At 47.9% G+C, this 57671-nt stretch carries 52 protein-coding genes and 1 tRNA gene (2 of these 53 cut by a window edge); 9 read left to right on the top strand and 44 right to left on the bottom strand.

From position 1 onward, the window contains the following. The 11 genes from ACWXW9_RS14255 to ACWXW9_RS14305 form a co-directional block, all read right to left on the bottom strand. On the bottom strand, positions 1 to 789 hold the 5' portion of the coding sequence (locus tag ACWXW9_RS14255) for an ROK family protein (protein ID WP_044647418.1). It extends 90 nt beyond the left edge of the window; only the first 789 of its 879 coding nucleotides appear in the window; the start codon lies at positions 787 to 789; the stop codon falls past the left edge of the window. Positions 790 to 1018: 229 nt separating this feature from the next. Then, on the bottom strand, positions 1019 to 1915 hold the full coding sequence (locus ACWXW9_RS14260; protein WP_134910553.1) for a 5'-3' exonuclease: 897 nt from the start codon (positions 1913 to 1915) through the stop codon (positions 1019 to 1021). Positions 1916 to 1987: 72 nt separating this feature from the next. After that, positions 1988 to 2353, bottom strand: coding sequence for an arsenate reductase family protein (locus ACWXW9_RS14265; protein WP_494929931.1), 366 nt, complete (start codon positions 2351 to 2353; stop codon positions 1988 to 1990). 45 nt (positions 2354 to 2398) lie between these two features. Continuing rightward, the gene (locus tag ACWXW9_RS14270) at positions 2399 to 3355 is read right to left on the bottom strand and encodes an RluA family pseudouridine synthase (RefSeq protein WP_494930019.1); all 957 of its coding nucleotides are present in this window, start codon (positions 3353 to 3355) and stop codon (positions 2399 to 2401) included. A 21-nt stretch (positions 3356 to 3376) separates the two neighbouring features. Further along, the gene (locus tag ACWXW9_RS14275) at positions 3377 to 3940 is read right to left on the bottom strand and encodes a cob(I)yrinic acid a,c-diamide adenosyltransferase (RefSeq protein WP_014280590.1); all 564 of its coding nucleotides are present in this window, start codon (positions 3938 to 3940) and stop codon (positions 3377 to 3379) included. An 18-nt stretch (positions 3941 to 3958) separates the two neighbouring features. After that, the gene (locus ACWXW9_RS14280) at positions 3959 to 4531 is read right to left on the bottom strand and encodes a hypothetical protein (protein ID WP_494929932.1); all 573 of its coding nucleotides are present in this window, start codon (positions 4529 to 4531) and stop codon (positions 3959 to 3961) included. Between the two features lie 102 nt (positions 4532 to 4633). Then, positions 4634 to 4840, bottom strand: coding sequence for an aspartyl-phosphate phosphatase Spo0E family protein (locus ACWXW9_RS14285; RefSeq protein WP_025682361.1), 207 nt, complete (start codon positions 4838 to 4840; stop codon positions 4634 to 4636). A 114-nt stretch (positions 4841 to 4954) separates the two neighbouring features. Continuing rightward, a complete protein-coding gene (locus ACWXW9_RS14290) occupies positions 4955 to 6166 on the bottom strand; it encodes an aminotransferase class I/II-fold pyridoxal phosphate-dependent enzyme (RefSeq protein WP_494930020.1) in 1212 nt (403 codons plus the stop codon). Between the two features lie 12 nt (positions 6167 to 6178). After that, a complete protein-coding gene (locus ACWXW9_RS14295) occupies positions 6179 to 6679 on the bottom strand; it encodes an Lrp/AsnC family transcriptional regulator (protein WP_134910556.1) in 501 nt (166 codons plus the stop codon). 144 nt (positions 6680 to 6823) lie between these two features. Further along, positions 6824 to 7210 (bottom strand): spore coat protein, encoded by a 387-nt coding sequence (locus ACWXW9_RS14300; RefSeq protein ID WP_494929933.1) that lies wholly within the window; start codon positions 7208 to 7210, stop codon positions 6824 to 6826. A 33-nt stretch (positions 7211 to 7243) separates the two neighbouring features. After that, positions 7244 to 7480 (bottom strand): hypothetical protein, encoded by a 237-nt coding sequence (locus ACWXW9_RS14305; RefSeq protein ID WP_494929934.1) that lies wholly within the window; start codon positions 7478 to 7480, stop codon positions 7244 to 7246. 475 nt (positions 7481 to 7955) lie between these two features. Here ACWXW9_RS14305 and ACWXW9_RS14310 point away from each other — a divergent pair, with 475 nt between their 5' ends. After that, a complete protein-coding gene (locus tag ACWXW9_RS14310; protein WP_494929935.1) occupies positions 7956 to 9194 on the top strand; it encodes an NAD(P)/FAD-dependent oxidoreductase in 1239 nt (412 codons plus the stop codon). 78 nt (positions 9195 to 9272) lie between these two features. On the opposite strand, the gene ACWXW9_RS14315 is transcribed toward ACWXW9_RS14310, so the two are convergent. The 4 genes from ACWXW9_RS14315 to ACWXW9_RS14330 form a co-directional block, all read right to left on the bottom strand. Then, positions 9273 to 10526 carry an MFS transporter gene (locus ACWXW9_RS14315; RefSeq protein WP_494929936.1) on the bottom strand — a complete coding sequence of 418 codons (1254 nt, stop codon included), beginning with the start codon at positions 10524 to 10526 and terminating at the stop codon, positions 9273 to 9275. 114 nt (positions 10527 to 10640) lie between these two features. Further along, the gene (locus ACWXW9_RS14320) at positions 10641 to 11390 is read right to left on the bottom strand and encodes a hypothetical protein (protein ID WP_494929937.1); all 750 of its coding nucleotides are present in this window, start codon (positions 11388 to 11390) and stop codon (positions 10641 to 10643) included. A 54-nt stretch (positions 11391 to 11444) separates the two neighbouring features. Beyond that, entirely contained in the window at positions 11445 to 11858 is a 414-nt protein-coding gene (locus ACWXW9_RS14325; RefSeq protein WP_007429540.1) for a DUF350 domain-containing protein, read from the bottom strand. A 61-nt stretch (positions 11859 to 11919) separates the two neighbouring features. Continuing rightward, complete coding sequence (locus ACWXW9_RS14330; protein WP_494929938.1) at positions 11920 to 14289, bottom strand: endonuclease MutS2; 2370 nt, start codon at positions 14287 to 14289, stop codon at positions 11920 to 11922. Positions 14290 to 14441: 152 nt separating this feature from the next. Here ACWXW9_RS14330 and ACWXW9_RS14335 point away from each other — a divergent pair, with 152 nt between their 5' ends. Beyond that, a complete protein-coding gene (locus ACWXW9_RS14335) occupies positions 14442 to 14801 on the top strand; it encodes a phage holin family protein (RefSeq protein WP_494929940.1) in 360 nt (119 codons plus the stop codon). Between the two features lie 152 nt (positions 14802 to 14953). On the opposite strand, the gene ACWXW9_RS14340 is transcribed toward ACWXW9_RS14335, so the two are convergent. The 15 genes from ACWXW9_RS14340 to ilvB form a co-directional block, all read right to left on the bottom strand. Beyond that, positions 14954 to 16978: a cell division protein ZapA gene (locus ACWXW9_RS14340; RefSeq protein WP_494929941.1), complete on the bottom strand. Its 2025-nt coding sequence runs from the start codon at positions 16976 to 16978 to the stop codon at positions 14954 to 14956. A 207-nt stretch (positions 16979 to 17185) separates the two neighbouring features. Next, positions 17186 to 19633 (bottom strand): phenylalanine--tRNA ligase subunit beta, encoded by a 2448-nt coding sequence (pheT, locus tag ACWXW9_RS14345; protein WP_494929942.1) that lies wholly within the window; start codon positions 19631 to 19633, stop codon positions 17186 to 17188. Between the two features lie 28 nt (positions 19634 to 19661). After that, positions 19662 to 20693, bottom strand: coding sequence for a phenylalanine--tRNA ligase subunit alpha (pheS, locus tag ACWXW9_RS14350; protein WP_431089798.1), 1032 nt, complete (start codon positions 20691 to 20693; stop codon positions 19662 to 19664). 477 nt (positions 20694 to 21170) lie between these two features. Further along, on the bottom strand, positions 21171 to 23009 hold the full coding sequence (gene abc-f / locus ACWXW9_RS14355) for a ribosomal protection-like ABC-F family protein (protein WP_494929943.1): 1839 nt from the start codon (positions 23007 to 23009) through the stop codon (positions 21171 to 21173). A 374-nt stretch (positions 23010 to 23383) separates the two neighbouring features. Beyond that, entirely contained in the window at positions 23384 to 24385 is a 1002-nt protein-coding gene (locus ACWXW9_RS14360) for a polysaccharide lyase family 1 protein (protein WP_494929944.1), read from the bottom strand. 243 nt (positions 24386 to 24628) lie between these two features. Beyond that, positions 24629 to 24699, bottom strand: a tRNA-Gly gene (locus ACWXW9_RS14365). A 107-nt stretch (positions 24700 to 24806) separates the two neighbouring features. After that, positions 24807 to 26948, bottom strand: a complete 2142-nt coding sequence (locus tag ACWXW9_RS14370) for a putative bifunctional diguanylate cyclase/phosphodiesterase (protein WP_494929945.1) — start codon at positions 26946 to 26948, stop codon at positions 24807 to 24809. A 341-nt stretch (positions 26949 to 27289) separates the two neighbouring features. Next, positions 27290 to 28393 (bottom strand): ATP-binding protein, encoded by a 1104-nt coding sequence (locus ACWXW9_RS14375; protein ID WP_134910565.1) that lies wholly within the window; start codon positions 28391 to 28393, stop codon positions 27290 to 27292. A 340-nt stretch (positions 28394 to 28733) separates the two neighbouring features. Further along, a complete protein-coding gene (locus ACWXW9_RS14380) occupies positions 28734 to 29150 on the bottom strand; it encodes a hypothetical protein (protein WP_007429530.1) in 417 nt (138 codons plus the stop codon). A gap of 265 nt (positions 29151 to 29415) precedes the next feature. Continuing rightward, complete coding sequence (locus ACWXW9_RS14385; protein WP_014280569.1) at positions 29416 to 29955, bottom strand: peroxiredoxin; 540 nt, start codon at positions 29953 to 29955, stop codon at positions 29416 to 29418. A gap of 301 nt (positions 29956 to 30256) precedes the next feature. Next, complete coding sequence (leuB, locus tag ACWXW9_RS14390) at positions 30257 to 31333, bottom strand: 3-isopropylmalate dehydrogenase (protein WP_044646662.1); 1077 nt, start codon at positions 31331 to 31333, stop codon at positions 30257 to 30259. Positions 31334 to 31537: 204 nt separating this feature from the next. Beyond that, positions 31538 to 33079 carry a 2-isopropylmalate synthase gene (locus tag ACWXW9_RS14395; RefSeq protein ID WP_494929946.1) on the bottom strand — a complete coding sequence of 514 codons (1542 nt, stop codon included), beginning with the start codon at positions 33077 to 33079 and terminating at the stop codon, positions 31538 to 31540. Between the two features lie 124 nt (positions 33080 to 33203). Then, a complete protein-coding gene (ilvC, locus tag ACWXW9_RS14400) occupies positions 33204 to 34196 on the bottom strand; it encodes a ketol-acid reductoisomerase (RefSeq protein ID WP_014280566.1) in 993 nt (330 codons plus the stop codon). 163 nt (positions 34197 to 34359) lie between these two features. After that, complete coding sequence (gene ilvN / locus ACWXW9_RS14405) at positions 34360 to 34845, bottom strand: acetolactate synthase small subunit (RefSeq protein WP_134910568.1); 486 nt, start codon at positions 34843 to 34845, stop codon at positions 34360 to 34362. A gap of 1 nt (position 34846) precedes the next feature. Then, entirely contained in the window at positions 34847 to 36592 is a 1746-nt protein-coding gene (gene ilvB, locus ACWXW9_RS14410; protein WP_494929947.1) for a biosynthetic-type acetolactate synthase large subunit, read from the bottom strand. Positions 36593 to 37206: 614 nt separating this feature from the next. Between ilvB and ACWXW9_RS14415 the strand changes: the two genes are divergently transcribed. Beyond that, positions 37207 to 37647: a GNAT family N-acetyltransferase gene (locus ACWXW9_RS14415; RefSeq protein ID WP_494929948.1), complete on the top strand. Its 441-nt coding sequence runs from the start codon at positions 37207 to 37209 to the stop codon at positions 37645 to 37647. Positions 37648 to 37681: 34 nt separating this feature from the next. On the opposite strand, the gene ACWXW9_RS14420 is transcribed toward ACWXW9_RS14415, so the two are convergent. The 9 genes from ACWXW9_RS14420 to ACWXW9_RS14460 form a co-directional block, all read right to left on the bottom strand. Further along, complete coding sequence (locus tag ACWXW9_RS14420) at positions 37682 to 38032, bottom strand: hypothetical protein (protein WP_494929949.1); 351 nt, start codon at positions 38030 to 38032, stop codon at positions 37682 to 37684. A 265-nt stretch (positions 38033 to 38297) separates the two neighbouring features. Next, the gene (locus tag ACWXW9_RS14425; protein WP_044646668.1) at positions 38298 to 39257 is read right to left on the bottom strand and encodes an ABC transporter permease; all 960 of its coding nucleotides are present in this window, start codon (positions 39255 to 39257) and stop codon (positions 38298 to 38300) included. A 1-nt stretch (position 39258) separates the two neighbouring features. Then, positions 39259 to 40338 carry an ABC transporter permease gene (locus ACWXW9_RS14430; protein ID WP_044646669.1) on the bottom strand — a complete coding sequence of 360 codons (1080 nt, stop codon included), beginning with the start codon at positions 40336 to 40338 and terminating at the stop codon, positions 39259 to 39261. After that, positions 40331 to 41869, bottom strand: a complete 1539-nt coding sequence (locus ACWXW9_RS14435) for an ABC transporter ATP-binding protein (protein WP_494929950.1) — start codon at positions 41867 to 41869, stop codon at positions 40331 to 40333. Before ACWXW9_RS14435 ends, ACWXW9_RS14430 begins: the two co-directional genes overlap by 8 nt. A 141-nt stretch (positions 41870 to 42010) precedes the next feature. Next, positions 42011 to 43048, bottom strand: coding sequence for a BMP family lipoprotein (locus ACWXW9_RS14440; RefSeq protein ID WP_494929951.1), 1038 nt, complete (start codon positions 43046 to 43048; stop codon positions 42011 to 42013). Positions 43049 to 43424: 376 nt separating this feature from the next. Then, positions 43425 to 43784 (bottom strand): 50S ribosomal protein L20, encoded by a 360-nt coding sequence (gene rplT / locus ACWXW9_RS14445; RefSeq protein WP_007429517.1) that lies wholly within the window; start codon positions 43782 to 43784, stop codon positions 43425 to 43427. A 53-nt stretch (positions 43785 to 43837) separates the two neighbouring features. Continuing rightward, entirely contained in the window at positions 43838 to 44038 is a 201-nt protein-coding gene (rpmI, locus tag ACWXW9_RS14450; protein WP_013309379.1) for a 50S ribosomal protein L35, read from the bottom strand. A gap of 20 nt (positions 44039 to 44058) precedes the next feature. After that, the gene (infC, locus tag ACWXW9_RS14455) at positions 44059 to 44556 is read right to left on the bottom strand and encodes a translation initiation factor IF-3 (RefSeq protein WP_014280557.1); all 498 of its coding nucleotides are present in this window, start codon (positions 44554 to 44556) and stop codon (positions 44059 to 44061) included. Positions 44557 to 44874: 318 nt separating this feature from the next. After that, positions 44875 to 46113: a glycosyltransferase family 2 protein gene (locus tag ACWXW9_RS14460; RefSeq protein ID WP_494929952.1), complete on the bottom strand. Its 1239-nt coding sequence runs from the start codon at positions 46111 to 46113 to the stop codon at positions 44875 to 44877. 602 nt (positions 46114 to 46715) lie between these two features. On the opposite strand from ACWXW9_RS14460, the gene ACWXW9_RS14465 reads away from it, so the two are divergent. Beyond that, positions 46716 to 47243, top strand: coding sequence for a phosphatase PAP2 family protein (locus ACWXW9_RS14465; RefSeq protein WP_044646674.1), 528 nt, complete (start codon positions 46716 to 46718; stop codon positions 47241 to 47243). A 51-nt stretch (positions 47244 to 47294) separates the two neighbouring features. After that, a complete protein-coding gene (locus tag ACWXW9_RS14470) occupies positions 47295 to 48428 on the top strand; it encodes an MGDG synthase family glycosyltransferase (protein ID WP_494930021.1) in 1134 nt (377 codons plus the stop codon). A gap of 26 nt (positions 48429 to 48454) precedes the next feature. Here the strand turns inward: ACWXW9_RS14470 and trmB are convergent, their stop codons facing one another. Both trmB and ACWXW9_RS14480 read right to left on the bottom strand, forming a co-directional pair. Beyond that, positions 48455 to 49168: a tRNA (guanosine(46)-N7)-methyltransferase TrmB gene (gene trmB / locus ACWXW9_RS14475; RefSeq protein WP_494929953.1), complete on the bottom strand. Its 714-nt coding sequence runs from the start codon at positions 49166 to 49168 to the stop codon at positions 48455 to 48457. A gap of 104 nt (positions 49169 to 49272) precedes the next feature. Further along, positions 49273 to 49470: a hypothetical protein gene (locus ACWXW9_RS14480; RefSeq protein ID WP_014280552.1), complete on the bottom strand. Its 198-nt coding sequence runs from the start codon at positions 49468 to 49470 to the stop codon at positions 49273 to 49275. A gap of 304 nt (positions 49471 to 49774) precedes the next feature. On the opposite strand from ACWXW9_RS14480, the gene mnmL reads away from it, so the two are divergent. The 4 genes from mnmL (at position 49775) to ACWXW9_RS14500 (ending at position 53464) form a co-directional block, all read left to right on the top strand. After that, positions 49775 to 50728 carry a tRNA modification radical SAM protein MnmL/YtqA gene (mnmL, locus tag ACWXW9_RS14485; RefSeq protein WP_494929954.1) on the top strand — a complete coding sequence of 318 codons (954 nt, stop codon included), beginning with the start codon at positions 49775 to 49777 and terminating at the stop codon, positions 50726 to 50728. Then, the gene (gene mnmM, locus ACWXW9_RS14490; protein ID WP_494929955.1) at positions 50729 to 51310 is read left to right on the top strand and encodes a tRNA 5-(aminomethyl)-2-thiouridylate-methyltransferase MnmM; all 582 of its coding nucleotides are present in this window, start codon (positions 50729 to 50731) and stop codon (positions 51308 to 51310) included. A 176-nt stretch (positions 51311 to 51486) separates the two neighbouring features. Continuing rightward, complete coding sequence (locus tag ACWXW9_RS14495) at positions 51487 to 52461, top strand: type I phosphomannose isomerase catalytic subunit (protein WP_494929956.1); 975 nt, start codon at positions 51487 to 51489, stop codon at positions 52459 to 52461. A 25-nt stretch (positions 52462 to 52486) separates the two neighbouring features. Next, positions 52487 to 53464 (top strand): alpha/beta fold hydrolase, encoded by a 978-nt coding sequence (locus tag ACWXW9_RS14500; protein ID WP_149095277.1) that lies wholly within the window; start codon positions 52487 to 52489, stop codon positions 53462 to 53464. A 117-nt stretch (positions 53465 to 53581) separates the two neighbouring features. Here the strand turns inward: ACWXW9_RS14500 and ACWXW9_RS14505 are convergent, their stop codons facing one another. From ACWXW9_RS14505 to ACWXW9_RS14515, 3 genes are all read right to left on the bottom strand, one after another. Further along, a complete protein-coding gene (locus tag ACWXW9_RS14505; protein WP_494929957.1) occupies positions 53582 to 54112 on the bottom strand; it encodes a YfiT family bacillithiol transferase in 531 nt (176 codons plus the stop codon). Positions 54113 to 54251: 139 nt separating this feature from the next. Then, positions 54252 to 55562 (bottom strand): 2-oxoglutarate dehydrogenase complex dihydrolipoyllysine-residue succinyltransferase, encoded by a 1311-nt coding sequence (odhB, locus tag ACWXW9_RS14510; RefSeq protein WP_494929958.1) that lies wholly within the window; start codon positions 55560 to 55562, stop codon positions 54252 to 54254. 5 nt (positions 55563 to 55567) lie between these two features. Beyond that, positions 55568 to 57671, bottom strand: partial view of a 2-oxoglutarate dehydrogenase E1 component gene (locus ACWXW9_RS14515; RefSeq protein WP_494929959.1) — the 3' portion only. It continues 788 nt past the right edge of the window; 2104 of the gene's 2892 nt are visible here — the last part of the coding sequence; its start codon lies beyond the right edge, outside the window; the stop codon is at positions 55568 to 55570.

Genomic DNA, 57671 nt, shown 5'->3' on the forward strand with positions numbered 1-57671 from the left:
TTCTGTAGTCAGACTCGGATGCTGTACGTATCCGTTCAACAGTTTTTGAAGCTCGGCGCGAACGAGTGGGAACAGTTGTTCCTGCTTCATCACTCCGCCGCCCATAATAATTTTTTGCGGTGAAAGAATCAATACATAGCTCATCAAAGCCTGTGCCAGATAGTAAGCTTCCATCTCCCAAGCCGGATGATCCACAGAAAGCTCATGGCCTTTGACCTTCCATCTTTTTTCAAGTGCAGGACCCGCTGCCAGCCCTTCCAGACAATCTCCGTGATAAGGACATGTCCCTTCATAAGTATCTTCTGGATGACGACGCACCAGGATATGACCCATTTCAGGATGGGACAATCCATGAATCAGCTTTCCACCGACCAAAGCACCCGCTCCGATACCTGTACCTATCGTAATATAGAGACAGCTATCCAGTCCCTTAGCCGCCCCCCAGATGGATTCGCCCAATGCTGCACCGTTCACATCCGTGTCAAATCCCATAGGTACGTCAAAATGCTCTTTCAGTTTGCCGATCAGGTTATAATTGCCCCAATGCGGCTTTGGCGTTGTTGTAATATAGCCATATGTATCACTGCCTTCGATAGGATCAATCGGCCCGAACGACCCTACGCCCAGTGCTTCAATGCCCTTCCCTTCAAAAAATGCAACGACATTCGCCATCGTTTCTGCTGGCGTGGCTGTCGGAAAGCTCGCGCGTTCCAGCACCTCTCCCTGTTCGTTGCCAATTCCACATACAAATTTGGTACCGCCTGCCTCAATTGCTCCCAATACTGTCATAGCTGCTGTTGTCCCCTCTCAGTCATGATCCGGTTCTCTCTATCCTATATTCGCCTGAAACGTGTCCAAGGTCAATCCCCTTATCCCAATTGTATATAATCCTTCACAACAATATATATCTCCCTTGACATAACTGTGTATAAAAAAGGACACTAACGCACCAAGCGCCAGCATCCTCATATGTGTAATACGAGCTCCGAGTTGTACCTGTGAAGTCAAACTGGCTTCGTTATGATCCAGTTGCCACACCCATTAACGTACACAAGCTTTTCATTTCAAGCTCCTCAAACTTGTCTACAATTTGCACATGATCCAGTGTCAACAGACAACTGTCCAGTGCGCATGCTACAGGTACACCACAGTGAATTTCTGCCAACTTACGTGACAAATGTAGCATATCCAGATCACTCTCGATCTTTTTGCGCACTGCTGGCGTCAATTGATCCAGATTCTCCAGAATACCTTCAATGGAGTCATATTCCTGTACCAGCTTGAGTGCCGTCTTCTCACCAATGCCTCGTACTCCCGGGTAATTGTCGCTTGCATCCCCCATCAGGCCCTTGAGGTCCACGACTTGGCGAGGTTTGAGTCCTTTTTCAGACAGCAGCGTTTCCGGGGTATACACCATATAATTGCCGTGACCTTTTTTCATAATAATAACCCGTGTCCGCTCATCCACCAATTGGAGTAAATCATGATCTCCGGAGAGAATCATTACATCCATGTCCTCATTCTGCGTATAGTGGCGTGCCAGCGTACCGATGCAATCATCCGCTTCAAAGCCTGCGGCTCCAATATTAGGAATGCCGAGGCTATCCGTCACATCACGGATCAATGTAAATTGAGGAATCAAATCATCCGGCGCGTCAGCGCGATTCCCCTTGTACGCAGCAAAATGCTCCCCGCGGAACGTCGTTCCTCCCATATCCCAGCAGCATACGACATGCGTCGGATTATATGTTTGTACCGCATCCCAAAAATATCGAATAAAACCATATATGGCGTTCGTTGGCACTCCGGCCTTTGTACGCCTTATATAACCGTTTGCAGCAGTTGCATAATAAGCGCGGAATAACAGAGCCATGCCGTCAACCAGCATTATGGATTGTTCATTACGTTGTGTCACAGATTGTATTGCTCCCATTCATCATATTATTTAACCCCAACAGTATAACATATCGCGGAGCCAAATTGGACGTTATTGAGCGCCCCAAGCTTCCTCAAATGTTTCCTCTTTGAAGCCTACCGTTACTTTGTTCCCGTCCGTTACAATCGGACGCTTGATCAATCTTCCATTCGAGGATAAAAGCGAGATTTGCTCTTCACGGCTCATGTCTGCCAGCTTGTCCTTTAGCTTTAGCTCCTTATAAACCTCACCGCTCGTATTGAAAAACTTTTTCAGCTCCAACCCACTTTTGCTGATTAAATCAGCTAATTCCTCCGGGTCGGGCGGTTGTTCAAAAATAGGAATCAATTCTGTTTCATGTCCCTTGCTTTGCAGCCATTTCACTGCATTGCGACAAGTGCTGCATTTGGAGTACTGGTATACTTTCAACTGGCTCATCGTTATGTTAACCCTCCGTATTTCATTCGCTTTGTATATATTTTATTACGGACGACATTCCGCTCTTAACAGCTCCTGCAACTGGGCCATATCGTCCGGCAATGGGGCGCAAAACGTCAACTGCTCTCCGGTCACAGGATGCACCAAGGACAGCTCTGAGGCATGCAGTGCCTGTCTGGGCATCTGGGCATCCAGCTGATCATAACGCTCAAGTTGCGCAGCGTCAGCAGGCGTATTTCGGTACATTTTATCTCCGATCAACGGACATCCGATAGAAGTCATGTGTACCCGGATTTGGTGTGTACGTCCGGATTCCAGCTTGATCCCGATGCGGCTCCCCTCATTCCAGGCTTCCTCCAGCTTATAGAGTGTAAGGGCCGGATAACCATCAGGGGTCACCATGCGCAAATGCGGATCATCCGGATTACGGTCAATCGGCCCATCCACCCTTCCTTCCTGTGGATCAGGGCAACCGTGCACCAGGGCCGTGTAGCGCTTATCCACCGTCCCCGCAATCATTTGCTCGGAAATATGCTGGTGTACATATGGATTTTTAGCCACCACAAGGACACCCGTCGTCTCCTGATCGAGACGATGAACGGGACGGAACCTGAATAGCTCGCCTTTGGCCTGCCAATAATGCACAACCCCGTTAGCCAGTGTTCCCGTGTAATGACCATGAGTCGGATGGACAATCATACCCGCCGCCTTGTTGACAACCAATAAATGCTCATCCTCAAATAAAATGTCAAAAGGAATCGGTTCAGGCAAAATATCATCAGAACGCTCGCGTTCCATACGAATTTCCACCCGATCCCCGGACTGTACCTTTACACTGATATACACTCGTGTTCCGTTCAGCATAATGCCTTGTTCCGTCAGCTTGAGTTTGGATATCAGCTTGCGTGAAACATTCATACGTTTTTGCAAAATGGTCTTCAACAGCATTCCCTCCTCCTCAGGAGGAATCGTATACACGATAGGTTCATAATACAAGCTCATCACAAATTCCCGGTGGCCTCCTTATTTGCGGAACACTTTTTTGCTGCGCACATATTCGACATCCGGTACCCCTTGACGCACATTCGCGGTGCGAGCCACGACGAAGAAATAATCGGACAGACGGTTCAAATACCGACGTACCGCAGGATTGATTTCCGTATGCTTGCCCAGTGTGACAGCACGACGTTCCGCACGGCGGCAAACCGTACGGCAAACATGAAGTGCTGAGGACAACGTACTCCCCCCCGGAATAATAAAACGCTCCACCTTCGGATTTTCCTCCTGACATGCGTCAATCCAGCCTTCAAGCCGCTCTGCCAGCTCATCCTTCACCTTGTATTTACTTTCGTTAATTTTGACAAACGCCAAATCCGAACCGCAATCAAACAGTTCCTGCTGTACTTCCTCCAATTGAGCCCGAATATCCGCAAACTTTTCTCCTTCGGCAAAGCTGATCGCTTGTCCTACAAAGCTGTTCAGTTCGTCAATCGTACCATATGCCTCCACACGGTCATCATCCTTGGACACCCGACCGCCGATCACCGAGGTTTGTCCCTCATCACCTGTTCTTGTATAAATTCCCATGGTATCTCATCCCCTCTATCATTCCGTCAATGTTTTTAACACCTTGATGGCTTCTTCCTTATTGCTCGTGCGCGGTGGCACGGTAGCAAATAATGTTTTGGAGTTATATTTTAAATCCTTGAACATCTTCATCTGCTCCACCGGAATCCCGAACAAATGAGTTTCCTTGATCACATCTGTTCCTTTTTCCCCCTGCTCCTTCTCCTTAAAAACGCCGCCCTCAAACACACCCCGAGCATACGTTTTCTTGTCAAAAACATCGTCTAAAGGCAAATTCGAGCCATTCTGTCCGTACAACTTCATATCCTCTTCCGGCAAAATAAACAGGTCGTGTTCCCCGGCTGCATATTCAACGACCAGTTTCTGCTGGTTATACAGTGGGCTAACTGCAATCTCGATAGTCGGAGCCTGTTCGCCCAGTTTATCCTTAAGCTTTTGCGCCAGTTCATCACGAAGAACTGAAGCATCCCCTTGCTTATCCATAATAAAAATGGAGAAACTGTCCTTGTCCCGCCCCCCGCATCCGGCCAACAGCACGAGTGCCAGCATTCCAATGATCCACGGAGATAGCCTTTTCAGCCCTGCTCTCATATGTACGCCCCCTCTTCCATGCCACTAATATATCATAAGTTGTGAACGCAAAAAAAGAAGGCCCTGCGGCCTTCTCTATATATACGGCTTGGCTTCACACGGTTACACCTTGCATTCCGAACCGTACAGCTTCATGTATTCGTTAATTTTCAAATCGAGCTTGCAACTGATCTCAATGACAAGATCAGAGGTAAAGGACTTCTCTTCCTGAAACGTCCGCATCATCTCATTGCGCAGGAACAAAATTTCATCTTCCAGGGAAATGTCGTATCCAGTTGACACCGACGAATTATATCCAACATATGACATGAGCATTCCTCCTGCAATTGAAAAATTAAACTTCCTGCTTTCGATTTCAAATTATAGCATATAAATTTAGAAATAAAAGACTATTTTCTATGATTTACCCATAAAAAAATAATTTTAACCTTCTTTTTTTACTTTTTCTACAAAATGACCAATACGATCCAATGCTTCTGTCAGTTGAGCAACAGAGGTCGCATACGAGCATCGAAGATAGCCCTCGCCCCCCAAACCAAACACGTTCCCCGGCACAGCCGCAACCTTGGCCTCAGCCAAAAGACGTTGCGCAAATTCATCCGAGCTCAGTCCTGTGCTTTGAATACTTGGGAAGACATAAAAAGCCCCTCTCGGCTCGTGGCATTCCAGACCAATTTCCCGAAATCCTTCAACCATCAGACGGCGACGCTGATTGTAAGCTTCCACCATGCGATCCTTCTCGCCCAAACCATTGCGCAGCCCCTCAAGAGCCGCTACCTGACCCATCGAAGGCGCACACATCACGGTATACTGGTGGATTTTAAGCATAGCGGCAATTAAATCAGGATGCCCACATGTATACCCAATACGCCAGCCCGTCATAGCGAAGGCTTTGGAAAAACCACTGACGAGAATGGTACGATCCATCATGCCCGGCACAGCCGCGAAGCTGACATGCTTCTCGCCATAATTTAGTTCTGCATAAATTTCATCAGAAATGACGATCAAATCATGTTTTTCTACAACTTTCGCAATCGGAAGCCAATCCTCATAGGTCATGGTCGCCCCGGTTGGATTGCTCGGATAGCACAAAATCAGCACCTTGGATTTAGGTGTGATTTTAGCCTCCAGCGCCTCTGCTGTCAGCTTGAATTCATCCTTGGCGAAGGTTTCGATTCCTACGGGAATACCGCCGCCAATGGAAGTGATTGGAGAATACGAGATGTAGCATGGCTCTGGAACGAGAATTTCGTCGCCGGGTACAATTAACGCACGCAAAGCCAGGTCAATCGCTTCGCTGCCGCCCACCGTCACGATAATTTCACTTTTTGGATCATAGCGGACTGCAAATTGCTCATCCAGATATTCACTAATTGCCTCACGCAGTTCAGGCATACCCGCGTTAGAAGTATAGCTGGTAAACCCCCGCTCCAATGAATAGACGCAGGCTTCCCGCATATGCCAAGGGGTTGTAAAATCCGGTTCTCCTACCCCCAGAGTAATAATATCCTTGTTGCCGCCCACCAGATCAAAAAACTTACGGATGCCCGAGGATGGAATCTCGCGCACCAATGGAGACAAATATGAGCTCATGGCTTTGCTACTGTCAGTCAATGCTTCAGGTTTGATATTCATCATGATCTTCCTTTACGGCGAAATCATCAGACGATTATCTTCCTGATGATCTTCGAAGATAATTCCGTCCTGTTTGTATTTTTTGAGCGTAAAATTGGTCTTGGTGGACAGGACCGAATCAATAGGCGACAGCTTTTCCGACACAAAGTTCGCTACCTCGCGAAGATTGCGTCCTTCTACTTCCACTAGCAAGTCGTATGCACCGGACATGAGATATACTGATTTAACTTGTGGATACAAATAAATCCGTTCAGCGATGCCTTCAAATCCTCTTCCCCGCTCTGGTGTAATCTGCACCTCAATCAAAGCAGTAACCTTTTCGTCGTCGACTTTATCCCAATTGACCACAGCGGCGTATTTGACGATCACATGTTGGTCTTCAAGCTCTTTAATCGCAGCACGTACATCCTGTTCGCCAACTCCCAGCAAGGTAGCAAGCAGAGTCGGCGTCCTTCTTGCATCTTCTTTTAACAATTCCAGCACTTTTAATTTCAAATCATTCAGTTCTGTCATTCTACATAAGGCCTCCATCAAAAGAGATTACTATACATCATACAATACGTGCTTTAAACCTGCAAAGAAAAACCGCCCGCCCCGGTGATCCCGGCAGACGGACGGCTTGTTGTGAGAAAAAGCTTCAAAAGCGGAGTGTCCCGTTTACATATAGTAAGGGTTGTTTTGGTGAGACGGCTGGCCCTGTTGATGCATCGAATGACCGTATACTCCCGCTGAGGAGGATTTTTGCTGAATGAACTGCTGGCACTCCTGTTGGGTCTTCCGGGCTTCCTGAATCTGTTTGTCCAAATCGGTGCGCAATGCTTTAGTCGTAGTGGAGTACATATTGTTCTGACTCATCAAACGGTACAGATCACCTTGCAGACGCAGCGTATCGCTCGTAAGGTCGGTGAAAAGCTGACGCACAGCCGGACAATTGGATTCAGTTGTCGCCGTTGTATATTCTCCCACGGTGCGTTTCATATCGGCAAGAATGGTATAGAGCAAATCTTCTTCGGGCATAAATGACGTATTGTTCTGTGAATACATCGTGACATTACCTCCTTTGTGGTTAATCCATAATTACTGCTGCGGTTGCATAGGAGCAAGCTGCTGGTGCTGTTGAAGGGCATTTGAAAGCAGGTTCAGGTGGTGCTCATGAGTTCTCGCGAATTGTAGACAAGCTTGCTGAATGGCTGGCTGCTGAATGGATGCTGCCGTTGCCGCACATTGCTTGAGCAGCAGCTCTTCATTGGAAATGGAGTCCACGATGTACTCCAGTTCTTTGCCAGTTAAGGGTTGCATGTTCATAGATTGCATGGTCTGTGCCTCCTTAAATGTTTTGTTGCACGCTGGTTAGCTTGTCCGTTTGGCGGAATTATATGTATATGTGAAGAGTGACGGAGTTTATCGAAATTTGACGATTTAGTGAAGAGGGATTCTGCTGTGGAGGACGCTATGCGCTCCATTTGATCTTACGATCGCTGTTGCCACGGGATTCTTTGGATTGTATAAAACATTTAGAGGTAAGAATTCCATAAGCATATGCTTTCGAAGCTAGCTTTCCTACGGAAAGCTTTCAGGCGAACGCTGTCGCTTCTTCAGATTCAGATGGATCGCTTCGCTGCTTCGACGGGAATTGCCCCCTAAGGCGCCAAGATTTCGACAAACCTCCCCTTGGGTGGAAAGTGAAGGGTATTAGAATATGAGCTGCCTGATGGCTTCTCGGAACTACTGTAAAAACCACACACATTGAATACTGCATATTTCATTGCTTAATAGGGAGTGTTTTGTTATGGAATTGATTAGTGGGAATACGTATTGGCCTAGCACCCTGGAGCAGAAACTGGATTTTCCTGCTTTAACAGAAGATTTGACTTGTGATGTGCTTATCGTCGGGGGTGGGATGGGTGGATCACTCTGTGCCCGACTGCTGGGAGAACGACAGGTGGATACGGTTGTCATTGACAAGCGTAAGCTGGCGCACGGGAGTTCTTCGGCCAATACCGGATTGCTGCAATATAGCAATGATAAGACGCTGACCTCTTTTATCAATACTTTTGGCGAAGCTAATAGTGTGTTGTTTTATCGGATGTGCAAGGATGCTCTGGATCAGTTGGAAAAGCTGGCCAGTACAGTGGACATCGATCCATCCTTTATCCGTCGCAGCAGCCTATATTATGCGAGTACACCGGAGGATGTGTCGGTGCTTCAAAACGAGTTCGAACAGTTAACCCGCTTTGGGTTCCCGGTGGAATATTGGGATGAGCAACAGGTGGCTGCACGTTTTCCTTTTCGAAAACCAGCTGCGCTGTATACACATGAAGATGCAGAGGTAAATCCGTTTCGTTTTGCACAGGGACTCCTGCAATCTGCCAGCCGTCTTGGTGTCCACTTATATGAGTATACCGAAGCGAAGCATTTTGAATTTGGCGACAATGAGGTCGTTTGTCATACCAGCGGTGGAACCATTCGGGCGAAAAAGATTATTTTTGCGGTAGGCTATGAAACGCAGGAAATTAAAAAGGATCGTGGAGCCATACTGGAAAGCTCTTATGCGATTACTACCAATCCGGTTGGAGATTCAGCCATGTGGCATGAGCAATGTCTGATCTGGGAAACCGCCCGTCCTTATCTGTATATACGCTCCACCATGGAAGGACGCGTGATTATCGGGGGGCTGGATGAACCTGTACTCGACCCGGACCAACGTGAAGTCAGGCTACTACACCAACAGAAAAAGCTGCTGCAAGCATTACAGGAGTATTTTCCGGATATACCCTTCAAGATTGATTATGCATGGGCTGCCGTCTTTGGCTCCTCCCATGATGGCTTACCGTATATTGGCCCGCACCCGCGCTTTCCGAACTGCTACTTTTTGGAGGGCTACGGGGGAAACAGTACAGTTACCAGCATGATGGCTGCACAGCTGTTGGCCGATGAACTAACGAGCACACATCGACCTGAGATGGAGCTTTTTTCACTAAAACGTACCACCAAGCCTTCACCCGAAATCACGGAGCCGCTGGCTTAATAAATACGAAATACGAAAGAACCTCCAATTCCCATTTCCGTGGGTTTGGAGGCTCTTTTTTTGAATATATATTTCGAGCTACTCGGTTTGCCTGTGCCAGCGTCGTGCCTTGGAATGAGACTTGCTCTGCTTCGTTGTTTGCTCCTTCTTTAGCACATTGCGCATAAATACCCATCCCGCCACGGGCATTAACGCAAGTCCGATCAATAGCCAGATCATCGCTATCGGTGCCTTGCTTATACTCAACACACCCAGAAAAATAAGCATTCCGGTCAATCGACCTACCATTAGACACAGCTCGCGCAGTACGACCAGCTCCACCCTCTGATTAGCATCCTCTTCGCTCACGCCCATCAGGTCGAAGCTCGCAGAAATCATCGGGATTAAATATAACGGCAAAAACAAGGCGGTCCCGATGCCCATAATCAGCAACGTGCTATATTGCATCCGCCACAGTAACGGCAAAAGTGCAATCACCAGCAGCACAGCACCCAACAGCATGCCAACCGAGCGATACTGGGGCTTGAGCCATTTGCCAACAGCCCAAAAGCTGAAAAATGAAACTGCGGATGTAATAAGCGAAAACTGCGCCAGCTTCCACTCCTGCTGAGTAGCGACGTACACAAGCAGCGTAATCAGGAAGGCAAAAACTCCTTCACGTATGCCCTGGGTAACAAGCGACAACGACAATGGCCGCCACATACTTCCTTTTTGCGACAAACGCTGCTTGGGCTCCAGCCAATTGTAACTTCCTGTCGTCTTACGCTTGCGAAGAAAGAAACTCAGCACCACCCCTACCACATAAAGTGCCAGAGAGATACTAAATATTACGCGATATCCCGCATCATCCTCCATACGAGCAATAATCCAGCCAGACAGCCAAGGACCGACAATTCCTGAAAACGAGCCCAGCAAACCGACCCAGCCATTAAAATGATCCCGGCTTACCCGATCTGTGACTTCGAAAAAAATCACATTAAAAGCCAGCCAGAACAAACCCAACGCTGCACCCAGTAGCATCCCTAACGGCCATATGTAGTTTACAGCCTGCGATCCCGTATATAAAACCACCAGATAAAATAACCCAGACAATGCGGTCCCTACGCGTAGAGCATTCATTTTGTTATGCTCCTTGACCCATTTTCCAGCCACCCAAACCATGATTCCCAGCGCAATTTGCTGGCTGACATTAAACCAGCCAATCATCGTGTAATCCTGCCTGCTTTTCCACAGATATACGTTAAGAAAAGTACCTGACAGAGCTGCCGCAAACACAAACAATCCATTCAGGCTTAGTAGCAGAATGGATTGTCCGTTCAGGTTTGATTTCAATGAATTTCCCCCTAACCGAAAATCACCATTCAGCTCCTGTTAACACAGCTTGCTTCAGAGCTTCTTCGGTTTAAGATGCCCGAGTTCAACTTGGGCTTATCCGGGGAATATAATTTAATTGTTGGAAATACCACTCAGCTTCTCTAACAAACGCAATCGGTCATCCTCTGACAGCGTCTGCTGAACATGGAAGCAGCTTGGACATACATATACATTTAAGACAAACGGCAAATCCAGAACAGGTCTGCCGAGCGCAGGAGACATCGACGGTACAAAGCCTTCTCCGGTCACGGTTTGCGAACCTGCATGCAGCATATATTCACCGCACTGGGAACATTCAAGAACCTCATCTTGTCTGTCGAGTATTTGTTCAGCACCTTGTTCATAAGCCATTAGATCCGCACCGCTCTCTTCGAATTTTTGCAGGGTATGCAGCACAGGCAGCTTGTGAAGCTCGTTGTCCTGCAACAATGGAGCGTCAGCCGGCTTTTCAACTAAGACTTCATCCTCTGCTTCATATAAAATATCCTGCTCATCCTCATCCCCAAGCTGAATGCTCAACGTACGATAGCCCTTTAGGTCTTCCTTCCCAGGGAGAGGCGCGGCTTGACCCACAGAAGTCGCATCATCATGGCTGTGTTCGTGGTCATGTGCATGAGTATGCATGTGTTCACTTTCTCCATGTCGGTGCTCATCCGTATGCCCATGAACATGTGCAGAATCAGACTCCGTTTCATCTTCATCATCGGTGATATCCGAATACCCTTTCAGGTCGTTATGGCAATAAGGGCACTCTTCTTCAGGTCCCAATTCTTCATCCCAAATAATTTCCATGTTACACCATGGACAAATAGTCATTTCCAAGCTTCATCATCCTTCCGTTCCATGCGTATACCAAGCTTTAGTATACAGGATGTGTCAAGTTACACTGGCACCAATCACATAAGATAACGATATCGAGATAATCATGGAGAACAAGCCAACAGCGCGGTTGTCCTCCTTAATTTCCTGATCGATTGAAAATACCGGTGTCAGAAACTCAAACAGAAAGTACGCCGCAAGCAGCAATAAAAAGCCGACGAACGACCAAATCATCGTATCGTACACGCTGGATTTAGCTTCCATCGCAAAGCGGAGTACGTTGCAAATACCGAACATTTTCCCGCCCGTAGCCATCGCTACTGAAATATTGCCGCGTTTGATCTCTTCCCAGCATTTATACCGGGTTACCAGCTCAAAGCAAGACAAAAATACAATCAGCTCTAGCACCGCCACCGAGAAATAGCCCAGCATCATTCCTAACGGATGTGACAGCAATTCATCAATCGCCATCTTCACTTTGTCCCTCCCGTTCTACAAAGCGTTCCCGACCGAATGGCCGGTAACCCGTAGCTCATTCCAATTCAGCAACCGTCACGCCTGTGCCGCCTTCATTGTAATTTCCGATACGGTAGCTTTTCACATGCTTATGCTTGCGAAGGTACTCCTGAATACCGGTCCGAAGAACCCCTGTACCCTTGCCATGAATAATGTGTACCTGCCCCAGATTGGCCAGAAATGCTTCATCCATGAAGCGATCTACCTCCATCAGCGCTTCCTCCACGTTCGCACCACGCAGATCAAGCTCGTTTCGCACATTATCATCCCGTGTTCGCTTTATGCCGGTTACCGGCTTCTGGACTCTCGGTGCTGTTGTTTGGGCGGGTTGCAGCAGCTCCAGATCGTCCAGACTGACCTTCATTTTCATGATTCCCAATTGCACCACGGCTTCCTTGCTACCGGACAGTTCCACCACATGGCCTTTTTTATTCAGACTATGAACGGATACCTCATCGCCAGCTACGATAGAACGAGTACGTGCAGTGGCCGGGCGCTTGACTGCGCTTTTCTTACGCTGTTTCGGTTCCGCTTCATCCAGCTCTCTGCGGGCTGCAATCAGCCTGTGCTCCTTAACAGAGGCTCCTTCTTCCTGAGCCAACTTACGCAGATCGGCAATGATTTTCTCGGCCTCGCTGCGAGCTTTATCCACGAGACCTCTCGCTTCGTCCGCCGCTTTCTCCAGCATACGGTCCCGCTGTGCTTCCAGCTTATCCAGCTCATTTTGGTGACGGGTGCGCAGTTCTTCCATCTCCCCACGCAATTGTTCCGCCTTTTCCCGCTCTTGCTCGGCTGTCAGACGATTCTGTTCCAGTGACGCAATCATATGTTCTACGCGCTGGTCTTCTTCTGTCACCTCACCACGGGCATAATCCAAAATACGACTCGGCAATCCCAGACGCTCAGCAATGGCAAAAGCGTTACTTCGACCAGGTACACCCACGAGCAGGCGGTATGTCGGACTTAATGTAGCAACATCGAACTCCATACTCGCATTAATGATTCCTTTGCGCTCATAGGCATAAGCTTTCAATTCGCTATAGTGAGTCGTCGCAACCATACGGCAACCCAAAGCATGCATATGCTCCAGAATGGATACAGCCAAAGCCGAGCCTTCCGCGGGATCGGTTCCTGCACCTACCTCGTCAAGCAGCACAAGGCTTTTTGGCGTCATATTTTTCAGGATGCTGATAATGTTGGTCATATGACTGGAAAAGGTACTCAGGTTTTGCTCAATGCTTTGCTCGTCACCAATATCTGCATAGATCGCGTCAAATACGCATAGCTGGCTCTCGTCCTCTACAGGCACAAAGAGTCCCGACATCGCCATCAGACTAAGCAAGCCGATGGTTTTCAGCGTAACAGTTTTCCCCCCTGTATTCGGTCCGGTTACGATAATGGAGGTATACGAATTGCCCAGCTCCACATCAATCGGAACGACCTGCTCCAACGGAATAAGAGGGTGTCTGCCTTTTTTCAGTTTCAGATAACCACGATCATTCATCAAAGGCAGGGTTGCCTTCATCTCACGAGCAAGACGAGCTTTGGCGAAAATAAAATCAAGCGTCCCCAAAACATCTACATCATATAGCAGCATATCCGCTTGCTCTGCGACAAGTGCGGTCAGCTTTTGTAATATCACTTCGATTTCGCGTTCTTCTCTCAGCCGTGTTTCCCGCAGCTTGTTGTTCATGGCCACGATGGATTCAGGCTCGATAAACAAGGTTGCTCCGGACCCGGATTGATCATGCACAATTCCGCCAAAATAAGAACGATACTCGGCTTTAACCGGAATTACAAAACGGTCTCCACGAATCGTAATCAATTGATCCTGAAGCATTTTAGACACAGTGGAGGAACGAATCATGGAGTCCAGTTTTTCCCGAATACGCACTTCACCCGAGCGCAGCTCTCTGCGAATTTGTGAAAGCTCAGTACTGGCAGAATCCAGCACCTCTGCATTTTCGTCGATACAGCCTTTAATCGAGTTTTCCAGACCTCTCTGTTCTGAAAGCTGCTCACTCCAATACAGCAGTGTTTCAACTGGATTTTCCTCATGCAAACTTGCCACGTACACCTGTACACGGCGTGCAGCCTGAACTGTTGTCCGAATGCCAAGCAGCTCCTGCGGACTCAGTGTCCCGCCGATACGGGCGCGCTTGACCGCCGGAGTAATATCCACGACTCCGTTAAACGAAGGTACTCCTTTAAGTCGATCAGCAGCATAGGCCTCATCCGTGCCTTTCAGCAATTTCTTGATATGCTCCAAATCATCGCTGGGCTGTAGTCGCTGAGCTGTCTGCTGACCAATCGCCGTTTGAGCATAGTGACTTAGTTTATTTAAAATTTTTTGATATTCTAGGGTTTTGAAAATTTTAGAGTCCAACTTCACTACTCCTTTCACTTATATCTATATTATAACGAAAGCCGCGCACTTACGCTATTTGCCAACTCTGTTTTACACATAAGAAAGCCGTTCATGCCACACAATAACCTTTGTATAACCCTGTACATTCAAAAAACAAAGGAGGTTATTCCGTGAGCATTCTCGGGCACATTGTGCGTTTCATCGTTGCCGCTTTGGTTCTGATGGTCGTAAGCTGGATCGTTCCCGGCTTTAGCGTAGGCGGCTTTTGGAGCGCGCTGATCCTTGCCATTGTCATCGCCTTGATCGGTTACATCATTGAGGCTATGTTTGGCCGACGCGTTTCACCATTCGGACGAGGTATTGTAGGCTTCCTGGTGAGCGCTCTGGTTATCTGGGTCGCTCAATATATCGTAACCAGTGTCAGTGTTTCCATTTTGGGCGCATTGCTCGCTGCATTGGTTATCGGGATTATCGACCTGTTCATTCCGGTAACGACACCGTTTGAAGCCGGCCGCAAGAGCGAGAAATAATTGAGGTTCACATCTCGACAAGGCTGTTCCACAGCAGATTTCATCTGCCGATGGACAGCCTTTTGTCATTTACAGAACCAAATAGAATACTGCATACAAAATAATCCCCGGCGATAAGCAGCCGGGGATTGCATTACATTTATAATCCGTATCTACTGATCCTGTTCGATTAATTCAATCCACTCATTGTACTCGGATTGAAGCTTGGTATACTCTTCTTGCAATTGACGTAATTCCGTCGATATCTTCTCCGTATTTTCCCGATCCACATCCTGCTGAACCTGTAAAAGACGAAGCTGATGGGCCGCCAGTTCATACTTCTGACCCACTTCCTCCAGCTCGGACTGTAAAGCCTTCCGTTCCTGATCTACAGATTGCTGTTCAGCCTTCGCCGCCTCGGCAGCTTCAACGGCCAAACGAATTTCCTCTTGAAGCTGTTCCTTTTGTTCAACTGTTACGGCTATTTCCCGTTCCCACGAAGCAAATTCTTTCTTGCGGGCAGCATCTTCGGCTTCCAAACGTTCCGCTTCGGCCTTCAACTGCTCATATTTAAGCTGCCATTCCAGTGATTCTTCTTCAGCACGCTCCAGTTCCTTCCGCCGTTCGCTATCTTCACGCTGGAGCTGCTTGATATTCTGTCCCAGTTGCTCTGCCCGGCTCTTCATGCTTCCATACTGCTCCTGAAGTGTTTTGTAAGCCTTTGTTCCCTCTTGCTCACGCAGGATTGCCTTCTCCAGCTCATCCTGAACCCGAATCAACTCAGGTGAAAGCTCCTTGATTCTCGCTTCCAACTGCAGCAGACGTTGCTGCTGTGCAGCAAACTTATGATTTACAGCTTCAACCTCAGTCACGGCATGCTGTAGTTGCTCCTGTACAGTCTCCTTCTGTTCACGTACTTCCAGTATCGCAAGCTCCAGCTCATCTACTGCGAGCTTGCGCTCCTCTGCAAGCTTCTGCCAAGACTTCTCGCTTTCGGCCAGTGTAGCCAGCTCACTTTGCAGTTTGCGGGAGGACACATGCGCCTGCTCCAGCAACTTCTGCATTCGGCGCTGTTCTTCCTCCAGCTTGGCCGCTTGCTGCTGCGTTGCCTTGGCTTCCGCCGCCAATTCATCGTAACGGCTTTGCAGCTCTTCACGCGCAAGTGTATCCGTCTGCTCGCGCTCTGTCGCAGCCTGTCGCTGCGTTTCCAGCATAGACTCCAGTTCGGACTGCTGTTGCTTCAATGCTGCAACCTGCTCTTGCGCCTCTCCCAGACGGGAAGACAGCTCTGTACTGCCTGCTTGAGCCTGCTCCAATTGCTCTTGAAGTTCCTCGACCCGAATCTCCTGCTCCAGTGCATCTTCCTCGGCTCGTTTCTCCGCTTGCTGATGCTGGAGTTTTTCCTCATTCAGCACCAGTTCCGCTTGTTTACGCTCCTGCTCCAGCTGCTCATTCAGCCCGGACCACTTGTCCTGCCATTCAGTGACCTTCCGGCTATGCTCTTGCTGCAAAGCAGAACGCAGCTTGTCCAGCTCTGTACGCTGACGCTCCTGATAAGCCTTCTCCGCAGCCGACAGCTTGGCTTCTGCCTGCTTGGCCGCTTCGGCCAGTTCCTTCTTGGTTTGCTCCTCCATCTGGCGGATGCGGGCATTTGCCGCCTCCTGCTGCTCTTTCAGCTTACGGGAAGCTTCCTGACGTGACTCCTCCAGTTGACGTTCAGCCTGCTTTTGTCCATTTTCGAGTTCTGCCGCTTTTTTCTCCTGCTGTTCCAGCTTCGCTTTCAACTCGGCAATTTCCCTGGCTGATGCGGATTCGGTCTCCGTCCATTTTTTCAGAACCGTTTCCTTCTCTTCCTTCAATTGGGCAAAAGACTGCTGCATATCCGTATTTTTTTGCTGCTGTTCTCCAAGAGCCGTCTGAAGTTGAGCCAGTTCGCCCCGAAGCTCCGCCCGCTCTCCAGCCAACCGGTTCATATGACTCTGAATTTCCTGAATTTGTACAGCTTCTTCTGCCATATGCACCGCAGCCAGCACGGCAATTCGGGGCATATCCAGACGAGAATGAGCCTGAGAAATGCTATGCATGCGTTCATCCACGTAATTGGCAACCTGCTTCATATAATCGGTATTACTGCCGACGAGTTTATAAGAAGTACCGTAGATCTCTACAGTGACGCGAGTACGATCTGGTGTAGTCACAATTATGCCCTCCTTCAATACTACTGTATGTTGATTCTAAGTTGTGTCCGGTCTATGGTAACCCGCCCTTCGTGAAGCGTTCAACCCCATTAGTCCGGCTTCCCCGCAGCGGGTGAATATCAGAGTAGAGAGCTTCAATGATGATAGGCCAAAAAGCCGTATCGAACCTCTGTCACTAAGATTCGATACAGCTCCCCGCATTTCCTGCTACTTTCTCAATTCCGCTCCAAAAGTTTGTTCCAGAGACGTAACGACAGGAATATGCGCCGCATTAATCTCTTCATCCGTCAGCGTATGCTCCCAGTGACGGTAGGTCAGGGAGATAGCTACGCTCTTCTTGTCTTCGCCAAGCTTGCTGCCTGTAAATACATCAAACACCCGTGCATCCTGCAATAGCTCTCCGCCCGCCGCATGAATCACACGCAGCAGTTCGCCTGCTTCTACATTCTTATCCACTACAAGGGCAATGTCGCGTTCCACGGACGGGAAGCGAGCCAGCTCTCTGAACTGAGTGTGACTGTTGGCGTGTTCGATCACCTGTTGCAACGCAATTTCCGCTACATACGTATCATTCAGCCCATAAGACTGTTGCAGCTCCGGATGGATCTGCCCGATGGTGCCGATTCGTTGGGAGGTCCCATTCACATCCAGCCATACCGAGGCGGAACGGCCCGGATGATAGCTTTGTGGCTGGTCAGCCACATAACGGATGCTTGCACCCAATCCGAAATAGTTAAATACCGTTTCCAGCGCGCCTTTAATATCAAAGAAATCGACCTTCTCAGCACCGATATTCCATTGTTTTTCACGGCGTACGCCTGTCAGCAGCAGACTAAGCACTTGAATTTCCTGAGGCTGGCGGGTCAGCGTTTGTTCCGCGGTATAAAATACAGTTCCTATTTCGAAAATCGCCAGATTTTCCTGCTTCCGGTTCATGTTATACACTGCTGTATCCAGCATTTGCGGAATAATGCTCGTACGCAGCACACTGCGGTCTTCGCTCATAGGCATTGCCAAACGTACAGGATGGCTTCCCTCTGTCAGCGCATTAAACAAACCTGCACTTTCCGGGTGCACAAACGAGTAACTAATCGTCTCTTGCCAGCCGCCATGGGCCAGCAATTTACGCAGCGAACGGCGCAGTGATTGCGATGCTGTCAAAGCACCCGGCGTCGTCGGTCCTTCAATTGGCGTCGTCGGAATGTTGTCGTAACCATACAGGCGGGCCACCTCTTCAATCAAATCCACATCTATGCTAATATCCCCGCGGCGTGTAGGCACTTCCACTTCCAACACACCTTGCTCCACGTCACCGCATCCGAAATGAAGTTTACCGAAAATCGTTTTCACCTCAAGCAGCGACAACTCTGTTCCCAAATATCGGTTCACTTTATCCAGCGACAGCTTGATAATCCGGTTCTCGGCCTTCGCAGAAGCAGATTCTACGATTCCTTGGTGCACAGTGCCTCCTGCATAACGCTGAATCAGCGCTGCCGCACGGTTCACCGCAGGAACAACAGCACCCGGATCAACCTCTTTTTCAAAACGCAGGCTTGCTTCGGAACGAAGTCCAAGCTGACGGGACGTTTTGCGAACCGTACCGCCGTCAAACTTTGCGGATTCCAGCGCAATGCTGACCGTCGCATCCGTAACTTCAGAATTGGCTCCGCCCATCACCCCTGCCAGAGCAATCGGCTTCACGCCGTCTGTAATCAGCAGCATATGTGGCTCCAGCTTGCGCTCCTGATCGTCCAGCGTAACCAATGTTTCGCCTGCACGAGCGAGACGTACTTCGATGTTGCCATTTTCCAGCTTATCCGCATCAAAAGCATGCAACGGCTGACCGTATTCTAGCATGACATAGTTCGTAATATCCACGATGTTGTTGATCGGACGAACACCCGCCGCCATCAGGCGGTTTTGAATCCACAGCGGAGAGGCTCCTACTTTTACACCCGTGATATAACGAGCCGCATAGTGCGTGCACAGTTCAGGTGTATCCACCTTTACCGACAGATGATCTGCCGCCGCATCGCTGATTTCTACCAAATCCTTAGCAGGATCAGCCAGCGAAATTTCACGCCCCAAAATCGCGCTCACTTCATAAGCCGCACCATGCATACTCAAGCAATCCGAACGGTTTGGTGTCAGATCAAAATCCAGCACCTGATCATCCAGCGCCAGCAGCTTCGTAATCGGCGTACCGATTTCAGCATCCTCAGGCAGTACGAGAATACCTTCTTGCAGCTCTTTGGGCAGCAGCTTGTCATTCATGCCCAGTTCCTTCGCCGAACAGATCATACCCATGGATACAACACCACGCAGCTTGGCCTTTTTAATCTGAAAATCTCCCGGCAGCTTCGCGCCCACGATGGCAACAGGAACCTTTTGCCCTGCATCCACATTTTTGGCGCCACACACGATTTGCAGATCTTCCTCTTGTCCCGCATCGACGATACACACATTCAGCTTATCCGCATCAGGGTGTTTTTCCTTGCTTTTGACATAGCCGACCACGACGCCTGTAATCCCTTTGTTGCGATGTTCGACCTCATCAATTTCAATGCCCGAACGGGTGATTTTCTCAGCCAGATCCTCCGCGCTCACCTGATCCAGCGATACATACTCGGATAGCCAATCGAATGATACTTTCATATGGGTTCACTTCCCTCGATATAGTTGTTTATTGACGCGCAAACTGCTTCAAGAATGACAGGTCGCTGTTATAAAAATGACGAATATCGTCAATTCCGTATTTCAAAATGGCTATCCGCTCTACGCCCATGCCGAACGCAAAGCCGCTGTACACTTCAGGATCATAGCCGCCCATTTCCAGCACTTTCGGATGCATCATGCCGCAGCCCAAAATTTCGATCCATACCCTTTCGCCATTTTTCTTCACAAAAGTTACATCCACTTCGGCACTCGGCTCTGTGAACGGGAAGAAGCTTGGACGTAGGCGGATTTCGGTCGATTCCCCGAACATTTCGCGCGCGAATTGCAGCAGCGTTCCCTTGAGATCGCTCATGCGGATGTCTTTTCCAATTACGATCCCTTCAATTTGGTGGAATTGGAAAGAATGCGTAGCATCGTCATCATCACGTCGGAAAACCGTACCCGGACAAATAACCTTAAGCGGCGTTTCACCCTTCATCGCTTCCATCGCACGAATTTGAACGGGTGACGTATGGGTACGCATCAACAGATCCTCGGTCAAATAAAACGAATCCTGCATATCCCGCGCCGGGTGATTTTTAGGGAGGTTCAACGCTTCAAAGTTGTAATAGTCCGTCTCTGCCTGCGGACCCTCCGCAACCCGGTAACCCATACCAGTAAAAATGTCCTCAATCTGCTCAATTACTTTATTAAGCGGGTGCAGCCCACCTTGCGGCAATGTGCGTCCAGGCAGCGTAACGTCGATCTTTTCCGCTTGCAGACGCTCATTCGTCTCCGCTTTCGTGAACTCATCCTGTTTACGGTTGACGACTTCTTCAATCGCCTCGCGAACTTCATTAGCTACTTGTCCGACAACTGGACGCTCTTCCGCGCTCAGCTTGCCCATACCACGCAAAATTTCAGTCAGCGCACCCTTTTTACCCGAATATTTAACCCGCAGATCGGCCAGCTCTTTGGGCGTTGCCACCTTCTCCAATACTTCCAGTGCTTCTTCCTTCAAGGCCAGCAAATGTTCCTTCATTTGGATGGTTTCGCTCATCGCCTGTTCAGTCCCCTTTCTTCATATCCAGCTTTTCAGACAACAAAAAAAGGTCCTTTCTCCCGGTAAAGGGACGAAAAGACCGTGGTACCACCCTCGTTAGACAATCCTGCTCAGCTCATCCCGCGCTTTGTCTTTCGACAATTTCTGCCATTCGACAGTACAGGTTTATGCATGCTTTGCATGATCATCTCGCTCTGCACGTTGTAACGGTCGTGAACCGGTATCCCCTACTTGCCCGCTTGCCATCTACAAATGGCATACGAGGTTCAAGGAACTGCTCCGGAGCGAACTTCAACAGCCTTGTTTTGCAGAAACGCTCTCAATCCTACGGCGCTTCCTCCCTGTTCAATCAGACACTGCCTACTCTTCTCCATCAAGACATTTTCAAATTTCGAACTATTGCTCATTATTATATGCAAACCCTAGCGCTTTGGCAAGCCGGGCATACGGTTTTACCCATTCTGACGCAGCCGTTTAATCCGACTGATCCAGTTTGGCACGAATACGCCTGATTTCTGACAACAGTTCCTCATTTTCATCGTCCAGCCCGACCGTACCCATCAGCTCCGTAAGACGCAACTGCAATCTTAGACGCTCCTCACGCTGCTCCTGATCCTCTGGTTCCTGTTGACGGTTCTGCTGATCTTCCTGCTTTTCGTCGGCGGTCCCTTCGTAGATTTCATAGACGCCTCCAGGCTGCATATCAAGCAAACGGGTTGCCGTCCGGCGCACCAGCTCCCGGTCATGCGAGACAAGCACCAGCGCCCCGCCGTAACTGCGCAAGGACTCCTCTACAATCTCACGGGTTTCAATGTCAAAATAATTGGTCGGCTCATCCAGCACCAGCAGGCTGGCTCCGCTAAAATACAAGCGTAAAAAGGCCACCCTGCATCTCTCACCCATACTAAGCGTCCCGATCCTCTTGAACACATCTTCTCTGGCAAAAAGAAAGCATCCCAGCACCGTTCTCGCTTCCGTCTGCGTCATGGTGGGGAGCGCAAGCAAACTATCCAGCAATGTCTGTTCCTCTGGAAGCTGCTCCAGTTCCTGTGAAAAATAACCGATTTTCAGCTGTGGATTCGCTGTGATCTTACCCTTATACGGCTCCAGCTGACCCGTCAACAGCCGTAGCAGCGTTGTTTTGCCAATCCCATTGGGTCCCCGAACAGCCAGGCGATCGCCACGTGCAATGTTCAGGTTGAGATCCTGCACAATGGTATGGTCGTCGTAGCTAAAAGAGACATGCTCGGCGCGCAGCAGATATTTGGCCTGAAACCCGCTGTCACTTAATTTCATTTGCAAAGATGCTACTTCGCGCGGCTGCTCAACCCGGTTGGCCTCCAGCCGTTCCAGCTCCTTCTCCTTCGCATGATAACGGGAAATATTTTTATTAGCCTTGGCCTTATAAAAGCTTTGCGTAACGGCCATTTCCACATTGGAAGCTGCCCGGTGCGCCTGATGGAACCATTCCCGATAATTTCGGATCGTCTCCTCCAATGCCTGCCGTGCCAATTCCTGCTTCCGATAGTTGGCTTCCTGCTCCCGCAGCTCCCGTTCCTTATGCGCCTTATATTCCGTATAGCCACCCTTATAGCGCCGAATGCCCGTTGACGTCAGCTCACATATGCCTGTAGCTACCCGATCCAAAAAGGCTCTGTCATGCGATACAAACAACAGCGTCCCTTGATATGTGGACAGCCACTGCTCCAGCCAAACCAGACTTTCGGCATCCAAATGGTTGGTCGGTTCATCCAGCACCAGCAGCTTCGGCTGTCTGACCATCAGTCCGGCCAACCGCACTCTCGTCTTCTGCCCTCCGCTCAGGTCACCATAGGCAATAGGCCACGTCTCAGCAGGCATGCCCATCCGGGTCAGCGCCTTTTCCACTTCGGACTCCCACGCAAAGCCTTGCAGCCGCTCGTACTCATCCATCAGCTCGCCATATTGCTCCAGATGACGCTCTGCTTCCTCTCCCTTATGGGCAATTTCGGCCTCCAGTTGCTTCAGCGTCATCCTGACTCGCCAATGCTCAGGACTGGCCTGCTGTGCCGCCTCAAGTGCAGTTCGGGCGGATTGAATGGTGTCCTGCTGCTTCAGCCAACCCCGCTCCTCCAGTGGTAATTCATGCTCTACCTTACCTGAAGTCGGCGCCTCGTCGCCTAACAGTATCCGCAATAGCGTCGTTTTGCCGGCTCCATTTCTTCCGAACAGGGCGAGCCGTTCCCCCTCCGTCACATCCATTGATACATTCTCAAACAAAGACGTTCCGTTCCAATCCTTTATCACATTGCGAATACGCAAAATGGTTTTCATATGGTAATCATCCTTTCCCTGTCCGGTTCCAATACCGAAAGCAATAAAAAAAGCCGCAGAAGGCTGCGGCTTGCATACAAGGAATATAGAATGACTGCTATGAATCGTTTCAGAACATACGTTTATGAGAAAGAGAACCGTAAACGGAAAAAAGCATAGTCCCGTTACGGAGCAAACGTACACGTCCCAAACCTCATTTCAGACACACTTCTCCCGTTGCAGCATACAGCCGCCTGCCAGTAACTGTGCAGTTTATGGGGAAAATCAGTGTGCTTACTTCATCGGACGTATAGTTACCTTCCTTTTCACGGAATACTTGCTTGCAGCCAGTATAGCAGATCAGAACGTATTTGCAAATCCATTGTGCATCAAAATTATTTTCCGAATACCAGGGTTGTATTGGATGAGCCTGCATATTTAGTTACAAACTCCTTTGTATATTCAGGAGTTTGAACTTGATAACTGTAGTTCTTGCTCGGACTCCAGTTGGTCACCCGCGACTTTTGGTTGGTGATGGCTGGAAAGCTGCCCACGTCTTTAAATTCGCCATTTGCTTTATCATCCAGAATGCCACCCTTTTCGCTACCTTTTCCAAAATAGTTGTACTCTGAGTAGATTCTTGCATTCGTAGCTATCGTGTAGGCCAACTGAAAATTATTGATGTAATTATTTTTAACATGGAAATATCCATATCTCATAAGCCCAGGCCCGCGAACTTGCAAATTTTCAAAATAATTATTGGCGATAGTGATATGAGGTAAGCCATCATAGCTTTTATTGCCGTCATCAGGATAACCCAGAATGAGACCGTACTTATGATTAGCAAATTTGGAATTACTGATGGTTACATAATCAGCCGATTGTCCTACATACAAAAGCTTGTCCAGATCTGAATCATTGGAATCATAATTGTGACCTGCAAAAGTGACATGATCAATCCAATAGTTCGTGCCCGCAGTAAGATAAAGCTGAATATCATCATTATCGTTAATGCTGGCACTATGTTCAAAAGTCAATTTTTGGAAGATCACATTACCGGAATTAGCCGTTGTTTTCAAATGAATATTAACCAGTTTGTTTTGCGCGTATGAACCAATAAGCGATTTGTTGGAACCAATATTGACGACGGTTTTAGATGAGGCAGAAATATTTTTTTCAATCACCAGGGTTTTGGGAGTGGAATCCCCTAACTGGTTTTTCAAATCGTTAAGATTGTTGATATAGATAACCTGACCGTTTTTGCCCCCGGTTGTGCTGGGCTTGGAAGCTCCACTTTCATTTTTGGCCTGTCCGGCAAAGCCTGAAAGTCCATTCGTCGGCGTATTCGGGAAATCAGCCGCAGCGAACGTAGAGGTTGCTAGAAAAGCGAAAAGCACAAAGGTTAGTTCTTTTTATCTGTTTATTTATAGCATGAAAGCGAAGCAATTAGTTTTAATTTTGTATAATAGTGTAAAATAGTTCGTAAGAACGCAAACAAGCCTGGACACCCGATTGGCATCCCGGCTAATCTATATGTAATCCAATTGCCCCATTTAAAAAGGAGTCTGTCAACGTCGAACTATGGACAAAATAAAATAAAAACCCTTGCGTCGCAAGGGCTTCAATCATTTTTACGGCAAAGCGGGTGATGGGAATCGAACCCACGCTATCAGCTTGGAAGGCTGAAGTTCTACCATTGAACTACACCCGCACTTTAGAATATCTCAATTCTTATATATGACATAATCAAAATGTTGTCAACCAGCAGAATCAAGATGTTATCTAGTATAACTTACCTGCCTGTAAATTGCAAGCAAACTACATACCATCCTGAACCAGCCAATTCATAGGTTTGCGCAAAAACAAGTTTTCAAAAGATTCTGCCGGAATGGGCCGACTGAAATAATAGCCTTGTCCCTCATGGCAATCCTGAGCCTGTAAAAATTGGAGCTGACCCTCATTTTCCACTCCTTCAGCCGTAACCTTCAGCTTCAAATGGTGGGCCATGGAGGCAATGGTCGACACAATAGCCGCATTTTTGCTGTCCACCAGCACCTCATTGACAAAGGAACGGTCAATTTTAAGACGGTCAATCGGAAGATTTTTCAAATAATGCAACGAGCTATAGCCTGTTCCAAAATCATCGATACTGATTGCGACACCAATAGCTTTTATTTTTTTCAGTTGATCAAAGGCTCGATCCTTATCAAAAGTCATACTCTCTGTAATCTCCAGTTCCAGATAACACGGTTCCAGTTCCGTATAGGTCAAAATGCCACGAATCACATCCACCAGCTTTTTTTGCTGAAATTGGCGCATGGATAGATTCACCGATATCGGAATCGGCTGGTATCCGACCTTCTGCCAGCGCTTGTTTTGCAGGCACGCTTCCCGTAGCACCCATTCCCCCAAAGGCACGATCAGACCACTTTCTTCGGCCACCGGAATAAAATCTCCCGGCATCACCATTCCACGATGAGGATGATTCCAACGCACCAGTGCCTCCAAGCTTGTCAGTTCACCACTTTGCAAATGAACACGCGGTTGATACACCAGTGAAAATTCCTCATTTTCGAGCGCGCGCCGCAAATCATTTTCCAATTGGAGCCTTTCCTGCGCCCGCATCTGCATCCCACTGGTATACCGCTGAAAATTCACTCCCTGCTCCTTGGCATTATGAACAGCGGTATCCGCGTGCTGAATGAGCTGCTCACCCTGAGTGGCATCCAGTGGGTACAAAGCTATTCCCATACTCACCATAACATGATAATATTCACCATTAATATCAAAAGGCTGCTCAAACAACTTTACCATATCATCAATACGATTTTTCATGGCATCTATATCCTTGTAGCCCGTGAGAAGAAACGCAAACTCATCTCCGCCCATGCTGAAAACATCCTCGCCTTCACGGCAAAAATGCTCCAAGCGTTCGCCTACAACATAGAGCAAATAATTCCCTGCCGTATGCCCCAGTGAATCGTTAATGGTTTTGAATCGGTCAATATTCAGTATTAAAAGTGTTGCCGTTTCATCGGGTTTTAATGAATTGCGCAGAGATTGCTCGAGACGTTGTGAAAGACGGCGACGATTCGGCAGCCCTGTGATATCGTCATAATAGGCTATGTAATTAAATTCAGATTCTGCCGCCTTCTTTTCCTGGTATGGAACAAGGACCATTAGCCGAACCAATCCGCTCAGCAGATCATAGAATGCAATAGCATTCATCAAAAGTCCCATAAGGTGATTTATATCACTCATTTGCCGGGAGGACAAATAAAACAACTGGCTCACGATACACAGCCCAATCCCGCGAAGCATAAGCAACATACCAAGTTCCGCTGGGAGATGTCGGGAATATTTTCGTGCACCCAAAATAAAATTGGATACAAGCAGAAACAGGATAACCCAGTTCAAGATCCACCCCGGATTGTCCACCTCGTGCCTTATACGCAGATCCGGTAAGTACGACTCGTATATCTGAATGGTCCCGAGGATTAGCAAAATAAAACATATCCCTATCCATAAAGCGGTTTTCTTGTACCCTGATTCGGCTTTTCTAAAGGGGAGGGAGCAAATGACTATAAGCATAATAGAGGTGAAGACACGGTTCACATAAAGAAGCCACAGCGAAATATCCGGAGACAAAACAAAGTCCGTCAGGCTAACAAAACTAAACGAGACGATATGAACAAGGTAAAGCAGACCAGCCACCAGAAATGTGGGCGCGATGAGAAGTCTCTGCCAGGATAACTGCTCCAGCAAAACCGACCAGGATTGATGAAAAATAGAGAAACAGATCGCCGCACAGGCGAATCCTGCAATGGGGTATAGCAAGAAAAAAACATTATGGGAGTATAGCTTATTCAAAGTTACATGAAATAACTGAACCAAGACAAACAGAACTAGCGCAGCAATGCCGATGCCTATCGTTTTCTTTACTTCCAGCCGTGTACTCATTCAGCCTCTTCAGCCCCCTGCATATCGGAAATTCCGATCATCTAAGACGTTTGACAGCTTTGGAAGCCGTTTTTTAAGTCTTTAGTATCAAAAATAAATATGGATTATGGTACATAATAACATTTAATCTGTGAAAGGTGAATCATTTTTTAGTCTTATATTCATTATTCCATTTTCGTATTTACGCAAATAAATAAGCTTCCAGAACCAAAAAAGCGCATCATCTCTTCAGATCATGCGCTCTATCCGGTCTTTTTCAAATGAGTGATACCTATGCCCCAGTTCTGTACAACACAAAAGAATCAGTACCTACTACATCCCTTTGTGAAAGTCCCAGAACACTAAACTACAGGAAGCGTGATTTTAAACTGTGTTCCCTTTCCATGTGTACTGTCTACATGAATAAAGCCCCCGTGATTTTTGATGATCCGATAGCTCACTGCCAGTCCCAAGCCGGTACCACTTTCTTTCGTTGTAAAAAATGGATCAAATAAACGTGATAATGTATTGTGATCCATTCCCAAACCGTTATCTTCAATGCAAATATGAACATACGAACCTTCCAGCACCGTATGGATATCAATGCATCCCTCACGGTCTTCTCCGATACCTTCGATGGCATCCATTGCATTTTTGATCATATTGAGAATGACCTGCTTAATCTGCTTTACATCAATGGAAACCTTCATGAGCGTACTATTTTCATCCAGCGCGATCTGGCAACCCTTCATCAGCGCCTCGCTTTCGGTCAGCATCACAACCTCTTTCAGCAGACCCATCACAGGTACAGCGGTTTTTTGCGGAGCTGAAGGCTTGGACGAATTCAGAAACTCATAAATAATGTCATTCGCGCGATCTATCTCTGTCAAAATAATACGAGCATACTCATCTCTTCCCAGCTCCACCAGATGCGGCCGCAGTAATTGAATAAAGCCCCGGATGGCGGTAAGCGGGTTACGGATTTCATGAGCAATCGAGGCGGAAATGCGGCCTAACATCGCGAGCTTGTCATTTTGATACGCCGTCTGCTCAATTTGCTTATAATCCGACACATCCTTGACACTGAACAAAAAATCGCCATCCATCTGATCCCCGTAGGTCACCGTAATCAACCAATGCCGGCCATACTCATCAATCAACTCATGATAGCGCTTTCTATGAAAGATTGTCTCTTTGTAAATTCGCATAATTTTCTTCTTCTTAAATCGGCTTAACTCGGGATGATGCAAAATTTGCATCAAGTTGCGACCTGCCAGCGAACTACGCGGCAGTTCCAGCAGTTTGGCCATTTGCACGTTAATAAAGGTCAGTACCCCGTCACTGTCAAACAGCATGATACCACTATCCAGGTTCTCCAGCACATTTTCATACTTGTTATTGGCGATCTGTGTGGAAGGGCAAGCTCCCACGGTATCAAGCAAGGCTTCTTGGAATTCACTGATCATGCCAGGCTTCCCCCTTGTTTCGGAATGATAAACTGGCCGTATCGGACGCTTAACATTATTGAAGAAGAGAAAGACATCATCTATCGACTACCCTTCAACGGTTAGAAAACAGATTCATAAAATTCCGACCATCTCTGTCCAATTGAGAGTCTAATTTTATGATAGACAAGACTTAGGATTCCAGTCAACCGGAAAAAGTGTCGAATTCACATTTTTATCCTGTTTTCTTTCGTCATAATATCTGCGCAACATTACCAAAAACGAAATAATAAGTTAGGAATAAGCGCCCTACACACCAAAAAAGCTCTCCAGTGTGAGAGCTTCTTTGGTGTGTAGGATGTCAACTGCCGCTCTTATTATGCTGAAGCCGAGAGCGTCTCTGGCTCATAACAGCCAGTCTTCTCTTGAGCTCTCCCTGCCATTTTTCATCGTTCATCTGTTTAGCTACCATCAATAAATCCAGGGACATGTCAATTTGGCGCTTCACAATTTCAAACGCATCTTCACTCTCCCGATTCACACAATTCTCAAATATCGTATCATCATCTTCCATGACGTAGTCCTGAAAATCAATCTCGCTTGCCCCGTCTCCATGTGCATACTCAGCCAAAATTTCATACTCATTCTCGACTTTATAATGGACCTCAATACGACGACATACCGGGCAAAACAGCAAAGGAACATTATGAACTTGGGTGCGGTAATGCTTCAGCGTTCCCTTGGTTCCTACCATGCTTGCTCCACAGCAATAACTCATCCGGGCTCAGCCTCCTCTGAACAAAACCTGTTCTGCCTTGTTTATCCTCTATGTTACCTTATTCGCTTTCACCAGTTGAAATTCCTCCAAAACACAGTAACATTTCCACAATTATTTCTTATTTCACCCTGCACTGTTCACTTCAAACACACATAATCATAAACTCTTTTCCTGCATAACATAGGCAAGCAAGCCCCCAATGTCGGTAAAAAACCGCTTGTTGGGGGCTTGCAAGTTTAATGTTCAACTTCTTCTAAAGCTTATATTACAGGTTTTTGTCGCCTGGTTTCCAGTTCATTGCGCACAAGCCGCCAGATTGCAAAGCTTGTAGTACACGCAATGTTTCTTCTACACTACGACCTACGTCGTTGTGGTTAACCACTTGATATTTCAATTCGCCTTCAGGATCAATGATGAACAAGCCGCGCAATGCAACTCCTTCTTCTTCGATCAGAACGCCATAATCACTTGCTGTTTTTTTCGTGATATCAGAAGCCAACGGGAAGTTCAGTTTGCCCAATCCGTTGTTTTCTTTAGCTGTGTTGATCCATGCTTTGTGGCTGTGTACGGAGTCTACACTGATACCCAGAATTTCAGTATCCAGCTCTTTAAATTGGTCAGCAGCATCGCTCAATGCTGTGATTTCTGTTGGGCACACAAAAGTGAAATCCAGTGGATAGAAGAAGAATACGAGCCATTTGCCACGATAATCGGAAAGCTTCACCGAACCAAATTCTTGACCGTCTCCAGTCACTGTTTCCAATGCAAAATCAGGTGCGGGTCTTCCTACCAATCTTTCTGCCATAATATGAAATCCTCCTTTTAAAATATGTAAGAAAAACATCAAATGTGTTTTCCTCAATCATCTGTATTGTATTAAAACAACCTACTTGATAAATGTTATCATTCGCAGAAATCAAAGTCAACATTGTAACCATTACTTTTTTAGAATTACTTTAAACTAGCTTTTAAAAATTCACAATTTATACACATTCATCAGGTTGTACACTTCCGGATATAACAGCAGCCCCTGATGGCTCAGGAGCTGCTGTATCATGCACTTGCTGTATAATCAGCTACCTTATTTCAAGGAAGCCGCTAAGCTTTTATCGAATAGCCGCTGCGATCAAATCACCCATTTGGGTTGTCGAGATGGCCTTGGATTTATCCACCGCGATATCGGCTGTGCGATGTCCGGCATCCAGTACCTCTGCTACCGCCTTCTCAATGGCGTCAGCAGCTTTCTCATATCCGAAAGTCATACGGAACATTAAAGCAACGGACAGGATCGTAGCAATCGGATTAGCAAGTCCTTGACCCGCAATGTCCGGTGCTGAGCCGTGAACCGGCTCGTACAGACCGAAGCTGCCTTCTCCGAGAGAAGCAGAGGACAGCATACCGATGGAACCAGTCAGCATAGCCGCTTCGTCACTAAGGATATCGCCGAACATATTTTCCGTCACGATGACGTCAAAGCTGGACGGGCGACGCAGCAATTGCATTGCGCAGTTATCAACCAGTACATGCTCCAGCTCAACATCCGGATAGTCCACGGCGACCCGGTTAACCACTTCGCGCCACAAACGGGAAGTTTCCAGCACATTGGCCTTGTCGACTGATGCAAGCTTTTTGCGACGCTTCTGTGCAATTTCGAAAGATTGGCGAACAATGCGCTCCACTTCCGTTACATTATATGCGCATGTATCGACAGCTTCCTCACCCTGCGGGCTTTCACGTCTGAACTTCTCACCGAAGTAGATGCCACCTGTCAGCTCGCGCACAACGATCAGATCCGTACCTTCCAGCACTTCAGGTTTCAGTGTCGATGCGTCCTTAAGACAATCAAAGACGACAGCCGGACGAAGATTGGAGAACAGGCCCAGCTCTTTGCGTATACCCAGCAGCCCTGTTTCAGGGCGAAGCTCCTTCGGATTGTTATCCCACTTGGGACCACCTACGGCTCCCAAAAGTACGGCATCTGCAGATTGGCAGACAGCCAGCGTTTCTTGCGGCAATGGTGTACCCTTCTCATCAATGGCAATTCCACCGAACAGTGCATGCTCCGTTTCAAATGAATGGCCAAACACTTCCTCCGTACGCTTCAAAATTTTCTCTGCCTCAGCGACCACTTCCGGTCCGATTCCGTCCCCAGCTATTACCGCAATCTTTTTCACGTCTGCCATCACGTACACTCCTCTTGTTTTACAGCCTTACGGGCGTATTATTTATACCTTCTTTGTAACATACATGGCAGGGTTTTGACCAAGATATAGAATCTATCAATTTAATAGGCTTAGCCTATAAGCTGAAAATCTGTAGTAAGACAAAACAAAACAGGACCGGAAATACCCGATCCTGTAAACTCCAAATTGCTTGATTTGCAATCCTTAGGACTTGTAATCTACACGATTGCTATAGGTTTTACGCTTGTCGATCAAGCCATTCAAGGCATCCACATAAGCGCGGGCACTTGCTTCCAGAATGTCAGTGCTTACCCCACGTCCCTGTACAGACAGATCGTTTTGGGTCAACACGACATGCACTTCACCCAGAGCATCCTTACCTTGGGTAACAGACTTGATCGAGTAATCCGAAAGAACGACTGCCTCGCTGCTGGCTTGGTCAATCGCATTGTAAATCGCATCGACCGAACCGTTCCCTTCAGCTTCCGTCTCAATAACCTGACCTTCGTCGGTAACCAGACGTACCTTGGCGGAAGGTGTAGCCTCGTTGCCATAGGTTACGAAAATCGTTTCCAGCTTGAAGACTTCCGGTGAATCGGCCAGTTTTTCTTCCAGTAGCGCCAGGATATCATCATCCGATACTTCTTTCTTCCTATCAGCCAAATCCTTGAACTGTCCGAAAGAGCGGTTCAGCTCCTCTTCGCTCAATTCGTAGCCCAGCTCGATCAAACGTTCTCGGAAAGCATGGCGACCGGAATGCTTGCCCAGTACCAGCTTGCTTTCCTTCAGACCAATACTTTCCGGCGTCATGATTTCGTAGGTCGTTTTTTCCTTCAACATGCCATCCTGGTGAATGCCCGATTCATGCGCAAAAGCATTCGCTCCAACAATCGCCTTGTTGCCCGGCACGACCATACCCGTCAGACGGCTGACCATACGGCTCGTACGTGCAATCTCGGACAGTTGCAGAGACGTTTTGGCCTGGAAAAATTCCTGTCTCGTCTCCAGCGCCATTGCGATTTCCTCAATAGCGGTATTTCCGGCGCGTTCACCAATACCGTTAATAGTTCCTTCAATCTGATCCGCCCCGTTCAGGATCGCAGCCAGTGTATTCGCCGTAGCCATTCCCAAGTCGTTGTGGCAATGTGCGCTTAATTGAATCTTTTCCACACCAACCACATTTTCCTTAATATGCTTGAAAATGTTGCCGTATTCATAAGGTGTCAAGTAACCCACGGTATCTGGAATATTGACGACAGACGCGCCTTCCTGTACAGCCATGGTGACCATTTCCACTACAAAATCAAGCTCTGTACGACCTGCATCCTCCAGGGAAAACTCTACCTTGGGCAAATATTTTAACCCGTAACGAATGGCTGAACGAGCGGTTTCCAATACCTGAGCCTTCTCCATCCGCAGCTTATGCTGACGGTGAATCGGAGAAGTTGCCAAAAAGATATGGATACATGGGTCCTGAGCTCCCTTAAGTGCCTCGCGGACCGCATCAATATCCTGTTCCCTCGCACGCGAAAGACCAATAACCGTTGAATTTTTGACAGCCTTGGCGACTGCATTGACAGCAGCCAGGTCACCCGGAGAAGCAGCCGGAAAGCCAGCTTCCATACGGTCGATACCCAGCTTTTCCAACTGGTAGGCGATCTCTACTTTCTCGCGGGTATTCAAGTTCACACCAGGTGACTGTTCTCCGTCTCTCAACGTTGTGTCAAATATATATATTTTGCGCAACGCAACGCACCTCCCTTAGGATAGAAGCATTAAATTACAATGCGGCTCACGCAATAAGCAGGGCCGCATTGTAAGATTACCTTATAAATGAATCATGTTTTCGAACTCGTTGTACAAAAAGATCTTATTTTTTGATCCAGTGCATCATTTCACGCAATTGTCCGCCCACCACTTCAATCGGATGGTTAGCTTCATTACGGCGAGTAGCCGTCAGGAATGCACGTCCGGATTGATTTTCAAGGATAAAGTCACGAGCAAATTTACCTTGTTGAATGTCAGTCAATACGTCTTTCATTGCTTTCTTCGTATCTTCTGTTACGATACGTGGTCCAGTTACATAGTCGCCATATTCCGCTGTGTTACTGATGGAATCGCGCATTGTTGCCAATCCGCCTTCATACATCAGGTCAACGATTAGCTTAAGCTCATGCAAGCATTCGAAGTAAGCCATCTCAGGAGCATATCCTGCTTCAGTCAACGTTTCAAAACCTGCTTTAACGAGTGCGCTCACGCCGCCACACAATACCGCTTGCTCACCGAACAGATCCGTTTCCGTTTCTTCACGGAAGGAGGTTTCGATCACGCCTGCACGTGTACAGCCAATACCCTTGGCATAAGCAAGACCGATTTCTTTCGCTTGACCTGTTGCATCCTGCTCGATTGCGATCAGACCCGGTACGCCAAAGCCTTCTACATAGGTACGACGTACCATATGACCTGGGGATTTTGGAGCAACCAGCAGTACATCGCTATCTTTAGGAGCAACGATTTGTCCGAAATGAACGTTGAAACCATGGGAGAATAAAAGAGCTGCGCCTTTTTTCAGGTTAGGTTCAATTTCATTTTTGTACACAGAAGCTTGTGTTTCATCCGGCAACAAAATTTGAACCACATCTGCACGGCTCGTTGCATCAGCCACGTTCAGAACTTCAAAACCGTCGTTTCTTGCAACATCTGCTGATTTACCTTCACGCAAACCGATAACAACATTCAGACCACTGTCACGCAAGTTTTGTGCTTGAGCATGTCCTTGGCTACCGTAACCGATAACGGCAACCGTTTTTCCTTTCAATACGCTGAGCTCTGCATCTTTTTCGTAGTACGTTGTAACTGCCATGGTTAATTTCCTCCTTTTAATTGGACCCTTCATAATGAGCGGGTACTCCAAGAGACTCTGCCTCGTTACCAAAACTTGAAAATCTCTTCGAGCCCCCGCTCTTATGAGGGCGGTTCTTTATTGATGTAATGCGCTATAAGCGGTAATTCGTTAAAGCTCCGTATTAAGCATTGCCACGTATCATGGCTGTAACCCCGGTTCGGGTCAGCTCACGAATACCATAAGGCTTCAATAACTCGATCATGGCATCAATTTTTTCGGTATCACCAATGACCTGAACAATCAAGCTCGTCGTTCCAACATCAACTACGGCTGCTCTGAACGTTTCCACGACGCCCATAATTTCTGGCCGCTGAGGTGGTTCTGCCTTCACCTTAATCATCGCCAATTCCCGCGCAACCATCGGCTTGGAGCTAAGATCAATAACCTTGATTACATCAACCAGCTTGTAAAGCTGCTTCTCGATCTGCTCCAGATTGTTCTTATCTCCTATGGTCACAATGACCATACGGGATAATCCAGCTTCCTCCGATTGACCCACGGTAATGCTCTCAATGTTAAAACCACGGCGACCGAACAGGCCGGACACACGCTGCAAAACGCCGGGATGATCATTTACCAGTACAGCAATGGTATTTTTAATCGTCATTTTACTCGTCCCCCATCAGCATTTGATCAATCGTCGAACCTTGCGTCACCATCGGATATACATTCTCTTCCTTGCTGACCACAAACTCGACAACGACCGGTCCGGGTGTATCAAGCGCCTCCTGCCAAGCCCGACGTGCCTCTTCCTTATTCGTAGCACGCAGTCCTTTTACGCCGTATGCCTCAGCCAGTTTCACAAAATCCGGGCTTCCGGCCAGATCAATATGGCTATAGCGATTGTCATAGATCAATTCCTGCCATTGTCGAACCATCCCCAGCACCTGATTGTTGATAATTACGATTTTGACCGGGATGTTATTGATTGCACAAATGGCCAGTTCCTGCGAACACATCTGCATACCGCCGTCTCCGTTAATGGAGATAACCAGTCTGTCGGGATTTGCCATCTGAGCGCCGATCGCGGAAGGGAAACCAAATCCCATCGTGCCCAGCCCACCGGATGTTACCCATGAGCGCGGCTGATTAAATTTATAATACTGCGCCGCCCACATTTGATGCTGACCCACGTCCGTCGTTACGATTGCGCCGCCTTTGGTCGTTTCATCCAGCAGCTCGACAACCCATTGTGGCTTAAGCACTGTATCCGAATCCTTATAAGAATAAGGCTTCTCATTTTTCCATTGTTGAATTTGCGCTCTCCATGCATCCGCTCGATTCGCGCGTTTCACATCCTGATTCAGCAATTCCAGTACCGCTTTCACATCGCCTACAATCGGAATGTCTGTCGGTACGTTTTTACCGATTTCAGCAGGATCGATATCAATATGGACGATTTTGGCGTGAGGAGCAAAGCCGTCCAGCTTGCCTGTCACCCGGTCATCAAAGCGGGCACCGATACAGATTAGCAAATCCGACTGTTGAATCGCCAGATTGGAGGTGTACGTTCCGTGCATCCCCGGCATTCCCGTCCACAGTTCATGACCACTTGGGAAACCGCCCAATCCCAGCAATGTTGTCGTAATCGGAATTTCCGTTTTGCGAACAAACTCGTAAAGTGCCTCATGTCCGCCGGAGTATACAACCCCGCCACCTGCCAGAATAAATGGGCGTTCCGCTTCAGCAATAGCCTGAGTCAGCTTGTCTAGCTGAATTTTGTTTGGCAATACCTTCGGGTTATAACCTCGCATGGTCACAGGTCCCGTTTGCGGAACAAATAGCGTTTGGGCTGCTGATATATCCTTCGGAATATCAATCAGTACCGGACCCTTGCGGCCCGTGTTGGCAATATGGAACGCCTCATGAATGATTCGCGGCAGATCCTCTACATCTCTTACCAGATAGCTGTGCTTCGTAATCGGCATCGTGATTCCCGTGATATCAGCTTCCTGGAAAGCGTCCGTGCCGATCAGGGAGGATATAACGTTGCCTGTGATGACCACTAACGGCACCGAATCCATAAAAGCCGTCGCAATGCCGGTTACCAAGTTGGTTGCTCCAGGTCCGGAAGTCGCGATACAGACGCCGACTTTACCGCTGGCACGTGCGTAACCATCTGCCGCATGAATGGCTCCCTGCTCGTGACGGGTGAGGACATGCTTGAAATCCTCAAAGCCGTACATGGCATCATAAATGTAAAGCACTGCACCACCGGGGTATCCGAAGACACAATCTACTCCCTCCAGCAACAGGCTACGAAGCAAAATTTCCGAACCTGTAATCACTTCAGGTTTCATCCACTTTTCACGTAATTCATCGGTTGACCGAACTTCAGGAATTTGTGCACTCATTGGTCATCCTCCTTTACAAAATTTACATACATCTGACATTTGTAAAAACAAAAAAACCTTCCATCCCTAGAACAGACTTGCTGTTACTGAGGGACGAAAGGCTGTAGCTTCCGTGGTACCACCCGTGTTTGCCCGATATTTCGCAATATCGAACCTTGGCAGGTACAGAAATCACAAAGGATCTCCATATCTGGCGTCTGTAACGTAGACCGTACGATTTTCCCTAATAGGTGATTCAGCACACCGCTAAATATCATCGGGCCCAAATACTTTTCAGGAAAACAGCTCCAAGGTGAGCTCGTTAAAAAGGGATTTTGGTGAAGCTTGCAGCTAATGCCTCACTCTCTGAACAAAAGAGCCCTAATCACTTCGTCCTTTTCATTGCCGTTGAGTTCATGTCATTCTTTCAAATGTTTAGACACATTATATGTCCCCCATCTGGGATAGTCAATACCCAGATTTCATAAAAATTTTTGTTTTTTCTCCAGGGTACCTCTGAGTCGCACGCTTCCATGAGGTATCCGCATATTATAAAAAAGACCACACGGCGAGACTGTGCGCACCTCCAAAGCTGCGTCTTGCCTTGCTAAAAGGGTGGAAAAGGAGGCCCGCTTATGATCCGCAAACGCAGCGCTCAGGATGACCGCATGATCCTTCGACTGATCGAGCAAGAGCTTGTTCCCCTATCGCATTTAAGCACACAAGAAATGGATCAAATTCGTAAAGAATTACCCCGGCGCTTAAACCGGGGCATCACTTTTGTCGCTTGCAGGCCGGATAATGCGCAGCCTGTCGGCTTCATTCATGTTATGCTGCATGGAGAGCTGCTGTATATTGATTTGATTGCAATCTCTTCGTCTCATCAAGGCCAGCGCTACGGGAAAAAACTGCTGGAGCATGCCGAGCAATACGGACGTCTACGACGCTGCAAGCGGGCAAAAGTCATGGTAGACGAAGACAACATCCGTGGAATCCGCTTTTATCTGCGTAACCATTATCAAATGCTACGATACGTCTCCCTGAGCCGATGCCATGAACTTGAAAAGGCATTGTGAAAGAGTGCCTCCTACAGCTCATCATTCCAATATCCTAGAATAAATTGGGGTAAAACGGATAACCTTCTCCGGGGTATCCCCCATCTGTATATGGGCCGTACTGAGGTCCACCGTATCCCGGCCCCCCATAACCTGGTCCGTAGCCGCCATAACCACCACCATAACCACCAACGTAAGGAGCTGTGCCGATGGCAAGCAAATCGAACAGCACCAAGGGAATAATTGCCTTTGTCTTTACCTTTTTCTTGCGATTGGGCTGAAGAATCAGTCGGTTACCCGAAATGCGAATCAGCTTGCCGCTGACCTGGGAACCATCCTTGCGAGTAGCCAGAATGACTTTGCCGACAAGCTTCTCCACCTGCTTTCTGGTTACTGCCTGTTTCATCGTATTTCCTCCTTCTTTCTCAACGGATGGACAGATTGAACGGCTCCTTGATAGCTTACCGCCACCACAAAACAGACTGGAGCTGACAGGGGCCGAGCGTTCGTCCAATCTGCATAGCACAGTCTATTCCATCCATGCCAGAAGCGTATGTTTGAATGCCTGCACAACCTAAAAAAATCCGGCACCTGCGAATGCAGATACCGGATTTGCGAACAAATGCAATTTTCAGATTTCAAGACAACAGCTTTTAACTGCCCGTGTAAAATTAGCGCTTGCTTGGATCATAGAGCTGACCCAAAGCAGCGGGAGCACGCGAGCGCCCTACAGCCACTACCAGCACAATAATCGTCAGGAGATACGGCAGCATAAAAATAATTTCCTGGGGAATACTTTGCGACCATGCGAACAACTGCACATAGTTGCGAATGGCTTGAGAAAATCCAAAAAACACAGCTGCGCCAAAAGCGCCGAGCGGGTTCCATTTTCCGAAAATCATAGCGGCAATGGCAATATATCCTTGACCAGATACCGTATTATGCGAAAACATATTTGTCGTCGTCAAGGTGATCGTAGCTCCGCCAATACCAGCCAACGCGCCGCTGATCATGACCCCGATATAACGCAGGCGATTTACCTTGATACCAACGGTATCCGCAGCGCCCGGATGCTCTCCCACAGAACGCAAACGCAAGCCGAACGGCGTTTTATACAATGTAAAATATCCAATAATGACTAATAATATGGCCAAATAGGTCGTTGGATAGGCTTGGAAAAAGGCTTTTCCTAAAATCGGAATATCTACTAGATAGGGAATGGATATTTCGCTAAACCCCTGAATTCGCCCAGTATCGCCATCACCCTCAAATAAAAGCTTAACCATGTATAGCGTACTGCCTGCCGCCAAAAAGTTGATAACAATCCCGCTAATGACCTGATCGGCTTTAAACGTAATCGAGGCTACAGCATGAATCAGCGAAACCAGAATGCCGAATACCGCCGCCGACAGCACACCTACCCAAGCGGCAGAGGTTCCCCCCAGCCCTGCTTGTTCCGCATAAAATCCGCCTACACCCGCCGCAAACGCCCCGAACACCATAAGACCTTCCAGCCCAAGGTTCGTCACACCGGATTTTTCCGAAAAAACTCCGCCGAGAGACGCAAATATAATCGCCGTCGCAAAAACGAGCGTTGTATGGATTAATTCACCAAGTGTTAACCAACTCATTTTACAACACCTTCTCTTTCTTCCGCTTGGAGTAGAGCGGCTTCACAACCCAACGTACAATTCCCTGAGCTGCAATAAAGAAAATAATCGAGCCGATGACAATCCGAATAATTTCGGGCGGCACATCCGCGCTAAAGCTCATCCCCGCAGAACCATACGTAAGCGTTCCGAACAAAACAGAGCCAAGCAGCACACCGAACGGATTATTCATCCCAATGAGCGCCACCGCGATACCATCAAAGCCGGTTCCCGGCGATCCTGCCATGACGGATTGATAATGGAATACCCCCAGCACTTCAAAGGCACCCGCCAGTCCGGCAAAAACACCACTAATGAACATCGCTTTTACGATGTTGCGATTCACATTCATACCTGCATAGCGGGATGCGTCCTGATTAAATCCGACAGCACGCAGTTCGTAGCCCTGCTTGGTTTTCCACATGAAAATATAGAAAAATACCGCCGCCAGCACAGCAATGACCGTCCCCCAATGAACCCGAGCATTTCCCATCATCTGTGACAGCCATTCAATCGAAATCGAAGCGGAAGGCTGAATATCCACGGAACGATTTTCACCCTGCAGGAGTGCAAACTGGTTAATCACCAGGTTAGCCAAATACAGACCAATCCAGTTCATCATAATACAGGTGATAACCTCATTAACGCCACGCTTGGCCTTCAAATAGCCAGCAATTGCAGCCCATAGACCACCGAATACCGCCCCGGCAATGATCGCCAGCGGCGCATGTATAATAGCAGGCAGTCCATGCAGTTTGATGCCCACAATCGAAGCAGCCGTCATACCCACCAGAAATTGACCTTCACCGCCGATGTTAAACAATCCGGCACGAGCCGCAAAAGCAAATGCCAATCCCGTCAAAATCAGTGGAGTCATTTCACGGATAGCCTCACCAAAGTTGTATGAGTCTCCGTACACACGGCTAAATAGTGCAGAATACGCAACAATGGGATCGTAGCCGCCAATCAGCATCACGACAGCACCCAGAAGAAGACCCAAAATAATAGAGACCAGCGCCAGAACAAAGGAGTCTTTTGTAAATATTTTCAATAGGTTAGCCATTCTCTACTCCTTTCTTCACTGCACTTCCGGCCATCATCAGTCCCAATTCCTGATCATTCGTTTCTTCCGGCAGCACTTCCCCAACAATCTTGCCTTCATAAATGACAGCAATACGGTCGGATACATTCATAATTTCATCCAGCTCAAAGGAAATGAGCAATACTGCTTTACCTTGATCCCGCTGGGCAATCAGTTGTTTCTGGACAAACTCAATCGCTCCAACATCCAACCCACGTGTAGGCTGGGCCGCAATGAGCAGGTCAGGGTTTTTATCGATTTCACGCGCAATGATTGCCTTTTGCTGATTACCGCCGGATAACGCTCTTGCCTTGGTATGAATATCCGGTGTTCTCACATCAAATTTCTCAATGAGACTTTTCGCCTGCTTATCAATAGCCTCTTTGTTCAAAAAGCCGTTTTTACTGTAAGGAGCCTGATAGTACGTCTCCAGAACCATGTTTTCGCTCATGGAAAAATCGAGTACCAACCCGTGCTTATGGCGGTCCTCCGGGATATGCGAAACGCCTGCCTCTGAAATTTTACGTGGTGACTGATTCGTCATTTCTTGTCCGAGCAATCGGATGTGCCCGCCATCGACCTTACGTAAACCAGTCAAAGCTTCAATTAGCTCACTCTGTCCATTGCCATCTACTCCGGCGATTCCTAAAATCTCACCTGCCTTGACTTGCAGGTTCAGCTCATTCAGAACACTAATGCCATCCTTGTTTTTAGAGACCACATGGCTCATTTCCAGAACGGTTTGCCCCGGCTGGGCAGCCTGCTTGTCCACTTTAAAGGACACACGGCGGCCTACCATTTTCTCCGCCAGATCATTTGGAGTCGTTTCCGATGTTTTGACCGTATCAATGACCTGACCCCGACGAATAATCGTAACTGTATCTGCAATTTGCATGATTTCTTTAAGTTTATGAGTGATAAGAATAATGGACTTGCCTTCAGCTACCAGACGCTTCATAATGTCCAGCAGCTCAATGATTTCCTGTGGAGTCAACACCGCTGTTGGCTCGTCGAAAATCAGGATATCTGCGCCACGGTAGAGCGTTTTGATAATTTCCACACGCTGCTGCATGCCGACAGATATATCTTCAATTTTGGCATTCGGATTCACCTGAAGGCCGTACTGCTCAGACAACCGCTGTACTTCGGCAGCAGCCTTTTTATAATTGATTTTCAGACCTTTGCGTGGCTCCGAGCCCAGGACAATATTTTCGGTTACAGTAAACGGCTGCACAAGCTTAAAATGCTGATGCACCATGCCAATCCCCAGATCAATCGCCTTATTGGGGCTATCAATCTGTACTGGTTTCCCACCGATTTCTATCGATCCTTCATCCGGCTGATACAGTCCGAAAAGAATATTCATAAGCGTAGATTTACCCGCACCATTCTCACCCAAAAGGGCATGAATTTCTCCCTTATGCAGCTTGATGCTGATGGAGTCGTTGGCAACGATGCCGGGGAATCGTTTTGTAATTTGCTTTAACTCAACGACGGGGGTCGCTGCATCCATGAGATCACCCTTATATACTTTATAGTATGTGCTCCAATGAGCTGATTTACCGTTATGATCTGTATAACTCCAGACGTAAGAACAAGGCTAGTCTTGTGAACCAGCCTTGTCGCCACCCTTATTTATCTTGCAAGCCAAATCTTATTTCGAAGGAACTGTAATTTCGCCCTTAATAATTTTTTGCTTGTATTGTTCTACGAGATCAAGCACGTCTTTAGGAACGTTTTTACTGGATGTATCCGCCAAGCCAATTCCGTTATCTTTCAGAGCCAGCGTTTCGATACCGCCCTTAAATTTACCGTCGATAACTTCCTGGGATACGCGTTTTACGGCTTCATCCACACGTTTGACCATTGAAGTCAACGTTACGTCATCACCAAACTCAAGCGATTGGTCTTTATCTACACCGATAACCCATACTTGCTGACCTTGTTGCTTCCGTGCGAGCGCTTCGTTAAATACGCCTGTACCTGATCCGCCAGCTGCGTGGAAAATAATGTCCGCACCGCTGTTGTAGATCGTTGCAGCTGCTGCTTTACCCAGATCCGGCTTATCAAACGCACCTGTGTAGTTTACTTCCAATTTTGCATTTGGATTTACTGCTTTAATACCCGCTTCGAAGCCTTTTTCAAAACGTTTGATCAGCGGGCTATCTTGTCCACCCACAAAACCGATTTTGTTTGTTTTGGTGAGTTTACCAGCTACAACCCCCACCAGGAAGGAACCTTCATTTTCAGCAAAAACAACCGATTTTACATTAGGCGCATCTACGACACTGTCGATGATCGCCAGATTTTTGTCCGGGTTGTCTTTCGCTACTTGTCCAATCGCATTCGCCAGATTAAAACCAATACCCCAAGTCAGGTTAAAACCGCCCTTAACAAATTGGTTCAGGTTAGGAATATAATCTTGATCCGATTTACTTTGCAAGTATTTAGCCTTGGTGCCTGTTTCTTTTTCAATGGCTTGCAATGCTTCCCATGCAGATTGGTTAAACGACTTGTCGTTTACTCCACCTACATCTGTAACCATGCCGATTTGGACATTGGATGTTTTGGCAGAACCACCTGCGTCTCCGCCACTTGCATTGGACGCGCCTTGATTTTTGTTACCGCAGCCTGCGAGAATGACTGAGATCGCTAGCAGCATAACCAAAGACATACTGAACATTTTCTTCATGCTGATACTGTTCCCCCTTAGTGTTAGATCCCTGGACTGTCTCTTTTCTCTGAAAATAGACACGTCATACATGCCATTTACTGTCGAGACAGATCGTACAGAAGACTTACTTTAGAGATTATACAATTATGATCGACTAAAATCTAGATGATTAATAACCTTGGGTCAATTTTTTTTGAAATCCTATCAATGTAAGCGCTATACCTATTGCAAAACCCATACATTCTGTCATCACACGTCATGTTTATTCGTATTTTGAATAATTTGGGCCTTTTCATTTCGTTAAGTATGTACAAAAAAAGGCATCCCTAAACAGCATACTGCTCGGGATACCTTTTCAACCACTTTCGCGGTTTCCACGCCTTCATTTCAATAATTAAGCGTTGATTTTGCCTTTAGCAACAGTTGCCAAAGAGTTGAACGCATTGATATCGTTGACTGCAAGATCAGCCAAGATTTTGCGGTTAATGTCCACACCAGCCAATTTCAGGCCGTGCATCAGTTTGCTGTAAGACAAACCGTTCAAACGAGCTGCTGCATTGATACGCACGATCCACAGTCTGCGGAAGTTACGTTTCGTCTGACGACGGTCACGGTATGCGTAAACAAGCGATTTCATTACCTGCTCATTAGCTGTTTTAAAAATGCGGTGTTTGGAACCAAAATAACCTTTAGCAAGCTTCAATACTTTTTTATGACGACGACGAACGACGAATCCGCCCTTTACTCTTGCCATATCAAAAGACCTCCCAAATAATGTTTATGCTTAATTCATTGCCGTGCTGTGTGCTATTTCAGGTTAGCAAGACCTTGTTTCAGACGCTTAACGTCCCCAGGTGCCATCTCAGGGTTAGTACCCAGAACGCGTTTTGCACGTTTGGATTTGTGGGAAAGCAAGTGATTTTTGTAAGCTTTGTAACGCATTACTTTACCCGTACCGGTAATCTTGAAGCGGCCTTTAAGGCTGCTATGTGTTTTCATTTTAGGCATTGAACTTCCTCCTTAATTTGTCATTGACTCTTTGGAGCCAATATCATAATCATGCTGCGTCCTTCGAGCTTGGGTTGGCGCTCCACGGTACAAAGATCAGCAACTTCTACTTTCACACGTTCGAGAATTTTTTGACCCACGTTAGCATGGGTAATTTCCCGACCGCGGAAACGAACGGAGCATTTCACCTTGTCCCCTTCATTCAGGAACTTCACCACATTGCGAAACTTGGTCTGGTAGTCATGCTCCTCGATGTTGGAACGGAACCATACCTCTTTGATGTCAACGATCTTCTGGTTTTTACGGGCTTCCTTTTCTTTCTTCTGTTGCTCATAGCGGAATTTTCCGTAATCCATAATCCGACACACGGGCGGCTTCGCTTGAGGCGCCACGTTCACGAGATCCAAGTTTGCGTCAATCGCCATTTGCAGAGCTTCACGAGTCGGTGTAATCCCGATTTGTTCCCCGTTAGCACCAACCAGACGTACTTCTCTCACCCGAATCTCATCATTGATCATATGTTCCTTACTAATAACCCTCCACCTCCAGAACCTGTTATTGTTGTATTGTGTTAAAGCACAAAAAAGGGATGACGACTATACAGCCGACATCCCTGTCTGATACTCAATTCATCATGAAAGTTCAATTCACAAATCATTGGATCAAGACCAGCCGGCAATACCGGACAGGTGAGAAGTCGGACCTTCTACTTGTTAATCCATACTTTTCATTTAACATACTTGAACATCATATCACGCAACTCTCCAGAGTGTCAACACATTTATTCAAAACGGTCGACACTTGGGGTCTGCGATACACTAAATTCCTAATCTGTATTAGCCCTGCTTGCTTTGAACTTCTTCCAGCCGAACGACACGCGTATGCTGGGTGTGGCTCCATTGCTTGTTGTTTTGCGTAAAGAACGCATAGAACGTAATCGGATACCACGAAATCAGATAGACAGGGAACAGCAGCAAATAAAGATATACTTTTTTGAACGTGACCTTTTCCAGGATCATTGCGATCAAAAAGGTGGTAATATTCAGACCAACAGCTATAACACCGGTCCAAGCCGGGAATTGTACATAGATATTTTCGATATTAGGTCCACCAAATAACGCAATGTCTACCCACATCGCTACTGTCATCAAGAAGGTAAGCAGTACGATATACACGTTTAGACCATAAAGAGCCATATCGAATTTGATCAGGCTTCTATGCTTGATGCTCTGCCACAGCAACGGGAAGAAATAACGGCGAGCGACTGTAAAGTGACCCTGCATCCACCGCAGACGTTGTCTGGAGGAAGCTTTAAAAGTCAATGGCTTCTCGTCATATACCTTGGCATCATAATTAAATCTTGGATATACGTTGCGTTGTGTACAGCGCATGGTGAACTCCAAATCCTCTACCAGACTCGTCGCACCCCAACCCATTTCCTTGAGCAGATTCGTTTCAAAGCACATGCCTGTACCACCAAGGAAGTTAGCCATGTTCAGGTTGTGACGTGACAACTGCCACAAACGGTTGATGTACCAGTAAGATACCCCGTATGCAGCAGTAATCCATGAATCCTCAGGATTCTTCGTATCAATGTACCCCTGAATAACACGGGCACCTGTGCACAAATCGTTGTTCATTTCACTCAAGAAATTCGTATGTGCCAAATTGTCAGCATCGAACATGACAATCGCATCATATTGACGTGGCATAGCCCACAACTCCTTGAGCATCCACTCAATGGCATAGCCTTTACCACGCAGATTCGGATTCGTACGTTCACAAGCATTCATGCCGTGAGCGCGAACGATGTCCGCCGTCTTGTCCGTGCAGTTATCACAAATAACGAATACATCGTACAGTTCCTTTGGATAATCAAGTTGCTTCAAGTTCTCCATCAATGCTCCAACAACCTGTTCCTCGTTGTGGGCAGCGACCAAAATGGCAAATGATTTTTCCGGAGCTGCATGCTCTTTTCTTTTTTTGCGAACCAGACCGAACAAGGAGAATGCGAACTGATAGACCGCGATCAGCGCCAGTATAACCTGGAGCGTCACGAAAATGGCGTCTAACATAATCTCTTGTTACCCCCTTTTTTTATACCCCTTTAAAAATCTTGCGTTTGTTTGTTTTCTATCTGTGTAGCGCAAGTTGCGGCGCTTTGCGCGCCTTTTTTTTAGTTTTTGACCCGACCCTTGCTTTTTTCATTAGCTGTGCGCAGCCCCCTTTTGGCTGACACAGGAATGCCATTACGATTTTCGTTGGTTTTCAATCTTTTGTCAAAGCCTTTAAACTGGTCTCAGCAGCAAAAAAACACGACTAACTCCCGTTTAAACCATGAATGCGAGGCTGAGCCTTTCATTCATGACGGTAGGTCTTATTTTCATCCATTTGCTAACTTTTTATTTCTTTAGTCCCTCCTTTTTGTGGGCCATTTAACAGCCACTTCTAAATACTTTATCGTATTAGACGGATGAACGCAAAGAAAGTTATACAATTTAACTTATATTCCATTAACATTTTTGTGTAGAATTGAACCAGACAAGTGGTGATTCTTGAAATGAGCAGCGTTTAAAAATATGATGAGAGCAAGAGAATAATTACTTATCGCCTGATTCTGTCCAAGTGATTCAAAATATTTGCCGACCAACCCGGCACGGCAACCGGAGGAAACCAAATGCAACGTCTAGTCGTAAAGCTTGTAAATCTGGAGAAGCAGTTGTTCAAATGGATCAACGGGCGCTTACACAATCGTTTTTTGAACTTCTGGCTTTATTATCTTACACATCTGGGTGGGGCAACCTTTACAATCACCTCCACACTGCTTGTATGGCTGCTCGCTCCGCTTCCATGGAAGGAATCCGGTATGAAGGGGGCTATCGCGCTCGGAGTCAGCCACATCCCTGTAGCCATCGCCAAGAAGCTGTACCCGCGGATTCGTCCGTACCTGGCACTGCCAGATACGAATACTTTCCGTAATCCCCTGTCGGATCATTCTTTTCCTTCAGGGCATACAACCGCAATTTTTTCAGTGACCGTCCCTTTTATGTTACAGTCGCCCATACTTACACTTCTTTTGCTGCCTGTCGCACTGATTGTGGGATTTTCAAGAATTTACTTGGGGCTCCACTATCCTACGGACGTACTCGCAGGAGCGGTCATCGGCACATCTGCGGCAATAGGGACGGTTGCATTCTGGCCTTAAAGCCGATATGGTATGATTGAGAACATCCCAGCAGGAACAGGTGAAATGAGAGTGGCTAAAAAACGAGTGTTATTATTATCGGAAGGTTTCGGTGCCGGACATACTCAAGCTGCGTACGCGCTCTCAAGCAGTTTGCGCAAGCTTTCTCCGAATGTGCAGACCAGAGTGCTGGAATTGGGGAGCTTTTTGAATCCGAGAATGGCTCCACTCATTATTACAGCGTACAAGAAGACTATCATATCGCAGCCTCGCCTGATCGGAATGGTTTACCGTCATCAGTATAAAAAATCATTAAACCGTCTTACAACGCTCGCTTTGCATCGTCTGTTCTACACGCAGACCCGTAACATTCTCCGGCAGCTTCGTCCTGATTTGGTGGTATGCACTCATCCCATCCCAAGTGCGGTGATTTCACGTTTGAAGCGCTTGGGCGTACATGTCCCGCTTTGTACCGTCATTACAGATTACGATGCGCATGGAACATGGATCAGTCCCGAGGTTGACCGCTACTTTGTATCTACGCCTGAGGTCATGCGCAAATTGCGCGTACGTGGAGTGCCTATGTCGAAAATTCAAGTCACGGGTATTCCGGTTCATCCAAATTTCTGGGAGCATCCGGGGCACGACGAAATACGGGACCAATTCGGTCTTAAGCCGATACCCACCGTGCTCGTTATGGGCGGCGGCTGGGGTCTGATGAACGATGAAGTCATTCATCGCTCGCTTACCCATTGGAGAGAAAACATTCAATTTATTTTTTGTCTGGGTCATAATGATAAAATTCGTCGTAAAATGCAGATGGACCCCCGCTTCGATCATCCGAATATTCATATTTTCGGGTTTACGCGGGAAATCGACAAATTAATGGAGGTATCGAATCTGCTTATTACCAAGCCCGGCGGAATGACATGCACCGAGGGGCTGGCAAAAGGGATTCCGATGTTGTTTCACAAACCTCTCCCCGGACAGGAAGAAGAAAATTGCCAATACTTTACGGCTCAAGGCTTCGGAGAACCGATTACTTCGCTGGATGTTGTCGTTAAATGGATGAACCGGCTGCTACACGAATTTCCGGAAATCGTTCGCAAGCGACAGGATCACGTTCATAATGTAGCGCGATATTATCCTCTTCAGAGTGCACAAAGTATTTTGGATATACTGGAACCAAACAGGGTGCTTTCCTAAAAAGGAAGCACCCTGTTTTATAATTATTATTTTCCATACTTCTCAAGGCGGATTTTCTCATACTGTTCCAATGCATCTTGGCCGATCAGCACCTCGACACGATGGATGTTCATACCTTTGCCCATAAATTTATTTTCATATTCGGTCATGACATGCTCTTCATTGATACCATCACGATGAAGGTTCAACGATATATTCGTCATTTGCAGACCACTATCAGTAAACGAATTCAGTGAGAACTCAAACAGCGTCTCCGAATCGGTTTTGAAATGAATTTGCCCCTTGCTGTTCAAAAGCTGACGGTACTTGTCCAAAAAGCGCGGATGCGTCAAACGACGACGCGCGTGTTTGGCTTTAGGCCACGGATCGCTAAAATTCAAATAAATGCGTTCAATTTCCCCAGGTTCAAAAACATTTTCAATCTGTTCAATGTTCGCCAGCGCCAATTTGATATTAGGCGGCGTATCCACCTCTGTATCACTCCAGGCCAGACGTGACTTTTCTGCTGCACGACGCACCAGCTCGTCGTACATATCAAAGCCAATATAGTTGATTTCCGGATTCCGATAGCTCATTTGGCTGATAAACCGACCTTTGCCCATGCCGAACTCCACATGAATCGGACGATCATTGCCAAAAAGCTGCTGCCACTTTCCTTTATACTGTCCCGGCTCCAAGATGACCAGGTCCTGCTGTTCTTCCAGACTTTCCCGTATTCCTTTTCTTCCGCGTAAACGCATGTTACTCCTCCATATGCTCTGTTATCAAGGAAAAAGGAATTTCACCCCCGCTTGAAGATACGGAAATGAAATTCCTTTTTCAATATATTTGGATTGGGGTCCAACTAATTTAATTGTTCATAGTCTACCCCATCAGCAGGTGAAAAATCAATCGTCTTTTGGCAAGCGGCTCTGATTTTTTGACGTGCGGCCGTTCCAATCTGGCGGTCCTGCCCAAAACGGACACCAGTTAGCGCCAATGCCTCATCAAAGGTTAACTCAACAGTAACTTTATCCATACGCGTTTTATCCTGCGTACTCATAAAAGATCACCTCACGGGTTATTAGTGATGGAACCGACGTGCATTTACCCTAAAGCAGGCGATAGAAGCAGCACAGCTGCCCTGAAAAATAATCATTAGCCGATGGTTAACTTTTATTTTCAGGATCGAAAACAGTCCTTTTGTAATATGTCTGGTACCGCTTACAATATAACACATGGTGTAACCTTTTTCAATCCTGAATCCAATAAAATCCGCACTTTCTCCTGCCTTTCGCTATCAAGTGATTCCCAATTCCGACTGATTTTTGTTACAATAGGGTGATCGCAAAAAAAGGAGTACACCCATGAAAACAGATCTGTTGCCTGCTCCTCTCCTATGGGGAGATAAACGGTTCCATACGTGGAATCACGAAATGCGCGAGCAATTTCAAAATAAAGTGTTTAAAGTCATGCTGGATGCGGGTTTTACCTGTCCGAACCGGGATGGTTCAATTGCCAAAGGAGGCTGCACCTTTTGCAGCGCACGGGGATCTGGTGATTTTGCAGGACGCCGCCGGGACGATCTGGTCACCCAATTCAATACGATTCGGGACCGACAGCATCTAAAATGGCCAAATGCCAAATATATCGGCTATTTTCAAGCCTATACGAATACGTATGCCCCGGTTGAGGAGCTGCGCGAATACTTCGAGGTGATTCTGGAGCAGCCCGGCGTTGTCGGCCTTTCCATTGCTACACGTCCCGATTGCCTGCCTGACGATGTAGTGGATTACCTTGCCGAGCTGAACGAGCGCACATACCTGTGGATCGAAATGGGCCTGCAAACTGTCCATGAATCCACCTCGGAGCTGATTAACCGCGCGCATGACACTCAATGCTACCTGGATGCGGTGGAAAAGCTGCGCAAGCGCAATATCCGCGTGTGCGCGCACATTATTTACGGACTGCCGCAGGAAACGCATGAAATGATGCTGGACACAGGTCGCGCAGTGGCGGCTATGGATGTGCAGGGCATCAAAATCCACCTGCTGCATCTCATGCGCAAAACGCCGATGGTCAAGCAGTATGAAGCCGGGTTGCTACGCTTTCTGGAAAAGGATGAATACGTCAAGCTGATCGTCGATACGCTGGAATTTTTGCCGCCCGAAATGATCGTTCATCGGTTGACCGGGGATGCACCACGCGATTTGCTGATGGGGCCGATGTGGTCGCTCAAAAAATGGGAAGTACTTAATGCCATTGACGATGAGCTAAAATCGCGTGAAACGTGGCAAGGTAAGTATTGGAGGCAGTCTTAAATGGGCTTCCTGTCCGTTCTGAGTTACGCACATCAATTGGTAGCTGCGCGAGTCCAGCCGGGCGATACCGCTATAGATGCCACAGTTGGCACTGGAGCGGATACGCTTTTCCTGGCTAAGGCTGCCGGAAGACGGGGACGAATCTACGGCTTCGATATCCAGCAGGAGGCGTTGCAACTCGCTCGTCGTCGGCTTGACGAAGACGAATCAACCTCACTGGCGGAGGTGTCGCTGCTGCACCAAGGCCATGAGAAGATGCGGAAGGCCATTCCCGACAAGCTGCATGGCAAAGTCGCTGCGGTCATGTTTAACCTCGGCTACTTGCCCTCCGAGGGCGCTGACCCGTCTGTTATCACGCATACGGACAGCACGCTCACCGCTCTTGATGCGGCAATGTATCTGCTACGCCCTCGCGGTATTCTGACCGCCGTACTGTATCCGGGGCACGCCGGGGGTGGCGAGGAAGCGGAAGCTGTCCTTCAATGGGCTTCCGCCCTCCCGGTATCCAGCGGTCAAAGCATTATTTATCGCCAACTACAGCGAGCCGCTTCGCCCTACATAGTAGCGGTTGAAAAAAAATAATATCTGCTTTTTTATTGCACATTCAGGTTATGAGCGGCTTTTTTTAGTCGCCTTACATATATCTTTTTTGATCGTCGTACGGGCTATTCATCCCAGTTTTATTGCCCCAACGGCACGTTTCTGTTTTCCCTATTCTGTTAGGTCGCACTCATTACTCATTATGGAGGAGAGAAATTATGCTAAAGCCATACCCGCTGCAATTTCAACCTGAGTTCAAAGAGAGAGTTTGGGGAGGACGAGCCTTGGAACAATTCGGTTTGACCCCGCCGGAAGGACATATTGGCGAAGGATGGATGATTGCCGATCATCCAAATGGAACCACAACGGTCATCAATGGCGAGCTGGCTGGCAAAGGACTGGATGAAATTCGCGAAACCTACGGGCAGGACTGGCTCGGGGCCAAGGGCGTATCGGAAAAAGGCGGACGTTTTCCGCTTCTGATCAAGCTGCTGGATTGCAATGACGATCTGTCCGTGCAAGTGCATCCGACAGATGATTATGCAGGACTTCCAGCCGGAGAGCTGGGAAAAACCGAAATGTGGTACGTGCTTGATGCCAAGCCGGATGCTAAAATTATTTACGGTCTGACCGAGGGCGTGACCCGGGACAGCCTGCGTACCGCTCTTGAAAGCGGAGACATCCTGGGCAGCTTGCGACAGGTTCATGTCGAGGCTGGCGACACATTCTTCATCCCTGCTGGAACCGTACATGCGCTGTGTGCAGGCGTTGTTGTTGCTGAAATTCAGCAAAATTCAGATACCACCTATCGGTTATATGACTACAACCGTCCTGGTCTGGATGGCAAGCCCCGTGAGCTGCATATCGAGGACTCCCTCAATGTGACCTCTTACGAGGGGGCTGGTGCAACAACGATGAAGACAGGTGATTTGCAGCCGGGTGAATGGCTTCAACTCGCAGCCTGTGAGTATTTTGTCGTGGAAAAGGGTATCGTAGAGGGAAGCTGGACGCTTTCCACAACCGATGACAGCTTTACCATTCTCGTGATTTGCGAAGGTAGCGGTTCATTAACGTGGGACAATCATTCGGCCTCTCTCTCCTGCAAAGCCGGAGATTGCTTTCTGTTACCCGCCAATCTGGGCGGGTACACGCTGAATGACGGAATGACTGTCCTTAGATCTTATCTTCCTTAAAGCTTAAAGGGTGTGTTGTCTAATCATGCGGGAATATACCTTCACCATCGCTGAAAATGACGGAACGGAGCTTTTTGCCTACCGCTGGCTACCGGATGAGCATACGCCCGTGCGGGGAATCGTTCAGATTTCGCACGGGATGTGCGAGACGTCCCACCGCTATATTCGCTTGGCTGAGAAACTTACAGCTTCCGGCTACGGTGTATATGCCAACGATCATATCGGCCACGGACGTACCGCTGGTGATCCAGATAAGCTTGGCATGCCGGGAGCGGATGCATTCAAACGAATGGCAAGCGGTATGCTGGAGCTGGGCGAAATTGCGGCCAAGGAGTTTCCGGATCGGCCTCGTTTTTTGCTCGGTCATAGTATGGGGTCCTTTTTAACCCAAAAAATCATGTATGATGACAGGCAACAGTATCACGGGTTTATTTTATCGGGAACGAACGGGCGGCGCGGTCTGCTGAAACTCGGAGAGCAAGTTGCCCTGCTGCAAGCCAAACTGCAAGGAATGGATCACCGCAGCATACTGCTCAACGCTATGGTCTTCGGCGGATTTAATCGGGCCTTTCGTCCGGTGCGGACGGCGTTCGACTGGCTATCCCGCGATCCCGAGGAAGTAGATCAATTCGTGCATGATCCGTTATGCGGAGCCATCTGCACGACAGGCTTTTTTCTGGATTTTTTCCGGCTTTTGCAGGAAATCCATTGGCCCTCCTCACTCGAAAAAATCAATTCCAAACTGCCAGTCTATATTTTTGCCGGGGACCGTGATCCGGTGGGGTTGTTCGGTAAAGGTGTTCTGTCGCTGGTGGATATGTACCGAAGTTTGAAGCTTCAGGATGTAGAATATCGTCTCTATCCTGACGGCCGACATGAGATGCTGCATGAAACGAACCGCAACGAGGTCATGAACGATATCGTGGATTGGCTGGATCGTCATGTCAACACAGCAGCGACCTCCGTTTCTGTTTTGTCTGGAGGCTCTGAGACATCCGGTTGATCCGCTTTGTCCAGGTCATCCTCGCTGGAATAAAAAAGGAACCTTCAAACCACGATTACAGTGGACTTGAAGGTTTCTTTTTTGTGTTTAATTTTTACTTTGAGGTTATGTTCAAAATTACCATGCATTCCGTTCTCTTAGGGAAGTAATATGAGCTATATGATGTTTGCCATGCCAGGCATAGATGCCGATGTTTCGTTCTAGGCGAATCGTCTGACCTGATTCCGGATGGATAAACGTTCGGTGTAATTGATCATCCCCCAGCGAACGCAACACAACCACCCACCGTTCATGCAGCCCTTCCAGCAATTGCAGAGAAGGCTCGAGCGGAAGCTCCCTTGCATCCGGTATTTCGGCCCAACGTCCCTCATCATATGGCTTAATCGTGGGTGTATCCTCTGTTAGCGCCAGCTTGAAGCGAACATAACTGTTCATATGGCTGTCTGCCAGATGATGAACAACCTGCCGAACCGTCCAGCCGCCTTCGCGATAAGACGTGTTCAACTGTTGTTCATCCAGCCCTTCCACCGCCTGACGAAGCTGAGAAGGCAGTTCAGCAATATCTTGAGTCCATGCCACAAGCTGTTCTTCTGTAATCGTATCTGGAACGACAAATGGCCCAATCGGGAAGCGCAAATCATGATCCAAAACAGTCCCCCACCCTTCTTTCGCATCTGAGTATCCTGTTACCTGTAATCTTATGTTTTAACTATGCAGGAAAAAAAGCAGACCCGCAAGAGCCTGCTTTTTCATAGACGTAAAAATTAAATACAACTGTTGGTGTATTTTATCCTTCCAGCAACAGCGATTCCGGATCTTCCAGCAATTCTTTGACCGTTACCAGGAAGCGAACCGCTTCGCTCCCATCAATAATCCGGTGATCATAGGACAACGCGATATACATCATCGGACGATTTTCCATACGTTCCTCGTCAATGGCAATCGGGCGAAGCTGGATTTTATGCATTCCCAAAATACCCACTTGCGGTGTGTTCAGGATTGGCGTAGACAGCAGGGAACCGAAAATACCTCCGTTGGTAATGGTAAAGGTTCCACCTTGCAGATCCGCCAGAGAAAGCGAATTGGAACGTGCTTTGCCAGCCAGCTCTGCAATGCTCTTCTCAATTTCGGCAAAGCCGAGACGATCAGCATCCCGTACAACGGGTACAACCAGCCCTTCCTTCGCAGATACGGCAATCCCGATATCATAGTATTTTTTCAGTACGATATCATCGCCGTTAATTTCCGCATTCACAGTAGGGAACCGCTTGAGCGCGCCGACCACTGCCTTTGTAAAGAAGGACATAAAGCCCAGCCCTACATCGTGCTTCTCCTTGAACTTATCTTTGCGGCGTTTGCGAACATCAAGGATGGCGGTCATATCCACTTCATTAAAGGTCGTGAGCATAGCGGCCGTTTGCTGTGCCTCAACGAGACGCTTGGCAATGGTTGCTCTACGGCGGGACATGCGCTGACGTTCCACCGGCTTGCTGTACTCTGTCTGAGACGAGGACGCCGCCGCAGGCTTATTCGCAGCAGGAGTCGCAGGTGCAGGTGATGCAGCTCGCGAGACATCAGCGCTATTTGCATGCGTTTTAACGTCCTCCTGGAACACGCGCCCAAGCGGGTCCTTCCCCTGTACCTGCTCCAGATCAATTCCACGCTCACGTGCCAGCTTCCGGGCAGAGGGAGATGCCGTCTGACCGTTCCCGTCACCGTTGGATGCAATAGGCTGTGCGGCCTGCTCCGCTGCTGGTGTGCGGCCTGCTGTGGAAGCGGGCGAAGTGGCTACAGACGGTGCTTCCGGCACTTTGGTCGCTGCTGCTTCTCCGGCACCGGATGGTTCTGCGTTACCGCTCCCACTGCCACTTCCAATCAAGCCAACTGCTTCACCGATAACTACCGTTTCCCCTTCCTGTCGAAGGATTTTCTGGACTACACCCGCTTCTTCTGCACTAATTTCCAGGTTGACCTTATCGGTTTCCAGTTCCAGTAGAACATCTCCCTGTCCTACGGAATCCCCTTCCTTCACAAGCCATTTGGAGATTGTTCCTTCCGTGATGGATTCTCCCATTGCTGGCACTAAAATATCGCTCACAGCCGCTACCTCCCCAGTGTAATATTGTTTTTGGAATCCTGCTTCAACGCTGATTGAATAATTCGCTGCTGCTCTAGGCTGTGTACTTGCTGATAACCACTCGCCGGGCTGGAACGATCCGGTCTGCCTGCGTAGCGAATTTCCGCTCCTTGTGGCACTACATTTCGCAGACGAGGCTCGATGTAACTCCAGGCACCCATGTTTTTCGGTTCTTCCTGTGCCCATACGAATTCCTTAACATGTTGAAAGCGGCTGAAAATATTCCGAATTTCCTCTTCCGGGAAAGGATACAACTGCTCGACGCGAATGATGTGCAGACGGTCCTCCGCTTCAGCCTTGTCCTTCTCCAACGCCTCTTCCAGATCAATTGCAATCTTGCCACTGCACAGTACAATCCGCTCGACACGATCCGGGCGCGCACCCAATCCGGACTGCTCCAGCACGGGACGGAATGTTCCTTCGCTGAACTCGGAAGCAGGCGAAGCGACACGGTTGTTACGAATAAGGCTTTTCGGCGACATCATCACAAGCGGACGAGCTTCCTCACTTTCGCTTAATGCAGCCTGACGGCGCAGCAGATGGAAATACTGCGAGGCACTGCTCAAGTTAGCGACAGTCCAGTTATTTTGTGCAGACAGTTGGAGGAAACGCTCCAGACGTGCGCTTGTATGCTCCGGTCCTTGTCCTTCACTACCATGAGGCAACAGCATCACCAGACTGGATTTCTGTCTCCATTTGGCGCGACCAGCGGAAATGAACTGGTCGAAAATAACCTGCGCACAGTTGGCAAAATCACCGAATTGCGCTTCCCAAATCACTAACGTTTCAGGAGAGTACACGTTATAGCCATATTCAAAGCCAAGAACAGACGCCTCGGACAACGGACTGTTATGAATACTGAACGAAGCACGTGCTTCCGGCAAAGTATGCAGAGGGCAATGCGTATTGCCGGTTTCAGGCTCATGCAGCACAAGGTTACGGTGAGCAAAGGTTGCCCGCTCTGCATCCTGACCTGTCATACGAATCGGTTTTCCATCGGCCAGAATTGTAGCCAAAGCCAGCGTTTCCGCTAAGCTCCAATCTACCTTTTCGCCATCGTTCAGAGCCGTTTTTCTGCGCTGTAGAATACGATCCAGCTTCGGATATACCTGAAAGTCTTTCGGCCATTTCAGCAGGTTTTCATTGATCTGGCGCAGCTTTTTCAGCTCTATTGCTGTATGAACCACAGAATCCTGACCCCGTTTTGCCTTGGCAGGAGCAATTTTCGGCTCCTCTTCCGGGTTATTCTTCACATGCTCGTGTGCTTCCTTCAGTCGATTTTGCACCTTATCGATAAGCCCAGCATTGTACGCTTCATCCACAATTCCTTGCTTAATCAGGATTTGAGCGTACAATTTGCTAACCGTTGGATGGTTTTTCACCTTGCTGTATACCAGCGGCTGCGTTGTTTCCGGATCATCCGATTCATTATGACCGTAACGGCGGTAGCCGATCAGATCAATCAGGAAATCCTTCTTGAAACGGTTGCGATATTCACCAGCCATTCGAGCTGCTGCAATACACGCCTCAGGATTGTCCGCGTTCACGTGTACGATCGGAATTTCATAGCCTTTGGCCAGATCGCTTGCATAGCGGGTCGAACGTGAGTCCACGCTTTCCGTTGTAAAGCCCAAACGATTGTTAACAATAATATGAACCGAGCCGCCATTACGGAAGCCGCGCAAATTCGTGAAATTAAGTGATTCCGCTACAATGCCTTCACCTGGAAAAGCCGCATCGCCATGCATGATAATGGTTGCCGCCTTGCTGACATCCAGCTTCGGATAGCCTGCTTCCCTGCGATCCTCCTGCGCTGCGCGGGAAAAGCCCTGCACGACCGGATTCACGTATTCCAGATGACTCGGGTTATTCGCCAATGTCAGACGGGCCTGTACCGCTTCCCCATCCTTTACAAAACGATCGGCACCCAGATGGTATTTTACATCTCCGGTCCAGCCGTAATTAATTCCCGTTGAGCCTTCCGACGGAATCAGATCCTTATTCGGAGAATGATGAAATTCAGAGAAAATCTTGCTGTAAGGCTTGCCCAGCACGTGGGCCAGTACATTC

It is taken from the genome of Paenibacillus sp. LT-B23 (assembly GCF_059417685.1).

Excerpts from the sequence above, each read along its gene's own strand:
- ACWXW9_RS14300 (WP_494929933.1), bottom strand. The coding sequence starts at position 7,210 with ATGTATTCACAGAACAATACGTCATTTATGCCCGAAGAAGATTTGCTC.
- ACWXW9_RS14310 (WP_494929935.1), top strand. The coding sequence starts at position 7,956 with ATGGAATTGATTAGTGGGAATACGTATTGGCCTAGCACCCTGGAGCAG.
- abc-f (WP_494929943.1), bottom strand. The coding sequence starts at position 23,009 with ATGAAAACCATTTTGCGTATTCGCAATGTGATAAAGGATTGGAACGGA.
- ilvC (WP_014280566.1), bottom strand. The coding sequence starts at position 34,196 with ATGGCAGTTACAACGTACTACGAAAAAGATGCAGAGCTCAGCGTATTG.
- ACWXW9_RS14460 (WP_494929952.1), bottom strand. The coding sequence starts at position 46,113 with ATGTTAGACGCCATTTTCGTGACGCTCCAGGTTATACTGGCGCTGATC.
- ACWXW9_RS14325 (WP_007429540.1), bottom strand. The coding sequence starts at position 11,858 with ATGGCGATTGATGAATTGCTGTCACATCCGTTAGGAATGATGCTGGGC.
- ACWXW9_RS14440 (WP_494929951.1), bottom strand. The coding sequence starts at position 43,048 with ATGAAGAAAATGTTCAGTATGTCTTTGGTTATGCTGCTAGCGATCTCA.
- ACWXW9_RS14380 (WP_007429530.1), bottom strand. The coding sequence starts at position 29,150 with ATGAGTTATTGCTGTGGAGCAAGCATGGTAGGAACCAAGGGAACGCTG.
- ACWXW9_RS14480 (WP_014280552.1), bottom strand. The coding sequence starts at position 49,470 with ATGAGTACGCAGGATAAAACGCGTATGGATAAAGTTACTGTTGAGTTA.
- ACWXW9_RS14495 (WP_494929956.1), top strand. The coding sequence starts at position 51,487 with ATGCTAAAGCCATACCCGCTGCAATTTCAACCTGAGTTCAAAGAGAGA.
- ACWXW9_RS14425 (WP_044646668.1), bottom strand. The coding sequence starts at position 39,257 with ATGAGTTGGTTAACACTTGGTGAATTAATCCATACAACGCTCGTTTTT.
- infC (WP_014280557.1), bottom strand. The coding sequence starts at position 44,556 with ATGATCAATGATGAGATTCGGGTGAGAGAAGTACGTCTGGTTGGTGCT.
- pheT (WP_494929942.1), bottom strand. The coding sequence starts at position 19,633 with ATGAAAGTATCATTCGATTGGCTATCCGAGTATGTATCGCTGGATCAG.
- ACWXW9_RS14305 (WP_494929934.1), bottom strand. The coding sequence starts at position 7,480 with ATGCAATCTATGAACATGCAACCCTTAACTGGCAAAGAACTGGAGTAC.
- ACWXW9_RS14270 (WP_494930019.1), bottom strand. The coding sequence starts at position 3,355 with ATGAGCTTGTATTATGAACCTATCGTGTATACGATTCCTCCTGAGGAG.
- ACWXW9_RS14275 (WP_014280590.1), bottom strand. The coding sequence starts at position 3,940 with ATGGGAATTTATACAAGAACAGGTGATGAGGGACAAACCTCGGTGATC.
- mnmM (WP_494929955.1), top strand. The coding sequence starts at position 50,729 with ATGGGCTTCCTGTCCGTTCTGAGTTACGCACATCAATTGGTAGCTGCG.
- rplT (WP_007429517.1), bottom strand. The coding sequence starts at position 43,784 with ATGGCAAGAGTAAAGGGCGGATTCGTCGTTCGTCGTCGTCATAAAAAA.
- ACWXW9_RS14265 (WP_494929931.1), bottom strand. The coding sequence starts at position 2,353 with ATGAGCCAGTTGAAAGTATACCAGTACTCCAAATGCAGCACTTGTCGC.
- ACWXW9_RS14280 (WP_494929932.1), bottom strand. The coding sequence starts at position 4,531 with ATGAGAGCAGGGCTGAAAAGGCTATCTCCGTGGATCATTGGAATGCTG.
- ACWXW9_RS14375 (WP_134910565.1), bottom strand. The coding sequence starts at position 28,393 with ATGATCAGTGAATTCCAAGAAGCCTTGCTTGATACCGTGGGAGCTTGC.
- ilvN (WP_134910568.1), bottom strand. The coding sequence starts at position 34,845 with ATGACGATTAAAAATACCATTGCTGTACTGGTAAATGATCATCCCGGC.
- ilvB (WP_494929947.1), bottom strand. The coding sequence starts at position 36,592 with ATGAGTGCACAAATTCCTGAAGTTCGGTCAACCGATGAATTACGTGAA.
- ACWXW9_RS14500 (WP_149095277.1), top strand. The coding sequence starts at position 52,487 with ATGCGGGAATATACCTTCACCATCGCTGAAAATGACGGAACGGAGCTT.
- ACWXW9_RS14285 (WP_025682361.1), bottom strand. The coding sequence starts at position 4,840 with ATGTCATATGTTGGATATAATTCGTCGGTGTCAACTGGATACGACATT.
- rpmI (WP_013309379.1), bottom strand. The coding sequence starts at position 44,038 with ATGCCTAAAATGAAAACACATAGCAGCCTTAAAGGCCGCTTCAAGATT.
- ACWXW9_RS14385 (WP_014280569.1), bottom strand. The coding sequence starts at position 29,955 with ATGGCAGAAAGATTGGTAGGAAGACCCGCACCTGATTTTGCATTGGAA.
- ACWXW9_RS14435 (WP_494929950.1), bottom strand. The coding sequence starts at position 41,869 with ATGGATGCAGCGACCCCCGTCGTTGAGTTAAAGCAAATTACAAAACGA.
- ACWXW9_RS14430 (WP_044646669.1), bottom strand. The coding sequence starts at position 40,338 with ATGGCTAACCTATTGAAAATATTTACAAAAGACTCCTTTGTTCTGGCG.
- ACWXW9_RS14290 (WP_494930020.1), bottom strand. The coding sequence starts at position 6,166 with ATGAATATCAAACCTGAAGCATTGACTGACAGTAGCAAAGCCATGAGC.
- trmB (WP_494929953.1), bottom strand. The coding sequence starts at position 49,168 with ATGCGTTTACGCGGAAGAAAAGGAATACGGGAAAGTCTGGAAGAACAG.
- mnmL (WP_494929954.1), top strand. The coding sequence starts at position 49,775 with ATGAAAACAGATCTGTTGCCTGCTCCTCTCCTATGGGGAGATAAACGG.
- ACWXW9_RS14465 (WP_044646674.1), top strand. The coding sequence starts at position 46,716 with ATGCAACGTCTAGTCGTAAAGCTTGTAAATCTGGAGAAGCAGTTGTTC.
- ACWXW9_RS14415 (WP_494929948.1), top strand. The coding sequence starts at position 37,207 with ATGATCCGCAAACGCAGCGCTCAGGATGACCGCATGATCCTTCGACTG.
- ACWXW9_RS14370 (WP_494929945.1), bottom strand. The coding sequence starts at position 26,948 with ATGAGTACACGGCTGGAAGTAAAGAAAACGATAGGCATCGGCATTGCT.
- ACWXW9_RS14420 (WP_494929949.1), bottom strand. The coding sequence starts at position 38,032 with ATGAAACAGGCAGTAACCAGAAAGCAGGTGGAGAAGCTTGTCGGCAAA.
- pheS (WP_431089798.1), bottom strand. The coding sequence starts at position 20,693 with ATGAGCGAAACCATCCAAATGAAGGAACATTTGCTGGCCTTGAAGGAA.
- ACWXW9_RS14295 (WP_134910556.1), bottom strand. The coding sequence starts at position 6,679 with ATGACAGAACTGAATGATTTGAAATTAAAAGTGCTGGAATTGTTAAAA.
- leuB (WP_044646662.1), bottom strand. The coding sequence starts at position 31,333 with ATGGCAGACGTGAAAAAGATTGCGGTAATAGCTGGGGACGGAATCGGA.